Origin of the sequence: Oleiagrimonas sp. MCCC 1A03011, from assembly GCF_003267965.1 — a bacterium.
Lineage (GTDB): Bacteria > Pseudomonadota > Gammaproteobacteria > Xanthomonadales > Rhodanobacteraceae > Oleiagrimonas > Oleiagrimonas citrea.
The window spans coordinates 344,157-398,171 of the sequence record NZ_MSPY01000002.1 but is presented as its reverse complement, the minus strand read 5'-3'; the positions used below and the strand labels follow the sequence as shown (position 1 = coordinate 398,171).

The 54,015-nt window shown below is 65.2% G+C and carries 61 protein-coding genes and 1 tRNA gene (2 of these 62 running past the window's edge); 28 read left to right on the top strand and 34 right to left on the bottom strand.

Going from position 1 to position 54,015, the window contains the following annotated elements; translation table 11 throughout:
- The 3 genes in view from BTJ49_RS05450 to BTJ49_RS05440 are tightly spaced (at most 54 nt apart) and all read right to left on the bottom strand, a layout consistent with a single transcriptional unit that may run on beyond the window.
- Nucleotides 1-733: the 5' portion of an efflux RND transporter periplasmic adaptor subunit gene (locus BTJ49_RS05450; protein WP_240601739.1), read on the bottom strand. The gene continues 350 nt to the left of window position 1, outside the view; 733 of the gene's 1,083 nt are visible here — the first part of the coding sequence; the start codon lies at nt 731-733; its stop codon lies off the left edge, out of view.
- A 54-nt stretch (nt 734-787) separates the two neighbouring features.
- Complete coding sequence (locus tag BTJ49_RS05445) at nt 788-994, bottom strand: DUF2892 domain-containing protein (RefSeq protein ID WP_113064345.1); 207 nt, start codon at nt 992-994, stop codon at nt 788-790.
- Between the two features lie 23 nt (nt 995-1,017).
- Nucleotides 1,018-2,298, bottom strand: coding sequence for an FAD/NAD(P)-binding oxidoreductase (locus tag BTJ49_RS05440; protein WP_113064344.1), 1,281 nt, complete (start codon nt 2,296-2,298; stop codon nt 1,018-1,020).
- A 213-nt stretch (nt 2,299-2,511) separates the two neighbouring features.
- Here BTJ49_RS05440 and BTJ49_RS05435 point away from each other — a divergent pair, with 213 nt between their 5' ends.
- The 6 genes from BTJ49_RS05435 (at nt 2,512) to BTJ49_RS05410 (ending at nt 7,119) form a co-directional block, all read left to right on the top strand.
- Nucleotides 2,512-2,832 (top strand): metalloregulator ArsR/SmtB family transcription factor, encoded by a 321-nt coding sequence (locus tag BTJ49_RS05435; protein ID WP_113064343.1) that lies wholly within the window; start codon nt 2,512-2,514, stop codon nt 2,830-2,832.
- A gap of 25 nt (nt 2,833-2,857) precedes the next feature.
- Complete coding sequence (locus tag BTJ49_RS05430; protein WP_113064342.1) at nt 2,858-3,304, top strand: sulfur transferase domain-containing protein; 447 nt, start codon at nt 2,858-2,860, stop codon at nt 3,302-3,304.
- A gap of 121 nt (nt 3,305-3,425) precedes the next feature.
- Entirely contained in the window at nt 3,426-4,439 is a 1,014-nt protein-coding gene (gene gap / locus BTJ49_RS05425) for a type I glyceraldehyde-3-phosphate dehydrogenase (RefSeq protein WP_113064341.1), read from the top strand.
- A 111-nt stretch (nt 4,440-4,550) separates the two neighbouring features.
- Entirely contained in the window at nt 4,551-5,429 is an 879-nt protein-coding gene (locus tag BTJ49_RS05420; protein ID WP_113064340.1) for a sel1 repeat family protein, read from the top strand.
- A 24-nt stretch (nt 5,430-5,453) separates the two neighbouring features.
- Nucleotides 5,454-6,632 carry a hypothetical protein gene (locus tag BTJ49_RS05415; RefSeq protein ID WP_113064339.1) on the top strand — a complete coding sequence of 393 codons (1,179 nt, stop codon included), beginning with the start codon at nt 5,454-5,456 and terminating at the stop codon, nt 6,630-6,632.
- 64 nt (nt 6,633-6,696) lie between these two features.
- Nucleotides 6,697-7,119 carry a group III truncated hemoglobin gene (locus tag BTJ49_RS05410; RefSeq protein WP_113064338.1) on the top strand — a complete coding sequence of 141 codons (423 nt, stop codon included), beginning with the start codon at nt 6,697-6,699 and terminating at the stop codon, nt 7,117-7,119.
- Nucleotides 7,120-7,138: 19 nt separating this feature from the next.
- Here BTJ49_RS05410 and tpx read toward each other — a convergent pair whose 3' ends face one another.
- From tpx to hmgA, 5 genes are all read right to left on the bottom strand, one after another.
- Nucleotides 7,139-7,639, bottom strand: a complete 501-nt coding sequence (gene tpx, locus BTJ49_RS05405; protein ID WP_113064337.1) for a thiol peroxidase — start codon at nt 7,637-7,639, stop codon at nt 7,139-7,141.
- Nucleotides 7,640-7,757: 118 nt separating this feature from the next.
- On the bottom strand, nt 7,758-7,967 hold the full coding sequence (locus tag BTJ49_RS05400; protein WP_113064336.1) for a hypothetical protein: 210 nt from the start codon (nt 7,965-7,967) through the stop codon (nt 7,758-7,760).
- A gap of 147 nt (nt 7,968-8,114) precedes the next feature.
- Nucleotides 8,115-9,515 (bottom strand): oxygen-independent coproporphyrinogen III oxidase, encoded by a 1,401-nt coding sequence (gene hemN / locus BTJ49_RS05395; protein ID WP_113064335.1) that lies wholly within the window; start codon nt 9,513-9,515, stop codon nt 8,115-8,117.
- A gap of 103 nt (nt 9,516-9,618) precedes the next feature.
- Nucleotides 9,619-10,602 (bottom strand): fumarylacetoacetate hydrolase family protein, encoded by a 984-nt coding sequence (locus BTJ49_RS05390; RefSeq protein WP_113064334.1) that lies wholly within the window; start codon nt 10,600-10,602, stop codon nt 9,619-9,621.
- A gap of 34 nt (nt 10,603-10,636) precedes the next feature.
- A complete protein-coding gene (gene hmgA / locus BTJ49_RS05385; RefSeq protein ID WP_113064333.1) occupies nt 10,637-11,950 on the bottom strand; it encodes a homogentisate 1,2-dioxygenase in 1,314 nt (437 codons plus the stop codon).
- A 150-nt stretch (nt 11,951-12,100) separates the two neighbouring features.
- Here hmgA and BTJ49_RS05380 point away from each other — a divergent pair, with 150 nt between their 5' ends.
- Nucleotides 12,101-12,469: a DUF5362 domain-containing protein gene (locus tag BTJ49_RS05380; RefSeq protein ID WP_113064332.1), complete on the top strand. Its 369-nt coding sequence runs from the start codon at nt 12,101-12,103 to the stop codon at nt 12,467-12,469.
- 51 nt (nt 12,470-12,520) lie between these two features.
- Here BTJ49_RS05380 and hppD read toward each other — a convergent pair whose 3' ends face one another.
- Nucleotides 12,521-13,615, bottom strand: coding sequence for a 4-hydroxyphenylpyruvate dioxygenase (hppD, locus tag BTJ49_RS05375; protein WP_113064331.1), 1,095 nt, complete (start codon nt 13,613-13,615; stop codon nt 12,521-12,523).
- Between the two features lie 119 nt (nt 13,616-13,734).
- Here hppD and BTJ49_RS05370 point away from each other — a divergent pair, with 119 nt between their 5' ends.
- Nucleotides 13,735-14,169: a MarR family transcriptional regulator gene (locus BTJ49_RS05370; RefSeq protein ID WP_113064330.1), complete on the top strand. Its 435-nt coding sequence runs from the start codon at nt 13,735-13,737 to the stop codon at nt 14,167-14,169.
- A gap of 22 nt (nt 14,170-14,191) precedes the next feature.
- Here BTJ49_RS05370 and BTJ49_RS05365 read toward each other — a convergent pair whose 3' ends face one another.
- Complete coding sequence (locus BTJ49_RS05365; protein WP_113064329.1) at nt 14,192-15,664, bottom strand: peptide MFS transporter; 1,473 nt, start codon at nt 15,662-15,664, stop codon at nt 14,192-14,194.
- A 66-nt stretch (nt 15,665-15,730) separates the two neighbouring features.
- Nucleotides 15,731-16,579 carry a tryptophan 2,3-dioxygenase family protein gene (locus BTJ49_RS05360; protein ID WP_113064328.1) on the bottom strand — a complete coding sequence of 283 codons (849 nt, stop codon included), beginning with the start codon at nt 16,577-16,579 and terminating at the stop codon, nt 15,731-15,733.
- A 407-nt stretch (nt 16,580-16,986) separates the two neighbouring features.
- Here BTJ49_RS05360 and pdhA point away from each other — a divergent pair, with 407 nt between their 5' ends.
- The 4 genes from pdhA to BTJ49_RS05340 all read left to right on the top strand — a co-directional run bounded on the left by pdhA (nt 16,987) and on the right by BTJ49_RS05340 (nt 24,055).
- Complete coding sequence (pdhA, locus tag BTJ49_RS05355; protein WP_113064327.1) at nt 16,987-18,078, top strand: pyruvate dehydrogenase (acetyl-transferring) E1 component subunit alpha; 1,092 nt, start codon at nt 16,987-16,989, stop codon at nt 18,076-18,078.
- Nucleotides 18,079-18,081: 3 nt separating this feature from the next.
- Nucleotides 18,082-19,062, top strand: a complete 981-nt coding sequence (locus BTJ49_RS05350; RefSeq protein ID WP_113064326.1) for an alpha-ketoacid dehydrogenase subunit beta — start codon at nt 18,082-18,084, stop codon at nt 19,060-19,062.
- Between the two features lie 61 nt (nt 19,063-19,123).
- On the top strand, nt 19,124-20,467 hold the full coding sequence (locus BTJ49_RS05345) for a dihydrolipoamide acetyltransferase family protein (protein ID WP_113064325.1): 1,344 nt from the start codon (nt 19,124-19,126) through the stop codon (nt 20,465-20,467).
- 231 nt (nt 20,468-20,698) lie between these two features.
- Nucleotides 20,699-24,055, top strand: a complete 3,357-nt coding sequence (locus tag BTJ49_RS05340) for a S41 family peptidase (RefSeq protein ID WP_168184673.1) — start codon at nt 20,699-20,701, stop codon at nt 24,053-24,055.
- 108 nt (nt 24,056-24,163) lie between these two features.
- Here the strand turns inward: BTJ49_RS05340 and BTJ49_RS05335 are convergent, their stop codons facing one another.
- Together BTJ49_RS05335 and BTJ49_RS05330 are read right to left on the bottom strand one after the other, a co-directional pair.
- A complete protein-coding gene (locus BTJ49_RS05335) occupies nt 24,164-24,478 on the bottom strand; it encodes a hypothetical protein (protein ID WP_113064323.1) in 315 nt (104 codons plus the stop codon).
- A complete protein-coding gene (locus tag BTJ49_RS05330) occupies nt 24,478-25,839 on the bottom strand; it encodes a tryptophan--tRNA ligase (RefSeq protein WP_113064322.1) in 1,362 nt (453 codons plus the stop codon). Before BTJ49_RS05330 ends, BTJ49_RS05335 begins: the two co-directional genes overlap by 1 nt.
- A 119-nt stretch (nt 25,840-25,958) precedes the next feature.
- On the opposite strand from BTJ49_RS05330, the gene BTJ49_RS05325 reads away from it, so the two are divergent.
- Nucleotides 25,959-26,288 carry a YegP family protein gene (locus tag BTJ49_RS05325; protein WP_113064321.1) on the top strand — a complete coding sequence of 110 codons (330 nt, stop codon included), beginning with the start codon at nt 25,959-25,961 and terminating at the stop codon, nt 26,286-26,288.
- Nucleotides 26,289-26,354: 66 nt separating this feature from the next.
- Here the strand turns inward: BTJ49_RS05325 and rocF are convergent, their stop codons facing one another.
- Nucleotides 26,355-27,275, bottom strand: a complete 921-nt coding sequence (gene rocF / locus BTJ49_RS05320) for an arginase (RefSeq protein WP_113064320.1) — start codon at nt 27,273-27,275, stop codon at nt 26,355-26,357.
- A gap of 163 nt (nt 27,276-27,438) precedes the next feature.
- On the opposite strand from rocF, the gene BTJ49_RS05315 reads away from it, so the two are divergent.
- Nucleotides 27,439-27,636, top strand: a complete 198-nt coding sequence (locus tag BTJ49_RS05315; protein WP_113064319.1) for a hypothetical protein — start codon at nt 27,439-27,441, stop codon at nt 27,634-27,636.
- A 199-nt stretch (nt 27,637-27,835) separates the two neighbouring features.
- On the opposite strand, the gene BTJ49_RS05310 is transcribed toward BTJ49_RS05315, so the two are convergent.
- From BTJ49_RS05310 to BTJ49_RS05290, 5 genes are all read right to left on the bottom strand, one after another.
- On the bottom strand, nt 27,836-28,471 hold the full coding sequence (locus BTJ49_RS05310) for an NYN domain-containing protein (RefSeq protein WP_113064318.1): 636 nt from the start codon (nt 28,469-28,471) through the stop codon (nt 27,836-27,838).
- A gap of 229 nt (nt 28,472-28,700) precedes the next feature.
- A tRNA-Thr gene (locus BTJ49_RS05305) sits at nt 28,701-28,776 on the bottom strand.
- A 51-nt stretch (nt 28,777-28,827) separates the two neighbouring features.
- Nucleotides 28,828-29,496: an SPOR domain-containing protein gene (locus tag BTJ49_RS05300; RefSeq protein WP_113064317.1), complete on the bottom strand. Its 669-nt coding sequence runs from the start codon at nt 29,494-29,496 to the stop codon at nt 28,828-28,830.
- A 40-nt stretch (nt 29,497-29,536) separates the two neighbouring features.
- Nucleotides 29,537-30,292, bottom strand: a complete 756-nt coding sequence (locus tag BTJ49_RS05295; protein WP_113064316.1) for a type III pantothenate kinase — start codon at nt 30,290-30,292, stop codon at nt 29,537-29,539.
- Complete coding sequence (locus tag BTJ49_RS05290; RefSeq protein WP_113064315.1) at nt 30,289-31,251, bottom strand: biotin--[acetyl-CoA-carboxylase] ligase; 963 nt, start codon at nt 31,249-31,251, stop codon at nt 30,289-30,291. Before BTJ49_RS05290 ends, BTJ49_RS05295 begins: the two co-directional genes overlap by 4 nt.
- Before the next feature lie 201 nt (nt 31,252-31,452).
- Between BTJ49_RS05290 and BTJ49_RS05285 the strand changes: the two genes are divergently transcribed.
- Nucleotides 31,453-31,824, top strand: coding sequence for a hypothetical protein (locus tag BTJ49_RS05285; protein ID WP_240151596.1), 372 nt, complete (start codon nt 31,453-31,455; stop codon nt 31,822-31,824).
- A 21-nt stretch (nt 31,825-31,845) separates the two neighbouring features.
- Here BTJ49_RS05285 and BTJ49_RS05280 read toward each other — a convergent pair whose 3' ends face one another.
- The 4 genes from BTJ49_RS05280 to dusA form a co-directional block, all read right to left on the bottom strand.
- Nucleotides 31,846-33,225 carry a sensor histidine kinase gene (locus tag BTJ49_RS05280; protein ID WP_113064314.1) on the bottom strand — a complete coding sequence of 460 codons (1,380 nt, stop codon included), beginning with the start codon at nt 33,223-33,225 and terminating at the stop codon, nt 31,846-31,848.
- 73 nt (nt 33,226-33,298) lie between these two features.
- Nucleotides 33,299-33,994, bottom strand: a complete 696-nt coding sequence (locus BTJ49_RS05275; protein ID WP_113064313.1) for a response regulator transcription factor — start codon at nt 33,992-33,994, stop codon at nt 33,299-33,301.
- A 13-nt stretch (nt 33,995-34,007) separates the two neighbouring features.
- Complete coding sequence (locus BTJ49_RS05270) at nt 34,008-34,304, bottom strand: PepSY domain-containing protein (protein WP_113064312.1); 297 nt, start codon at nt 34,302-34,304, stop codon at nt 34,008-34,010.
- 86 nt (nt 34,305-34,390) lie between these two features.
- The gene (dusA, locus tag BTJ49_RS05265) at nt 34,391-35,428 is read right to left on the bottom strand and encodes a tRNA dihydrouridine(20/20a) synthase DusA (RefSeq protein ID WP_113064567.1); all 1,038 of its coding nucleotides are present in this window, start codon (nt 35,426-35,428) and stop codon (nt 34,391-34,393) included.
- Between the two features lie 119 nt (nt 35,429-35,547).
- On the opposite strand from dusA, the gene BTJ49_RS05260 reads away from it, so the two are divergent.
- Together BTJ49_RS05260 and BTJ49_RS05255 are read left to right on the top strand one after the other, a co-directional pair.
- Nucleotides 35,548-36,324 carry a ferredoxin--NADP reductase gene (locus BTJ49_RS05260; protein ID WP_113064311.1) on the top strand — a complete coding sequence of 259 codons (777 nt, stop codon included), beginning with the start codon at nt 35,548-35,550 and terminating at the stop codon, nt 36,322-36,324.
- A gap of 77 nt (nt 36,325-36,401) precedes the next feature.
- Nucleotides 36,402-36,881, top strand: a complete 480-nt coding sequence (locus BTJ49_RS05255) for a DUF456 family protein (RefSeq protein WP_113064566.1) — start codon at nt 36,402-36,404, stop codon at nt 36,879-36,881.
- A gap of 5 nt (nt 36,882-36,886) precedes the next feature.
- Here BTJ49_RS05255 and BTJ49_RS05250 read toward each other — a convergent pair whose 3' ends face one another.
- Nucleotides 36,887-37,582, bottom strand: a complete 696-nt coding sequence (locus BTJ49_RS05250; RefSeq protein WP_113064310.1) for a hemolysin III family protein — start codon at nt 37,580-37,582, stop codon at nt 36,887-36,889.
- A gap of 118 nt (nt 37,583-37,700) precedes the next feature.
- Nucleotides 37,701-38,126, bottom strand: a complete 426-nt coding sequence (locus BTJ49_RS05245) for a hypothetical protein (protein ID WP_240601755.1) — start codon at nt 38,124-38,126, stop codon at nt 37,701-37,703.
- 158 nt (nt 38,127-38,284) lie between these two features.
- Here BTJ49_RS05245 and BTJ49_RS05240 point away from each other — a divergent pair, with 158 nt between their 5' ends.
- Together BTJ49_RS05240 and BTJ49_RS05235 are read left to right on the top strand one after the other, a co-directional pair.
- Nucleotides 38,285-39,109, top strand: a complete 825-nt coding sequence (locus tag BTJ49_RS05240; protein WP_146742280.1) for a universal stress protein — start codon at nt 38,285-38,287, stop codon at nt 39,107-39,109.
- A 174-nt stretch (nt 39,110-39,283) separates the two neighbouring features.
- The gene (locus tag BTJ49_RS05235) at nt 39,284-39,964 is read left to right on the top strand and encodes an energy transducer TonB (RefSeq protein WP_113064307.1); all 681 of its coding nucleotides are present in this window, start codon (nt 39,284-39,286) and stop codon (nt 39,962-39,964) included.
- A 99-nt stretch (nt 39,965-40,063) separates the two neighbouring features.
- On the opposite strand, the gene BTJ49_RS05230 is transcribed toward BTJ49_RS05235, so the two are convergent.
- Nucleotides 40,064-40,354 carry a hypothetical protein gene (locus BTJ49_RS05230; protein ID WP_113064306.1) on the bottom strand — a complete coding sequence of 97 codons (291 nt, stop codon included), beginning with the start codon at nt 40,352-40,354 and terminating at the stop codon, nt 40,064-40,066.
- Nucleotides 40,355-40,583: 229 nt separating this feature from the next.
- Here BTJ49_RS05230 and BTJ49_RS05225 point away from each other — a divergent pair, with 229 nt between their 5' ends.
- The gene (locus BTJ49_RS05225; RefSeq protein ID WP_168184672.1) at nt 40,584-41,123 is read left to right on the top strand and encodes a cytochrome b; all 540 of its coding nucleotides are present in this window, start codon (nt 40,584-40,586) and stop codon (nt 41,121-41,123) included.
- On the opposite strand, the gene BTJ49_RS05220 is transcribed toward BTJ49_RS05225, so the two are convergent.
- The 5 genes from BTJ49_RS05220 to BTJ49_RS05200 all read right to left on the bottom strand — a co-directional run bounded on the left by BTJ49_RS05220 (nt 41,108) and on the right by BTJ49_RS05200 (nt 43,581).
- Nucleotides 41,108-41,521 (bottom strand): hypothetical protein, encoded by a 414-nt coding sequence (locus BTJ49_RS05220; RefSeq protein WP_113064304.1) that lies wholly within the window; start codon nt 41,519-41,521, stop codon nt 41,108-41,110. The two genes, BTJ49_RS05225 and BTJ49_RS05220, sit on opposite strands and share 16 nt — an antisense overlap.
- Nucleotides 41,522-41,530: 9 nt before the next feature.
- A complete protein-coding gene (locus BTJ49_RS05215) occupies nt 41,531-42,190 on the bottom strand; it encodes a dienelactone hydrolase family protein (RefSeq protein WP_113064303.1) in 660 nt (219 codons plus the stop codon).
- 27 nt (nt 42,191-42,217) lie between these two features.
- Entirely contained in the window at nt 42,218-42,415 is a 198-nt protein-coding gene (locus BTJ49_RS05210; RefSeq protein ID WP_113064565.1) for a CPXCG motif-containing cysteine-rich protein, read from the bottom strand.
- Between the two features lie 61 nt (nt 42,416-42,476).
- Entirely contained in the window at nt 42,477-43,181 is a 705-nt protein-coding gene (locus BTJ49_RS05205; protein ID WP_113064302.1) for an SDR family NAD(P)-dependent oxidoreductase, read from the bottom strand.
- A 10-nt stretch (nt 43,182-43,191) separates the two neighbouring features.
- Nucleotides 43,192-43,581, bottom strand: coding sequence for an MAPEG family protein (locus tag BTJ49_RS05200; RefSeq protein ID WP_113064301.1), 390 nt, complete (start codon nt 43,579-43,581; stop codon nt 43,192-43,194).
- Between the two features lie 119 nt (nt 43,582-43,700).
- Between BTJ49_RS05200 and BTJ49_RS05195 the strand changes: the two genes are divergently transcribed.
- A complete protein-coding gene (locus tag BTJ49_RS05195) occupies nt 43,701-44,150 on the top strand; it encodes a MarR family transcriptional regulator (RefSeq protein ID WP_113064300.1) in 450 nt (149 codons plus the stop codon).
- 73 nt (nt 44,151-44,223) lie between these two features.
- Complete coding sequence (locus BTJ49_RS05190; RefSeq protein WP_113064299.1) at nt 44,224-44,649, top strand: organic hydroperoxide resistance protein; 426 nt, start codon at nt 44,224-44,226, stop codon at nt 44,647-44,649.
- A gap of 289 nt (nt 44,650-44,938) precedes the next feature.
- Here the strand turns inward: BTJ49_RS05190 and BTJ49_RS05185 are convergent, their stop codons facing one another.
- Complete coding sequence (locus tag BTJ49_RS05185) at nt 44,939-46,066, bottom strand: acyltransferase (RefSeq protein WP_113064298.1); 1,128 nt, start codon at nt 46,064-46,066, stop codon at nt 44,939-44,941.
- A gap of 122 nt (nt 46,067-46,188) precedes the next feature.
- The gene (locus BTJ49_RS05180) at nt 46,189-46,734 is read right to left on the bottom strand and encodes a hypothetical protein (protein WP_146742279.1); all 546 of its coding nucleotides are present in this window, start codon (nt 46,732-46,734) and stop codon (nt 46,189-46,191) included.
- A gap of 199 nt (nt 46,735-46,933) precedes the next feature.
- Here BTJ49_RS05180 and BTJ49_RS05175 point away from each other — a divergent pair, with 199 nt between their 5' ends.
- Nucleotides 46,934-47,224: a helix-turn-helix transcriptional regulator gene (locus BTJ49_RS05175; RefSeq protein WP_113064296.1), complete on the top strand. Its 291-nt coding sequence runs from the start codon at nt 46,934-46,936 to the stop codon at nt 47,222-47,224.
- Between the two features lie 224 nt (nt 47,225-47,448).
- On the top strand, nt 47,449-48,345 hold the full coding sequence (gene bla / locus BTJ49_RS05170) for a class A beta-lactamase (protein ID WP_113064295.1): 897 nt from the start codon (nt 47,449-47,451) through the stop codon (nt 48,343-48,345).
- A 34-nt stretch (nt 48,346-48,379) separates the two neighbouring features.
- Here bla and BTJ49_RS05165 read toward each other — a convergent pair whose 3' ends face one another.
- Entirely contained in the window at nt 48,380-49,201 is an 822-nt protein-coding gene (locus BTJ49_RS05165) for an arginine deiminase-related protein (RefSeq protein WP_113064294.1), read from the bottom strand.
- 378 nt (nt 49,202-49,579) lie between these two features.
- On the opposite strand from BTJ49_RS05165, the gene BTJ49_RS05160 reads away from it, so the two are divergent.
- The 4 genes from BTJ49_RS05160 to BTJ49_RS05145 all read left to right on the top strand — a co-directional run.
- On the top strand, nt 49,580-50,170 hold the full coding sequence (locus BTJ49_RS05160) for an NAD(P)H-dependent oxidoreductase (protein ID WP_113064564.1): 591 nt from the start codon (nt 49,580-49,582) through the stop codon (nt 50,168-50,170).
- A 276-nt stretch (nt 50,171-50,446) separates the two neighbouring features.
- On the top strand, nt 50,447-51,667 hold the full coding sequence (locus BTJ49_RS05155) for an MFS transporter (RefSeq protein WP_113064293.1): 1,221 nt from the start codon (nt 50,447-50,449) through the stop codon (nt 51,665-51,667).
- 395 nt (nt 51,668-52,062) lie between these two features.
- Nucleotides 52,063-53,100 (top strand): hypothetical protein, encoded by a 1,038-nt coding sequence (locus BTJ49_RS05150; protein WP_205300798.1) that lies wholly within the window; start codon nt 52,063-52,065, stop codon nt 53,098-53,100.
- Nucleotides 53,101-53,277: 177 nt separating this feature from the next.
- Nucleotides 53,278-54,015: the 5' end (the start) of a tryptophan halogenase family protein gene (locus BTJ49_RS05145; protein ID WP_113064292.1), read on the top strand. Its footprint extends 768 nt past the window's final position; only the first 738 of its 1,506 coding nucleotides appear in the window; the start codon lies at nt 53,278-53,280; its stop codon lies beyond the right edge, outside the window.

Sequence of the window (54,015 nt, the reverse complement as noted above, 5' to 3'; positions counted from 1 at the left end):
CCTTGCTCGCCGCCAGGCGCTTGCCGTCGCCCAGCATGATCTCGGCATGATGATGGTTGCGGATCGCGTCGACGGCGCTCTGCGGCACCTGCACCGTCACCCGCAGATCCTTCAGCGACTCCAGTCCGATCAGCGGCTGCGGCGAAGGAGGCCCCGCCTGCACGGCCTCGCCCACATGCACGTAGCGATGCGTGATGATGCCCGCGTACGGTGCGCGGATGACGGTGTAGTCGACCTGCTGACCCGCCTCGCTGTACTGCGCGCGGGCGGCGTGCAGCGCCGCCTGCGCGGCGTCGCGCTGCATCCGTGCCTGATCCAGATCCGAACGCGCGACCAGGCCCTTCGAAAAGACCTCGGCGATGCGCTTGTACTGCGCCTCGGCATTGCGGAAGTTCGCCTGCGCGGAGGCGATCTGCGCCTGCGCGGCGCGGCGCACCGACTTCTGCTCGATGTCGGTGAAGCGCACCAGCACGTCGCCCTTGGCCACGGTGTCGCCCACGTCGTGAGGCAATTCCAGCACGCGCGCGTTGGTCTGCGCCGTCAGCGTGACCTCGTTGACGGCCTCGACCACGCCGTCCCAGACCTGTTCGCGATGCGCGGTCTCCGGCTTGACCACCACGGTGGACAGCGAAGGCGCGCGCGACGAGGCCGTCTGCGGCGACGTCTTGTCGCCACAGCCGGCCAACGCGGTCAGCAACAGCGCGGCGAGCGCCAGTCGTGTGCTGCGGATCATCGGATTCATCCTTTCAATCATGTACGCGGACCGACAGCGGCCGCCAATAACAACTCAACGCGGAAACGCGCACCCGGCCCTTACGCCCAGCTTGCGCAGAATCATCGCCAGCGGGCAGAAGCCCGTGAACGACGACTGCAACAGATTGGCGCCGACGAACAGCGTCAGCAGCAACCACCAGGGCGACACGAAGTGCGCCAGCGCCACGCTCACCAGCACCACCGTGCCGGCGAACCCCAGAACCACGCGATCGATGTTCATCAGTGTTCTCCTCGCAGGAATCGTCAGCTGGGCGTCTTCAGACGCAGAATGCCCAGCGCTTTCAGCACGTATTTCTCGTACACCGGCTCGGTGTTGCCGTTGCGCACCTTGCGCAGGTAGTACTTCTCGAACGCCACCTTGGCCAGATGCACCCACTTGCCGACCTTGGCCCACGTCACGTTACGCGGCGGGATCTGCGGCAGTGCCACGAAGGCCACGCCGGTGTCGCCCATGTCGGCCAGGCAGATCGCATTCCAGGTCGCGCGCGTGTCGGCCGGCCCGCCGTTGATGTCGTCACGGATGTTGTGCGCAATCGCCGTCACCATCGACTCGATCATGAAGCCGGTCTTCGGCGCGCCGGTCGGCACCGGCGTGGCCTCGACCGGCGGAATCGCCACGCAGACGCCTGCCGAGAAGATGTTCTTGAAGCTCGGATTGCGCTGATGCGGGTCGATCAGCACGAAACCGCGCGGATTGACCAGTCCCTCGATGCCGCGCACGGCATCCACGCCAAGAAAGGCCGGCAACATCATCGAGTACGCGAACGGCAGCTCGTGCTGCTTCACCACCTCGCCCTCGGCGTCGACCTGATCGACCTTCATCTTGTCTTCGGCGATGTCGGTCACGCGCGCGTTGGTGATCCAGTTGATGTGGCGCTGACGCATCTCCGCCTCCATCAATCCCTTGGAATCGCCCACACCGCCCAGACCCATATGGCCGATGTACGGCTCGGAGGTGACGAAGGTCATCGGCACGCGATCGCGCAACTTGCGCTTGCGCAGGTCGGCATCGATGATCATCGCGAACTCGTAGGCCGGACCGAAGCAGCTCGCGCCCTGCACGGCGCCGATCACGATCGGGCCGGGATTCTCCAGGAACTTCTGGTAGTTCGCCCAGGCTTCCTCGGCGTGCGGCGTGGTGCAGATGGACTCGGTGAAACCGCCCTCCGGCCCCAGCCCCGGCACTTCCTCGAAGGCCAGCTTCGGGCCGGTAGCGATGACCAGATAGTCGTAGTCCACGCGACGCCCGTCGGTCAGCAGCAGGTGGTTCTCCTGCGGATGCACCGAAGCGGCCGGCACGTCGATGAAGCCGATGTCGCGACGCTCCAGCGGATCGGTCATATCGATCTGGATGTCTTTCGGCTGGCGCCAGCCCACCGCGACCCACGGGTTGGACGGCGTGAAACTGAATCGCGGACCATCGCCGATCACCGTGATCTCATGCGATTTGCCCAGCTCGGCGCGCAGCTCGTACGCAGCGGCCGTGCCGCCGATACCTGCCCCCAACACCACGATCTTGGACATGTCTTTTCTCCTCCGCGTCCACTCGAATGAATGGACTTCAGGTTGCGCGGAGGGCGCGTTCGACATCCCCCGCGTTTTGTGAGATCAATTCTAAATTAGCTTTTACTTATTTAGCAAGCGTGATAAATTCCCCTCTCGCCGGCACAGCCGGATGTCACACTGATGCGAGGAACGCCCCCGATGGGCCTGCCTGACGATTTTGACCCGACCCATATGCAGGAACGCGCCAATGAGGCGGCGCGGCTACTGAAAACGCTGGGCAATCCGCAACGACTGCGCTTGCTCTGCCTGCTGGTCAACGGCGAGATGTCGGTCGGTCAACTCAACGAGCAGCTGCCGGAATTGAGCCAGTCGGCCCTGTCTCAACATCTGGCGCGTCTGCGCGAAGACCATCTGGTGCGCACCCGGCGCGAATCGCAGTCGATCTGGTACGCCCTGGAAACCGGACCGGCACAGCAGATCATCGCCACCCTGTACGGCATCTACTGCGCGCCGGACGCAGAGGCCGGCCTCTGCGCACCGGTGCACAACTGATTCACACCCAGCTCGCGGAGAACGCATGAACAACGAATTTCACTTTGCTCCGAACCAGTGCCGCCCCGGCGCTGGCGCCTACTGCGGCGGCCAGCCCACCGATGAGCAGATCGCCGCCTTCGCCCGCGAGGGAGGTGAATGCGTGATCAACCTACGCCCGCTTGCCGAACAGGCCGGCTGGGACGAAGCCGCCGCCGTGAAGGCGCACGGCATGACCTATGTGCACATTCCCGTCGCCAACCCCGACGACCTGACGCGCGATGCCGCCGCGAAGCTGGCGCAGGCCACGCAGCAGCACGACGTCAGCCGCATGCTGATCCACTGCGCCAGCGGCCAGCGCGTCGGCGCACTGGTGGCGTTGAAGGCCGGATGGATCGACGGCCAGTCCGTCGACGAGGCGATCGCCACCGGTCGTGAAGCCGGACTCGACCGACTGGAGCCGGTGGTGCGCGCGAAACTACAGGCTGGCTGAACCGTCCGGAGACGATAGGACCGCGTGGGGTGAGTGCGCGGTCCGTTCCGGCTAAAATGGCCATCTGCGCGGTCCGTTCCGGGGCCGTATTCGCCTTCACCGCATCAGAGGAAGCTGCTCCATGGCCATCAAGGTTGCCATCAACGGCTACGGCCGCATCGGTCGCAATGTGCTCCGCGCGCTCTACGAGAGCGGACGCACGAACGAGATCCAGATCGTCGCCGTCAACGACCTCGGCGATGCCGAGACCAACGCACACCTGACGCAGTACGACACCGCGCACGGCAAGTTCCCGGGCGAGGTGAGCGTCGAGGGCGGCGACATCGTCGTCAACGGCGACCGCATCAAGGTCTGCGCCGAACGCGATCCGTCCAAGCTTCCGTGGGGCGAGATGGGTGTGGACGTGGTGCTGGAATGCACCGGTCTGTTCACCACCAAGGAAAAGGCCGGCGCGCACATCGCCGCGGGCGCCAAGAAGGTCATCATCTCCGCGCCGGGCGGCAAGGACATCGACGGCACCTTCGTCTACGGCGTCAACCACGACCAGCTGACCGCCGACCATCAGGTCATCTCCAACGCCAGCTGCACCACCAACTGCCTGGCGCCGCTGGCGAAGACGCTGCACGACGGCATCGGCATCGTGCACGGCCTGATGACCACCATCCACGCCTACACCAATGATCAGGTGCTGACCGACGTCTTCCACAAAGACCTGCGCCGCGCCCGCTCGGCCACCATGAGCCAGATTCCGGCCAAGACCGGCGCCGCCGCCGCGGTCGGCCTGGTGCTGCCGGAACTGAACGGCAAGCTGGACGGCTTCGCCATGCGCGTGCCGACCATCAACGTGTCGGTCGTCGACCTGTCCTTCGTCGCCGCGCGCGAAACCACCAAGGAAGAGATCGACAGCGTGATCCAGGCGGCCGCGGACGGTCCGCTGAAGGGCATCCTCGGCGTCAACACCAAGCCGCTGGTGTCGGTCGACTTCAACCACAACCCGGCTTCGTCCACCTACGACGCCACGCAGACCCGCGTCATGGACGGCACCCTGGTCAAGGTCCTGTCGTGGTACGACAACGAGTGGGGCTTCTCCAACCGCATGCTCGACATGACGGTGGCGCTGGTCAACGCCGGCTGAGGCACCCCGCCGACCGCCGTTTTTCTCGACGCCGGAAAGCGATAAAGTGAACCCGCATGCCGTTCGGCATGCGGGTTTTTTTATCGACATCAACAAAAGGAAGGATTCGCCGTGCGCGTGAAGACCCGCTTGCTCGCCTCTCTCGCCCTGATCCTGCTGGCCGCGACCGGCCCACTCATGGCACAACCCGCTCCGTCCTACACGGAAAACGGATTCAACCCGCGCATGTTGGATGCTTCCGCTCCCCGCGCCGCGCGCCTGAAGCTGTTCGCGCAGATGATTGCGCTGGCCAACAGCGGCCAGGTCCGCGCCCAGGATCTGGCGGGGACGTTCTACTGGCAGGGAGCCGGGATCAAGGGTTCTCCGGTCAAGCGCGATCTGAGCCAGGCGCGCATCCTCCTGAGCAACGCGGCCGTGCACGGCGACGTCATGGCCATGGCCAAGCTCGGCGAGCTGGAACTGCAGGCCGGTCGCCTGGCGCAGGCCATGGTCTGGGCGCAGATGTACGCCCGGTATCACGACCCCCTGGCACTGCAGCGCGATCAGCGCGGCCAGGACTCGGCCTATGCGTCGAACCTGATCAAGCGCATCACCGATGCCGGCGGCAAGATCGACAAGGCCGCTTCGAAGCACGTCGGCGCCATGGTCGCGCGCTTCGACACCTCGATACGACGCGGCATCGACGCCTACAACAAGGATCGCCGCACCGGCCGCACTCGACTCGTGCAGGATCCTGCCGGCGTCGACGCATCGGAAAACGTCAACGTCAACGGCATGGCCGAGTACATGGTTGCCTTCCAGCCCGACGGGAAGCCCGGAAAGATTTGGCTGCTCGACGCCGTGCCCAAGGCATCGATGGACGACATGCTTCGACACTATCTCGATCATGCCCTGGCCAATTCGGTCGCGGAAAGCGAGGGCACGCGCTACCTGCGCGTTTCGATCGTCCACAACGCCCAGAAATTCCGCGTGCTGCGCCCTGTCCACTGAGCACCCACTCCAGGATTCCACACCGTGGCCATCGTCTTTCTTCCGGGCATCAAGGGTTCCGAACTCGTCGATACCTATCCGATGGACTGGCCGCACCGCTGGTCACTGGAAGACATGGCCATCGGCGACGTGCTGGAAGACCCGCTGGATTTCAGCCTGGCCGAGGGTCGCTACGACGCCCAGGACGGTCACTGGATGCGTCCTTCGCGGCTGCTCCATTACGCCTACGGAGCGATCGTCAGCAAGCTGCGCGCGTGGAAGCAGCCCGAGCCGGTCTACACGTTCAGTTATGACTGGCGCAAACCGCTGGAGATGTCCGCTGCCGCACTGGTACGCGCAATGGACGAACTGACCGGCCGCGAACGGGCCGCGGGACGCTCCGGCGAACTGCAATTCGTGACCCACAGTCTGGGCGGCCTGCTGCTGCGCTCGGCGCTGGCGCTGCGCAACACACGCGATCCATTCGCCGGCGTCGGCCGCATCGTGTTCATCGCCCCACCGTTCCGCGGCGCGATCGGTGCGCCCTACGCCCTGGTGGTCGGCGAGAAGGACGGTTGGTTCGGCACCGACGAGGATTACCGGCGCATCGCCCGCACCTTCCCGTCCGTGTACCAGATGACGCCCTCCTGGACGCATGCCGCGGTGGACGAGGACGGCCGCGACGTCGATCTGTTCGACCCCGGGCGCTGGCAGGCCAGTGTCCGCGACAAAAGCGAATTCCAATCGCGCTTTCTCCGCGACGCGGAAGCCTTCATTCGCGGCCGGCGTGCTCGTCAGAAGGGTCACAGCAACGCGCCGATGCTGAGCGATGCGGCGCTGGCACGCGCCGCTGACAAGGTGCTGGTGCTGTGCGGCGCAGGGCAGCCGACCCATCACACGCTGCCGGTGCAGACGAACAACCCGCGCAACCCGAACTGGTTCGACTTCGCTCACGCCGCCGCCGACATGCACGGCGACGGCCGCGTGCACCTGCTCAGCGCCGCGCTCAAGGGCGTGACCCTGGCCGCATTCGACGATGCCGGGGAGCACGCGTTACTGTGCCGCGACGAACGCGTGACCAACCTGACTTCGCTGTGGCTCGAAGGCCGCAAGGCGCTGAAGATGACCCGGCGTGGCCCCCAGCACTCGGTGGACCGCCCGGGCCGCAGCCATTTCGAACCCTGGGACGGCAAGCCGTCCAGCTTCGCCGCGCACATCGTCTGACGCAGATCATGGCGTGTGCGATCGACGTACGCGAACGTGTCGACACGCTCCCTACCCTATCGCCATGAACGACATTCCCGGCCTCGACAGACCCGCCCTGACCATCCTCGTCGACCGCTTCTACGACCGCGTACGCGAAGACGCCGAACTCGGTCCTGTGTTCGAGTCACGCGTACGCGACTGGTCGGAGCACAAGCGCAGGCTCGTCGATTTCTGGTGCAGCACAGCGCTGCGCGCCGGCGACTACCGCGGCAACCCGATGGCGCTGCATCGCGACTTGCCAGCAACCTCGTCGCACTTCACGCGCTGGTTGACGTTGTGGCGCGACACCGTCGAATCACTACTCCCGGCCTCCGCCGCCGCACACATGATCGAATTGGCCGAGCGCATCGGCCATGGCCTGATGCTGGGCATGGGCCTGCGACCGCGCGGGCGCGACCTGGGCGTGCCGCTGGCCGGGTGCTGGGAACGCGGCCGGCCGCATTGATACGGCCGGCCGGAAGACATCAGGACAGCGCGGCGAGCGCGGCGTCGTAATCGGGTTCCTGGGCGATCTCCGGCACCATCTGCGCATGCAGCACGCGATTGTCGCCGTCCAGCACCACCACCGCACGCGCGGCCAGGCCCGCTAGCGGACCGTCGGCAAGGGCCACGCCGTAGTCGGTCAGGAATGCATCGCCGCGCAGCGTCGACAGTGTCTGCACCTGATCCAGCCCTTCGGCGCCGCAGAAGCGCGCCTGTGCAAACGGAAGATCGGCGGAGATGCAGAGCACCACTGTGTTATCGAGGCTCGCGGCCAACTCATTGAAACGCCGCACCGAAGCCGCACACACGCCGGTGTCGACGCTGGGGAAGATGTTCAATACCTTGCGCCGGCTGCCGAAACTGGCCAACGCGATGTCGTTCAGTTCCTTGTCGACCAATGTGAAATCCGGCGCCACGGCCCCGACGGACGGAAAATCGCCATCGACGCGAACCGGATTGCCTTGCAATGTGACCTGGGACATCGTGTACCTCTTGGGGTGGGTTGGATGGGTGCACTATCCCGGAGAATCGGGACAGCGATCATCCCTCAGCATATGGGGACCAACCGGTCCGATGTAAACCGTGTGCGCGTCGGACGCGTCATTGGATCAGCAAACGGAAGATACCCAGCGGCGCATGCGCGCGCGCCGCACTGACCATGAACAGGAAGACCGCAATCGCGGCGACGAAGCACAGCGCGCGCTGACGACGGGCACGTCCCCGGCGCAATGCATACGTGCCGGCCAGGAACGGGCCGACATGTTCAACCAGGCCATGCAGATCGGCCCGTTTCAGCTTGGTGTAGTCCACCGGAACGCATGCGCCCGAGACGGCGTCGGTACGGCAAAAGCACACACAGACAGACCGGAACTCATCGCGCGCCGTGTCGAATCCGCAACATCAGACATGGCAGCATCAACCAAGCGCCCGGGGGCAGCCAGGCCCCAGCGGCCTCGCTCAGATGGCACGCGAATACTTGGTCGACGTCGTATTGCTGCGCAGATAGGCATCGAAGCACATCGCCACGTGACGGATCAGCAACCGTCCGCGCGCGGTGACACGCACGGCATCGGTACCGTCGCAGACCAGACCGTCCGCAACCAGCGGCGCAAGACGCTTGAGATCCTCGGCGAAATAATCGTCGAAACGGAGTCCGTGCGCATCGCCGAAGGCGACCTTGTCGACCTCGCCGTGACACATCAGCTCGCCGATGAGTTCACGCCGCACCAGATCGTCCGTATTCAATTGCAGCCCGCGCACGACGGGCAGATGCCCCGCATCGAGCGCCGCGTAATAGGTCGGCAGATCGCGCGCGTTCTGACTATAGGTCGAGCCGACGCGACCAATGGCGCTGACACCCAGACCCGCAATATCGCAATCGCCGTGCGTCGAATACCCCTGGAAATTCCGCTGCAGCGTGCCCGCGCGCTGCGCCCGGGCCAGGTCGTCGTTGGCGCGAGCGAAGTGATCCATGCCGATATAGACGTAGCCGGCCGCGGTCAGCCGTTCCAGCGTGCGACCGAACAGCGCCAGCTTGGTCTGTGCGTCCGGCAGCGCCTCGCGCTCCAGCCGGCGCTGCGCCTTGAACAGTTCCGGCAGATGCGCATAGCTGTAGGTCGCGATGCGATCCGGCCCCAGCGCGATGACCTGGTCCAGCGTGCGCGTGAAGCGTTCCACGGTCTGATGCGGCAGACCGTAGATCAGATCCACGCTGATCGAACCGAAGCCGCATTCACGCCCCGCACGCATGATGGCAGCGACCTGCTCCACGCTCTGCACGCGGTTCACGGCGCGCTGCACCTCGGGGTCGAAATCCTGGATGCCGATCGACATGCGGTTCATGCCCGCTTCGCCGAGACCACGGATGTAGTCCGTGTCCACGTAGCGCGGATCGATCTCGATGCCGAACTCGCGATGCGCATCGCCGCTGAGATGAAAGTGGCTGCCCAGTACGTGCAGCACTTCGCGCATACGCGGCAGATCGAGAAAGTTCGGCGTACCGCCGCCGAAATGCAGCTGACGCACGACGCGGTCGCGGTCGAACAACTCGCCGGTCAATTCGATCTCGCGGTACAGCCGCTCCAGATAGGCGTCGGCACGTCCGATATCACGCGTGATGATGCGGTTGCAGCCGCAGTAGAAACACGGGCTGAAGCAGAACGGCACGTGCACATACAGCGACAGCGAACTGGGAATCGGCTCCTCATTGGAGATGCGGATCGCCGTGCGCAGGGCCGTTTCGTCGAAACTGTCGACGAAATGCGGCGCCGTCGGATAGCTGGTGTAACGCGGACCGCTGCTGTCGTAGCGTGCGATCAGTTCGGAATCGAAAACGGGGGCGTCGGTGGCGTTCATCATGGAGCGCAGTCTGCGCTCGACGCTCCTCGGCGACCTTGACTCTGGTCAAGTCGAGGCGCAAAGACCGCCCGCACTATGGTTCGGTGCGGGCGGCGTGATGCATTCAGCGCATCGGTGCGACGGTCTGCTCGATGGCGCCGAAGATGCTCTTGCCTTCCTTGTCGGTGATCTCGATACGCACGCGATCGCCGTACTTCAGGAACGGGGTCTTCGGTTCGCCGTCGCGCAGCTTTTCCACCGTGCGCTGTTCGGCCAGGCAGGAAGCACCCTTGGAGGTGTCCTCGTTGGCGATGGTCCCGGAGCCGACAATGGCGCCCGCCGACAGCGGACGCGTCTTGGCCGCATGCGCGACCAGCTGACCGAAGTCGAACTGCATGTCGACGCCGCACTCGGCCTCGCCGAACCACTCGCCATTGATCCAGGTGCGCATCGGCAGATGCAGCTTGTTGCCCTGCCAGGCGTCGCCCAACTCGTCCGGGGTGACGAACACCGGCGACAGCGCCGAACGCGGCTTGGACTGCAGGAAACCGAAGCCCTTGGCCAGTTCGGCCGGGATCAGGCCGCGCAGCGACACGTCGTTGACCAGGCCGATCAGCTGGATATGCTCGGCTGCCTCGGCTGGCGTGGATGCCATCGGCACGTCGTCGACCACCACCACGACCTCGGCTTCCAGATCGATGCCGTAGTCCTCGCTGGGCACGACCACGTCGTCGCGCGGCCCCAGGAAACCGGCACTGGTGGCCTGGTACATCAGCGGGTCGGTGTAGAAGGTCTCCGGCACCTCGGCGCCGCGCGCCTTGCGCACGCGCGCCACGTGCGGCAAGTAGGCGCTGCCGTCGAGGAATTCGTAGGCACGCGGCAACGGCGAGGCCAGCGCGGTCTCGTCGAGATCGAACGCACCGTCCGCCTTGCCTTCGTTCAGCGCGTCGTACAGCGCATTCAGGCGCGGTGCGGCGTTGGACCAGTCCTCCAGCGCGGCCTGCAGCGTCGCGGCGATGCCGTCCGCCTTCACGGCGCGGGTGAGGTCGCGGCTGACGACGATCAGGGTGCCGTCGCGGCCGCCGGCTTTCAGGGAACCGAGTTTCATCGCGAATCCTTTTTCTGGGTGTGGCTTGCGGCGCTCAGGGCGCCTTGAAATGCTTCTTGAGATCCTGCCAGCAGCGGTAGTAATTCGACTGCAGCCGTGGCGATTCCATGGCCTGACGCGTCGGATGGATCACCGCGCAGGTCTCGAACATGAAGGCCATGGTATCGGTGATGTGCTGCGGCGTGGAGGTGTCGATGGCCGACGCCTTCTCGAAACTGGCCGCGTCCGGACCGTGCCCGCTCATGCAATTGTGCAGCGACGAACCGCCCGGCACGAAACCGTCCTCGTCGTCGCCGGCTTCCTTGGCGTCGTACTCGCCGTGCACCAGCCCCATGTATTCGCTGGCGATGTTGCGGTGATACCACGGCGGACGGAAGGTGTCCTCGGCAACCAGCCAGCGCGGCGGGAAGATGGCGAAGTCCATGTTGGCCGTGCCCGGCACGGCGCTGGGCGAGGTCAGCACGGTGAAGATGGACGGGTCGGGATGGTCGTAGCTGATCGAGCCGATGGTGTTGAAGCGGCGCAGATCGTAGCGGTACGGCGCGAAGTTGCCGTGCCAGGCGACCACGTCCAGCGGATGGTGGCCGAGCGTCGTGCGCCACAGCTGGCCCTGGAACTTGGCGACCAGCTCGAACTCGCCTTCCTCGTCCACGTAGGCCGCGACTGGTGTCTGGAAATCACGCGCATTGGCCAGGCCGTTGGAACCGATCGGCCCCAGCTCGGGCAGCCGCAACATCGCGCCGAAGTTCTCGCAGACGTAGCCGCGCGCGCTGCCGTCAGGCAGCGTCACCGTGAAGCGCACGCCGCGCGGGATCACCGCGATCTCCTGCGGTTCGACCTCCAGCACGCCCATCTCGGTGGCAATGCGCAGACGACCGGCCTGCGGCACGATCATCAGCTCGCCGTCGGCGTTGTAGAAGAAGCGATCCTGCATGTCGCGGTTGGCGGCATACAGATGGATGCCGATGCCCGTCTGCGCCGCCGGGCCGCCGTTGCCGGCCATGGTGAACAGGCCGTCGACGAAATCCGCGTCGCCCTCCGGCATCGGATGTGGCCCCCAGCGAAGCTGGTTGGGCGTGGCCGGCGCCTCGTCGAAGCGGTTGTGCAGCGTGGCGTGCGCCAGCGGCTCGAACGGCGGATGCATCACCGCGGGACGGATGCGGTACAGCCAGCTGCGGCGATTGGTGTGCCGCGGCGCGGTGAACGCGGTGCCGGAAATCTGCTCGGCGTACAGGCCATGCGCCACGCGCTGTGGCGAGTTGCGCCCTTCCGGCAATGCGCCCGGCACCGCCTCGGTGGCGAACTCGTTGCCGAAACCGGTCTGGTACTGCAGGGATGTGCTGTTCATGCTGGGAGATTCCTTCCGCGCCCGAAGGCGTACTGGATTGAAGGGTGAATCACGAACCTGCGTTGCGACCCCATGCCCGCCCGCTTACTCTTGAGGACAGCTGACGGCCGGGGGGCCGCGCCACTTCGAACCGAGGGGAGAGCTCGATCCATGAACGACGACCGCAGCGCCATCGTGCGCGACCTCAGCACGCCGCTGGCCGGCGCCAAGGGCTGGATGAAGTTTCTGGGCATCATGTTCATCATCCAGGGTGTCTTCACCGCCTTGTCCATTGTCGGCATCCTGATCGCCTGGCTGCCGATCTGGATCGGCGTACTGCTGAATCAGTCCGCCGGTGCACTGGAGCAAGCCCATGCGTCCGGCGATGAAGCTGCCTTCCGCCTGTCGCTGGACAAACTGCGCAGCTACTTCGTGATCCAGGGAGTACTGATGCTGATCGGCATCATTCTCGGCGTCCTGATGATCCTGCTGTATGGGGCGATCTTCGCGGCCATGCTCAGCAGCGGCAAGTTCCACTGAGTCCGCTCGCGCTGCGCAGGCGCGAAAGCCTGCGCAGCGCACGCAGATCGCTCAGAGCACGCCGCGCTTCATCTGGTCGCGCTCGATGGACTCGAACAGGGCCTGGAAGTTGCCCTCACCGAAGCCCTCGTTGCCCTTGCGCTGAATGATCTCGAAGAAGATCGGACCGATGCAGTTCTGCGTGAAGATCTGCAGCAGCAGGCGCTTCTTGGTCTCCGGGTCGGCATCGATCAGGATCTTGTTCTTCGCCAGGCGCGGCACATCCTCGCCGTGGCCCGGGATGCGCTCGTCGATGACTTCGAAGTAGGTGTCCGGGGTATCCAGGAATTCCATCCCGGCCGCACGCATCTTCTCCACCGTCTCGTAGATGTCGTCGGTGAAGCAGGCGATGTGCTGGATGCCTTCGCCGTGATAGGCGTCCAGGTACTCGTTGATCTGCGACTTCGGGTTGTCCGACTCGTTCAGCGGGATGCGCACGATGCCGTCCGGCGCAGTCATGGCCTTGGACACCAGGCCGGTCTTCGCGCCCTTGATGTCGAAGTAGCGGATCTCACGGAAGTTGAACAGCTTCTCGTAGTAGTCCGACCACTTCGCCATGTTGCCGAAGTACAGGTTGTGCGTGAGATGGTCGATGAAGGTCAGCCCGAAGCCCTTCGGGTTCTGATCGGCGCCCTCGATCGGCGAGAAGTCGCCGTCGTAGATGCTGCCCTTGTCGCCGTAGCGATCGACCAGGTACAGCATGCAGTCGCCAATGCCCTTGACCACCGGCGCGCTCACCGCCTTGCTGGCTTCCTTGTGCTCGACGGCTTCGCCGCCATTGCCGAGCACCGTGTCGTAGACCTCGCCGGCCGGCTTCTGGAAGCGGATCGCGAAACCGCAGGCGCACGGGCCGTGCTGGGCCGCGAAATCGGCGGCGAAGGAATCCGGGTCCTCGTTCACCAGCAGGTTCACGCCGCCCTGGCGATACACCGTGATCGGACGGCTGTTGTGACGCAGCACGGCGGTGAAGCCCATGCGCTCGAACAGCGTGTGCAGCTCGGCCGCCTGCTCGCCCGGCGCGGCAAACTCGACGAATTCGAAACCGTCGATGCCCATCGGATTCTCGAACGTGGTGACCTGCATGCCGAGATTGGGTTGTGCGCTCATGAGGCGGCTCCTGTGTCTTGAGTGGGTGATGAGCGCACACCGGCGATCGTTCGCGGGCTTGCGCATCGCAGACCGCCGTTATAGTTTCATCTGTAACCATTTGCAAGGCGCAGCGCCGCATGACCGACCACGCTCCGTTGAAACTGGAACGGTTCCTGCCCTACCGGCTGTCGATCCTGTCCAACACCGTCAGCCAGGCGATTGCCCGCGAATACCAGCAGGAATTCGGCCTGTCGATGACCGAATGGCGCGTGATGGCGGTGCTGGCGCGGTTCGAGCCGCTGTCGGCGCGCGAGGTAGCCGAACACACCGCAATGGACAAGGTCGCGGTCAGTCGCGCGCTGTCGCGACTGGTCGAGGCCGGGCGCGTGGATCGCGAACGCCACGGCAACGACCGTCGCCGCTCGGTGCTGCGCCTGAGCGAGGAAGGCTGGCGCGTGCACGACGCCGTCGCGCCGCGCGCGCGCAATCACGAACGCGAGATGCTGGCACAGTTGTCCCGCGAGGAAATCGATACCCTCGCACGCATCCTGGACAAGTTGGCGCCGGTCTGATTCCGCAGGAGGGCGATGCGCCTCAGCGCACGCCGTGCATGAGCCGCCGGATGCCCGGCGCGGCCAGCAGGAACACCACGGCCACGACCAGACCGCCCCAGAACAGGCGCGCGTAGACGTGACCGTAATCGGCGAACCCCTGCAGGGCGTTGCCGCTGGAGGCCGTCTGCGTCGCGATCCAGCCGGCCAGCTGATAGGCCAGCGCCGTGCCGAAGAACCAGCCGCCCATCGCCAGCGAGGCTTCCTCGGGCGCGGCCAGCTGCCCGACCAGGGCGTAGCCGATCGGTGACAGGGCCAGTTCGCCCAGCGTCTGCAGCAGATAGCACAGGGCCAGCGGCATCCAGCCCACGCGGTCGCCCGCCGCATGCGAAATCGCCCAGGCCAGCAAGCCGTAGCTCAACGCCACGAACAGCACGCCGATGCCGAACTTGCGCGGCGTCGACGGATCGCGTCCGCGCCGCTGCAGCCACGGCCACAGCATGGCCATGAACGGTGCGAACAGCAGGATGTACAGCGGATTGGCCGACTGGAACAGCGTGTAGTGGAACGGCGCGACAACGTGATCGCGAGCGAAGAAATTCAGCGACGTCACGCCCTGCAGGCTCAACGCCCAGAACACCACCATCGCCACGAACAGCAGCAGCAGCGCCAGATAGCGCTGGGTCTGCACGCGGTCGCCGCGCTGGATGCAGCGCACCACGAAATAGATCACCAGCAACGCCATCAGCACGTACATGGCCGTGCGCAGCACCGTCGGGTAGGCCAGCAGCAACGCGACCGGATAGGTCAGCGCCAGCGTCGCGAGCAGCACCCATACCGTCGCCATGCGGCCATGCAGATGCGAACCGTCGGGCAGGATCGGGGCGAGCTTGTGTTTGCGCCACTGGAACACCGCGGCGGCCAACAGCATGCCCGCCGCCGCGGCCACGAACCCCCAGCGGAAGCCGTAGCGCTGGCCGATCAGGTCCGCGCAGATGAACGGGGTGACGAACGAGCCCAGATTGATCGCCAGGTAATACAGCGTATAACCGCCCTCGCGACGTGAATCGTCCTTGGCGTAGTTGCGCCCGATCAGCACCGTCAGCGGAATCCCGAGTCCCGCGGCCAGTGCGAACAGCGACAACCCGATCTCGAAACCGAACAGGCTCGGCGAGGCCATCAGCAACAGACTGATCGTGCCCAGCCATAGGGACATCGCCAGCGCGCGTGTCTCACCGAGAACCTTGTCCGCCACGTATCCGCCGATGATGGGCGTGGCATACATCAACGCGAGAAAGCCGCTGGCCAGCAAGTCGGCCTGCTTCTGCGCCGCCGACGCGCCAAGATGCGCGAAGAACGTATCGGCGATGTACGGCGTCAGGAACGCGCGAAACCCGTAGAAAGCGAAATTCAGCCCGACCGTGACCCCGAGCAGCATCCACAACTGACGTGGGTGGCCCCAGAAACGTTCCTGGGGAAGGCGTTCCGGAACACCGGCGTCATCGGTGGCATGCATGCATAGGTCCTGTCGTGGTGAGAGTGCGGCCCACGATCAGACTGCACACGTTGGCACAAAGTTCGCTTAGCCCAGCTGCGCGCGCACATCCAGCAGTTCGGGGAAGAACGTCAGGTCCAGTGCCTTCTTCAGGAAGCCGACGCCGGACGAACCGCCAGTGCCGCGTCGGTGGCCGATGATGCGCTCGACCGTCTTCATGTGGCGGAAACGCCACAGCTGGAAGTTCTCCTCCATGTCCACCAGCGTTTCGCACAGGTGGTATTCCGGCCAGTGCTGTTCAGGATCGCGGTAGATGCGCTCGAACACCGGCAGCAAGGCCTCATCGCGCTCGTGCGGCTGGGTCCAGTCGCGCTCCAGACTGGCCTGGGACACATCGTGGCCCTTGCGCGCCAGCCAGCGCAGCGTCTCGTCGTACAGGCTCGGCGCTTCCAGCACGGCGCGCAAACGGGCCTGGCCATCGGGATCGTGCGCGAACACGTCCAGCATGTCGGCGTGCTTGTTACCGAGCAGGAATTCCAGCAAGCGATACTGCAGCGACTGGAACCCCGAGGCGGGACCGAGCTGGTCGCGGAACTTCAGATATTCGTAGGGCGTCATCGTCTCCAGCACACCCCACTGTTCGTAGAGCTGATGCTGGATCTGTTTCACACGCGCCAGCACCTTCAGCAGCTGACCGACCTTGTCCTCGCGAAGCAGGCGCAACGCCGCCTGCAGTTCATGGATTGCCAGTTTCATCCACAGCTCGGACACCTGATGCTGGATGATGAACAGCATCTCGTCGTGATACGCCTCCTGCGAGACCGGAGCCTGCGCCGACAGCAAGGTGTCCAGTCGCAGATAGCCGGCATAGGTCAGGCGGCGCTCCAGATCACGCTCGATACCGTCTTCCAGATCGCGACGATTGTGCTCGGCCATGGCGCTCGATTTCCGTACGGAAGGAAAGTCCGGAAGCGTATCAGCAAGTTTCGGCCTCCGGTACGCCGCAACCAGACCAATTTCCGAAAGCCGGCTTCAAGCTCATGTTATACAATGACTTTCCATCAGAATTCTTGCAGACCAGCGCGCGCAAATGTTGCGCCGTACCTTGCGATGCAGCATGCCGATTTGTTATCAAGGGCGGCCAACCGGGCAAGCCCCGCGCCGGCTCCGCTGGATGGGCCGCCGACTTGCCTCCCGACCTCTCGCGCCTCCGGGCGTGGGATAATCGTCTGTCTTCACAACAACCCAGCAGGCCGCGCAGCGCCGGTTTCCGCGCACTGCGTACGCGCTCGCCCGCCGTGTCGACGCAGGCCCGCTCCGTATCACCGTTCCGGGAGGATCTCGTGTCCATCGCCGCCAAATTTGAAATCGAATACCTGCAGTACCTCGATCCCGAGGGCAAGCTGGTCGTCAAGGAGAAGGACCTGCCGGCCTTCGCCAAGGACCTCGACCACATGGTCGAGCTGTACAAGCTGATGGTCTCCACACGGGTGTTCGACACCAAGTCCATCGCCCTGCAGCGCACCGGCAAGCTCGGCACCTACGCCAGCTGCCTGGGCCACGAAGCCGCGCACGTCGGCATCGGCAGCGCGATGAAGGACGAGGACGTATACGCGCCCAGCTATCGCGAATACGGCGCCCAGCTGTATCGCGGCGTGCAGCCACGCGAGGTCTACACCTACTGGGGCGGCGACGAACGCGGCAACGACTACCAGAAGGAACCGGCCCGCCACGATTTCGCCTGGTCGGTGCCCATCGCCACGCAGTGCCTGCACGCCGCTGGCAGTGCGCTGGCCTTCAAGATCCGCGACGAGAAGCGCGTGGCCGTGTGCACCGTCGGTGACGGCGGCTCGTCCAAGGCCGACTTCTACGGCGCCATCAACATCGCCGGCGCGCAGAAGCTGCCGCTGGTCGCCGTGATCGTCAACAACCAGTGGGCCATCTCCGTCCCGCGCAGCATCCAGACCGGTGCCGAAACGCTGGCGCAGAAGGCCATCGCGGCCGGCCTGCCGACCATCCAGGTCGACGGCAACGACATCATCGCCGTGCGCAAGGCGATGGAGGACGCGCTCGAGCGCGCCCGCAACGGCGAGGGTGCCAGCGTCATCGAAGCGGTCACCTACCGCCTCGGCGATCACACCACCGCCGACGATGCGCGCCGCTACCGCGAGAACGACGAAGTCGAAGAAGCGCGTGCAAAAGAACCGGTCAAGCGCCTGCGCGCCTACCTGGAGTCGAAGAAGGTCTGGGACCAGGCCAAGGAAGACGTCTGGCAGGCCGAGTGCGACGAGTGGATGGACAACGAGGTCAACGCCTACCTGGAAAACAAGGCCCAGCCGGTCACGGCGATGTTCGACTACACCTTCGCCGAATTGCCCGAAGACCTCGCGCGTCAGCGCGCCGAGGCCATCTCGCTGGAATCCAAGGAGCACTGACCGATGGCACAGATCACTCTCATCGAAGCGGTCACCCAGGCGCTGGCCTACGAAATGGCGCACGACGATTCGGTCGTCGTGCTGGGCGAGGACGTCGGCGTCAACGGCGGCGTGTTCCGCGCCACCCAGGGGCTGCAGGAAAAGTTCGGTCCGCTGCGCGTGCTCGACACGCCGCTGGACGAGACCACCATCGCCGGCACCACGGTCGGCCTGGCCGTGCAGGGCATGAAGCCGGTCGCCGAAGCGCAGTTCGAGGGCTTCATCTACCCGATGATGGAGCACATCAACTGCCACGCCGCACGCATGCGCAACCGTACCCGCGGTCGCCTGTCCGTGCCGGCCGTGTTCCGTGCCCCGTGGGGCGGCGGCATCCGTGCGCCCGAGCATCACTCGGAAGCCAACGAACACCTGTTCACCAACGTACCGGGCCTGCGCGTGGTCCTTCCGTCCTCGCCGGCGCGCGCCTACGGCCTGCTGCTGGCGGCGATCCGCGACCCCGACCCGGTCATCTTCCTCGAGCCCAAGCGCATCTACCGCCAGTACAAGGAAGAAGTACCGGACGACGGCGAGGCGCTGCCGCTGGACGTGTGCTTCGTGCTGCGCGACGGCACCGACGTGACCCTGGTGACCTGGGGCGCGCAGGTGAAGGAAACGCTGGAAGCCGCCGACGAGCTGGCCGAACAGGGCATCAGCGCCGAGGTCATCGACGTCGCCACACTGACGCCGCTGGACTTCGACACCATCGCCGAGTCGGTCAGCAAGACCGGCCGCTGCGTGATTGTGCATGAAGCCCCCAAGACCGCGGGCTTCGGCGCCGAGATCGCCGCACGCCTGGCCGAGGAGTGCCTGTACGACCTGCTCGCCCCGGTGCAGCGCGTGACCGGCTACGACACGCACATTCCGCTGTTCCGCCTGGAAATGAAGTACCTGCCCAGCGTGGAACGCATCGTCGCCGCGGCACAGAAGACGCTGGCCGTCAGCTGATCGTGACGCCCGCCGTCCACGCGGCGGCGGGCCCAATCCATTTTCATCCGGACCCAAGACCATGGCCGATATCAAGACTTTCAAACTGCCCGACCTCGGCGAAGGCCTGCCCGACGCCACCATCGTCGAATGGCACGTCAAGGAAGGCGACGACATCAAGCTCGATGCGCCGCTGGCCTCGATGGAAACCGCCAAGGCCGTCGTCGACGTGCCGTCTCCCTACACCGGCAAGGTGGTCAAGCTGTACGGCGCCGAGGGCGACGTGATCGAGACCGGCGCCGCCCTGTGCGACTTCGAACCGGACCCGAACGCCAAGCAGCGCGCCGAATCGCAGGACACCGGCCACAGCCACGGCCCGAAGAAGAAGGCCGCCGCGCCGGCACCCGAATCCGCCCCGGCTCCCGCGCCCGCCAGCAGCGATCGCGAGGATGAGGGCACCGTGGTCGGCGCCATGACCAGCGGCAACACCGTGCATGTCGAGCAGGTCAGCAGCGCCGGTGGCGTGAAGGCCGTGCCGGCCGTGCGCGCCATGGCCAAGAAGCTCAAGGTCGACCTGACCCGCGTGCGCGCCACCGGCGACGGCGGCGTCATCACGCTGAAGGACGTCAAGCAGGCCGCCGCCGACGGCAGCGCGCCGCTGGGCGCCGCCCCGGCCCGTGCCGCCGCACCGGCGCCGGCCGCGCCCGCGCCGATGGGCAACGGTCAGCGTACCGCCGTGTCGCAGTCCGGCAAGCCGATGCGCACCGCGCCGCCGACCGTGCAGGCCACCGGCCAGCCCGAGCAGCTCAAGGGCGTGCGCCGCAACATGGCCCGCGTCATGGCCGACGCGCACGCCAACGTGGTCCCGACCACGCTGGCCGACGACGCCGATCTGCACGCCTGGATCGGCAAGCAGGACATCACCGCGCGCCTGATCCGCGCCATCGTCGCCGCCTGCAAGGCGGTGCCGGCGCTGAACGCCTGGTTCGACGGTGACAACCTGACCCGCACGCTGCACCCGCACGTGGACATCGGCATTGCCGTGGACACCGACGACGGCCTGTTCGTGCCGGCGCTGCGCAATGCCGACATGCTCGACGCCAACGGCGTGCGCCAGGGCATCAACCGCCTGCGCAACCAGGTGATGGATCGTTCGATCCCGTCCTCGGAACTGTCGGGCTACACGATCAGCCTGTCCAACTTCGGCATGTTCGCCGGCCGCTACGCGACCCCGGTCGTGGTGCCGCCGTGCGTGGCCATCATCGGCGCCGGCAAGCTCAGCCACGACGTGGTGGCGGTGATGGGCGGCATCGAGGTGCATCGCCGCATGCCGATCAGCATCACCTTCGATCACCGCGCCGCCACCGGCGGCGAAGCCGCGCGCTTCCTCAAGGCGCTGCTGGACGATCTGGCGCTGCCGCAGTAACGGTCGATCGCACCACTGCACCATGCAAAGAGGGGCTTCGGCCCCTCTTTTTTTTGCTTTCGCCAACGCCCATCACGTTGCGCCACACCGCCTGCACATGACTTCCTCCACTTGAGGATATTTGCCCGCCACTCAATGCTGGAAAGGATGTGCGCCTGCGACAGGCCACGGGTCTATAGCGAGGATTGCGTGATGACGATACGGCTGAAAGGATGGATCGGGTGCCTATGCATGACGGCGGGCCTAGTATTGACGGCAAGTGCAACGGCGGCATCCCCACCGACCGCCAATGGCCCGATCAAGGCCTTGATCCGCTACCCCACGATGCACGGCAACAGCGTGGTCTTCGAAGCCGGCGGCAACCTCTGGCGCACCACGATGCAGGGCGGGACCGCCACGCAGCTCACCTCCGACAGCGGCTTCGACATGGCGCCGCACTTCTCGCCGGACGGCCAATGGGTGGCCTTCACCGGCTGGTACCAGGGCAACACCGACGTGTACGTGGTTCCGGCTGCGGGCGGCGCGGTGCGGCGGCTGACGTACCACTCGATCAACCGCAAGGTCGGCGAGGGCAAGCTCCGCACGAGCCTGGACAACATCGTGCTGGGCTGGACGCCAGACGGCAAGAACGTCGTCTTCCTGTCGCGCCGCACCAGCTTCAATCCGCAGGTGATGCACGCCTTCACCGTGCCGCTGGACGGCGGCCTGCCCAAGCAGTTGCCCCTGCCCTGGACCGGCCCGCTGTCGTTCAATGCCAGCGGCACCGAGGTGGCCTACAACAAGCTCTCCCGCGTATTCCGCCCGTTCCACCGCAAACACTATTTCGGCGGTCAGGCGCAGGACATCTGGACCTACGACTTCAAGACCGGAAAAAGCCGCCAGATCACCCACTGGAAAGGCGCCGACGTGTGGCCGATGTGGCACGGCGACACGATTTATTTCACCTCCGACCGTGGCGCCAAGGGCGTGCAGAACCTGTGGTCGTATTCGTTCAGCAAGAACCAGTTCACTCAGCTGACCCACTTCGACGCCTACGACATCGACTCGCCGACACTGGGCCACGACGGCATCGCCCTGTCCGACGGCGGTGACCTGTACGTCTATACCTTCAACGACGGCCAGCTCCACCGAATCGACGTGCGCGTGCCCATGAACGGCAAACACGCGCAACCGCACTGGGCCGATGCCAGCAAGACGCTCGCTGGCGCCACCATCGCACCCAGCGGCAAGCTCGCCGCATTCTCGGGACGCGGTGCGCTGTTCACCGTGCCGGCCAAACATGGCAGCACACAGACCCTGACCCATGACCCAGCCGCCGACGAGCGCGATCCCGCCTGGTCACCCGATGGCAAGCAGATCGCCTACATCCTGGCCAAAGGCCGCAGTGACGAAATTGCCCTGCGCAATGCCACCGGCGGTGCGCCGACCCTGCTGACGCACGACTCCAAGCTCAGCTACCAGGGACCGTTGACATGGAGTCCCGACGGCCACTGGATCACCTACATTGATGCCGACGAGCATCTGTGGCTGCAGAACGTGCAAAGCGGCAAGCGCTACAAGGTGGCCACTGACCGTAGCGGCCGCGGGGCCTTCGGCGATGTCACCTGGTCGCCCGGCAGCGACTGGATCGCCTTCTCGCGCATGCTCGCTGACCGCAAACGCGGCCTGTTCCTTTACCACGTGACCGACCACAGCCTGCACGGCATCAGCAGCGGTCAGTTCGACGACGACGCACCGGCCTTCTCGACGGACGGCAAGTACCTGTTCTTCGCCTCCGACCGCCTGGTCAATCTGGCCGGCGGCACGAGCGACTGGAGCAGCACGACCAATCTCGACAGCAGCGGCCTGTATGCCGCGACCCTGGACAAAGACACGGCTTCACCGCTGGCGCCACGTCAGCCCAAGGCCGCCGGCCAGCCCACCGACAAACCCAAGAAGAACGACAAGAAAAAGGCATCGACGCATACCGGGCCGCTGCACATCGACCTCGCAGGACTGATGTCGCGCGCCGTGCAGTTGCCGGTACCGGCAACCAATATCGACCGAGTACGTGCGGCCAAGAGCGTGGTCTATTACAGCACCCAGCCCAACTACGTCCTCGGCGGTCATCTCACTGGCGAGAAGCCGCAACTGCGCGCCTACGATCTGGACAAGCGCAAGGACCTGACCCTGGACGACGGCGGCCAGGACCTGACCCTGTCCGCGGATGACTCGACCCTGATGTACCAGTCCAAGGGACATTGGGTGCTGCGTCCCACCAGCTTCGACAAGAAAGCCAAGACGCAAAAACTGGACCTTTCGCACATGCGCCGTTGGGTCCAACCGCGAGCCGAATGGGCGACGATTTTCGGCGAATCCTGGCGCGACGTGCGCGATTATTTCCTCAATCCGCAACTGGTCAAGGCCCACTGGGACGCCATGGGACAGCGTTACGGAAAGCTGCTGCCCCGGGCCACCAGCCGCAATGACGTCAACTGGCTGATCGGCAACATGATCGCCACCTTCGGCGAGAGCCACATGTATGTCGGCGGCGGTGACCAGGGCTGGAAGAGCCCGGCCTCGGAGACCGCCGACCTGGGCGCCGATTTCGCCCTCGACACGGCCTCCGGTCGCTACAAGCTGGCGCGCATCTATCATGGCGACAACACCCTCCCCGGCTACCGGGCGCCGCTGGCGCAGCCGGGCCTGAAGGTGTCCACCGGCGACTACGTGCTGGCCATCAACGGCCAATCGCTGAAAGCGCCGATGAACCCCTACGCGCTGCTCAATGGCACGTACGGCACCACCGTCAGCTTGCGGCTGTCGCGCCACGCTTCGGGCCGTCAGGCCTGGACCATCCACGTCAAGCCGATCGCCAATGCCGAAAAACTGCACCTGTTGGCGTGGATTCGGCATAACCGCGAGATGGTCAGCAAGCTCTCCGACGGCAAGGTCGGCTATGTGTACCTGAACGACTTCGAAGCCACCGGCGCACACGAATTCATTCGCCAGTACGCCAGCCAGATGCACAAGCAGGGCATCGTCTTCGACGACCGCTGGAACCTGGGCGGCTCGGACGCGCTGGAAATGAGCGTGTTCTCGCGCATCGCGCGCAAGCTGACCAACATGTTCGCCACCCGCCTTGGCTGGACCTTCACCGGACCCACGGCGTCCTACGGCTACAAGGCGCTGATCTACAACCGCGGCTCGGCCTCAAACGGCGACATGTTCCCCTACATGTTCAAGCAGGCGCATCTGGGTCCGATCATCGGCGATCGCAGCTGGGCCGGCGTGCGCGGCTACGACGGTCCGTTCAGCCTGCTCGATGGCGGCCACTTGACGGTGTCGGACAACGCCATGTATTCGCTGCACTCCCAATGGGTGGTGGAGAACATCGGCGTGGAACCTGACGTCACCGTGCACGACAAGCCGGGCCAGCTCAACCGCGACCACGACGCCCAGTTGCAGACAGCGGTCGACATGCTGATGAAGAAGATCAAGGCCGCACCGCGCACGCTGCCGGCGCCGCCGCCGTGGACACCGGCCTTCCCGAAGCAGCCGGTCTATCCCCAGTGCACCGTCCACATGAACCACACCACCTGCGGCTGACAAGCCGCACCCGCGATGCCGGTAGCAGGAACAGGCGTCGGCATGCAGCCACGAAAAAGGGGCGCCGATGCGCCCCTTTTTTCTTGTCCGGAACGGGAATCGCCGGAGTCAAGCCGAGGGCCGTCCCCAGCGCATCCGGCGCAGCCACAGCCCGAGGAACAGCACCAGGGAGAATCCGCCGTAGGCATACAGCACCGGCGCCACCATTTGCCAGACACCGACCCGGCCGGGTCGTGCAGGATCGGCCGCCGCCATGAAACCGTAGCGAGTCAGTGCATAGGCGACCACGATAGCCGCGATCAGCACGCCGGCATCGAACAGGCGACGACCCACGGTGCGCGGCAGGGATTTCGGAAAACGCCAGTAGGCCCAGGCCAGGATGAGCAACCACGGCCCCAACAGGATCAGGCCGAGATACTCCATCAGTCCTTGCCCTCGGCCGCCAGCGCGGCCAGTTCGGCACGCAGGCGATCCATGCCGGCATCGCGCGCCGAGGCGTCGGCGAAAACCGGACTTTCGGCCACCGGCTCGCCGTTGAGCGTGACCACGAACGAGCCTTCGGCCGGCGCGATGGCGAGCTTCTCGCCCATGGCCATGATTTCCTGGATGCAGGCACCGGCGGCCTTCGGGTCGGCGAAGCCGCGCGAAAGCGCCAGCTCTTCGCCATCCGCGGCCAGGATGCGGAAACGGAAGCTGCCGTCCTTCTCGCGGAAACTGACCATGCGCAGCTGCTTGCCCTTCTTCTTGCGCTTTTCCTTCTTCGCGGGCGCCTGAACGGCACCGCGGCCGAGACCGACCGCTTCACGCAGGGTTTCCAGCAGCGGCTCGGACGTCTTACGCGCGCGCGTGGCGCCGGCCATGAGGATCTCCTCGACCTCGTTCGGATGCGCCATCAGATGCGCATAGCGATCACGCATGGGCGCCAGTTCGGCGTCGATGCGATCGAACAGGCGCTGCTTGGCATCGCCCCAACCCAGACCGCCCTCAAGATCGGCGCGGAACGCCGCGGTCTCGTCCGGCTCGGCAAAGGCGCGGAAGATGGTGAACAGCGCCGAGCCGTCGGCATCCTTGGGTTCGCCCGGCTCGCGCGAGTCGGTAACGATGCGCATGATGGCCGCGCGCGTAGCCTTGGCGCCGCCCTCGAACAGCGGAATGGTGTTGTCGTAGCTCTTGGACATCTTGCGGCCGTCCAGGCCCGGCAGCGTCGCCACGTGCTCCTCGATGGCCGCCTCGGGCAGGACGAAGAACTCCTTCCCGTACAGATGATTGAAGCGCTGCGCGATGTCGCGCGCCATCTCGATGTGCTGCACCTGATCGCGACCGACCGGTACCCGGTTGGCGTTGAACGCGAGAATATCGGCCGCCATCAGCACCGGGTACATGTACAGACCCGCGGTCACACCGGCGTCCGGGTCCTCGCCGGAGGCCGTGTTGGCGTCCACTGCCGCCTTGTAGGCGTGCGCGCGGTTGAGCAGGCCCTTGGCGGTGACGCAGGTCAGCAGCCAGGTCAGCTCGGGAATTTCGGGAATGTCGGACTGGCGATAGATCGTCGCCTTGTCCGGGTCCAGGCCACAGGCCAGCCACGTCGCGGCGATGGCCAGACGCGAGTGCTGCACGCGCGCCGGGTCGTCGCACTTGATCAGCGCGTGGTAGTCGGCCATGAAGTAGAAGGCGTCCACATCCTCGCGCTGACTGGCGGCCACGGCGGGGCGGATCGCGCCCACGTAGTTGCCAAGATGTGGAATGCCACTGGTGGTGATGCCGGTCAGAACTCGCATAATCATGCTGCGTCGCGCAAACAGCCGTTGAGTTTACGGCATACCATGGTCCATGCAATCGCCGCGCGGTTGCGATCCGAAGCAGTCCTTGTATCCACGTCGTTTCCACCACCGGGAGATTCACGATGGCAGGCAAGTTCGAACTGTTCACCGCCAAGAACGGCAAGACCCACTTCCACCTCAAGGCCGGCAACGGCGAGGTCATTCTGGCCAGCCAGGGCTACGCCTCGCGCAGCGGCGCGCGCAACGGCATCGAGTCGGTGCGCAAGAACGCCGGCGACGCCAAGCGTTTCGAGAAGAAGACGGCCAAGAACGGCAAGCACTACTTCGTGCTGAAGGCGCGCAACAGCCAGGTCATCGGCAACAGCGAGATGTACGAGACCGAGCGCGCGCGCGACAACGGCATTGCTTCGGTTTCCAAGAACGCGCCGGGCGCCAAGCTGGCCGACGGCTGATCGCACCGCACGACAGGGGCTTGGCGCGGCGCTCTGGACAGAGCGCCGCGCATGCGGCTGCGCAGATCAGCCGCGGATCAGCGTGGACTTGCCGAACAGGCTCTCGACCAGATCCACGGCCACTTCCGCCGTGCGGTTGTGGTCGTCGTAGGCCGGATTCAGCTCGACCACGTCGAGCGATCCCATGCGGCCGGTGTCGGCGATCATCTCCATGCACAGCTGCGCTTCACGGTAGTTCGGCCCGCCCTGCACCGTGGTGCCCACGCCCGGCGCAATCGACGGATCGAGGAAGTCGACGTCGAAGCTGACATGCAGGTGCGTGTTCTTGTCCAGACCGGTCAGCGCCTCTTCCATCGCGCGCTTCATGCCGAACTCGTCGATGTAGCGCATGTCGTACACCTCTAGCCCGGCCTCGTGGACGAACTTCTTCTCGCCCTCGTCGACCGAACGGATGCCGATCTGCCGCACCATCGACGGATCGATCGCCGGCTTGCTGCCGCCCAGCTCGGTCAGGCCCTTCGGGCCGTGCCCGCACAGGCACGCCACCGGCATGCCGTGGATGTTGCCCGACGGCGTCAGCTCGCTGGTGTTGAAGTCGGTGTGCGCGTCCAGCCAGAGAATGCGCAGCTTGCGCCCCTGCTCGCGGCAGTAGCGCGCCACGGCGGTGATCGAACCGGTCGCCAGGCAGTGATCGCCGCCCATCATGATCGGCAGGCGCCCCTTGCTCAGCTCGGCGTAGACCGCCTCCATGGTCAGCCGATTCCATTCGATGACGCCGTCCAGATGACGGTAGCCATCCTCCGGCGGCAGCCACGGATTGACCGGGCCGCTGAGATTGCCGCGATCGGCCACTTCCAGGCCGCGCGCGCGCAGCACCTTGTCAATGTCGGCCACGCGCAGGGCATCCGGCCCCATCAGCGCGCCGCGATGGCCGGCGCCGATGTCGGTGGGTACGCCAATCAGCGAAATGGGCGGAAATCGGTTCATGAAACCTCCATGGATCTGGGTTTGCGCGGCGCGTCGGCAACCGCGTCATAGCCGTTCATTATAAAGCACCCGTCTCCACGACCTCTCGACACAGCACGCGCGCGGCGCGCGGCGGCGAGGACTGACGTATCATCACCCCTGCCCGGGGAGTCGAGGAGCCATCATGAAACGCCTGCTGTCGTTCCTGTACACGGTCGGCACGATCGCGACCTTCGTCTACCTGATGTTCTTCGACAAACACGGCCTCTACCAAGGCTGGAACTGGTTCATCAAGATTCCACTGAACGTGTTCCTGGCCAGCATCTGGCCCCTGTACTGGATCGCGGCGTACTTCCTGCACTGGATTCCGTGGTTCCACTGAAGAGTGTCTAGACAGTTGAACACTGATGCGCGCACGTTAAGGCGCTCAAATTCATCAAAGGCGAGCTTAACTACTTGCGCCGACTGAGTATCACTCTTGGACATGTCCCAGCTACGGCCCGATGCATCTAGCTCAGGGAGCTGCAACCCAAGCAGCTGCGAGAGCTTTGCGCCGGACCGTCAAGCGTGCGACAAGACGCTCACCAAGCAACAGGTTTGTGTATAACGCCTCCCGTTGCATCACGGACCGGATCAGGCATTTGGCTACGCCGTAGGTGCTTAGCCTCGATTCGACGCTTGAACGAGGCAATGCGATGGAGCTCATAGCACATCTTGTCCGAGGCTGATGGGTTAACCACACCTACCGGCTTTCCTTGGCTACGTGCCAGGTTGACGGCCTCAGCCAAATCGCTGTCATTTGAGATGACAAGCGCCACATCAAAAAGATTCGACCAGGCATCGTTGACCAAATGAACGGCCAGGTTCACATCGGAACCCTTTTCTTCGGACTTGATTACCTCAACTGTTCTCGGACCCGAAGCCGGAGGATGCGCGAGGGGCATGCGTACTTTGTGCTGGTAGAACTGCCCTTCATACACTTGAAGGCAAGGAATGTGGGCTTTGATGGCACGCAAGTACGCGTCCTGCCGCACATGCTGATCGGGCTTGTATGCGTTGGACTTGACTCGAGCAGTGAAGTACTTGATCAAAACGACTTTGTTGACCGGTCTGACCATCTGCTGGGAGAGCGCTAAGAGATCTACCCAACGATAAGAAGTCCTTTTCAATGCCCGGTAGTACAGGTTGAACCCGTCGACATAGACCGCCGTGCGCATTTTTCGTCCCCTGAAAAAGCCAAGGCTCCCGAAGGAGCCTTGTACCCGACCACCAGAAGTGGGCGGGGGAGTTTTCGTTAACTATTCTTGAGGTTATTGACTGACTCGTCAATAACTATCCACAAATTTAAACACAGAAAAATTCTTATCCCTATGGATAAGTTTGTCGCCTACTCGGTGCCTCGCCGAGGTTCAGGCACGCCAAATTTCTCGTATGTCATTGATTTTATGGTGCCGGCACTCCGACTCGAACGGAGGACCTACCGCTTACAAGGCGGTTGCTCTACCAACTGAGCTATGCCGGCATGGCGCGGCATTCTAGCAGGCACAGACGCGCGTTGCGGACTCCCCGGCGCTCAGAAGCACGAGACCGGCTTGGCGCTGACGTCGGCGCGCGGCACGTAGACGCGCCAGTCGAACTTCGGGTCGGCGGGCAGCGCGATGTCGACCCAGTATTCGGGCAATGTCTCGGTGCGTTCCTTGAGCTCCGGCTTGAAGCCCAGATCGATCAGCTTCTGCTGCCGGCGACGAGCATTATCCGGATCGTGGAAAAGGCCCAGCGAAATGGTGTTCTGGCGATCCCCGGCCGTGACCACGTAGTAGTCGCTGACGCCCTTGGCGGACAGTTTGCGGGCCATCGCCAGCGCCTGGTCGCGCGACGACAGCGGCGGCAGATAAACCCACCACCCACTCGACTGCGTGGTCTGCTCCTGGCGGTACTGGATGTCGGCCACGTGCGCAGTCAGCGCACGCACGGCGTCACGCGTGTCGGACTGCGTGTCGAAGGGACCGATGCTGAGGCAACGACTGCCCGCCTGCACGGCATGTTTCCTGGCCTCGCTCGGGTGGGACACCACCTGCGGGACACCGGCGTGGCCGCGACCCTCGGAAAGCAGATGCAGTTCGGGCACGCCGGGATCGGCGGCTACCGGCATCGGCCGCTTGCCGCCATCGCCGAAGGCCAGCCACGCACCGACACCGACATTGAGCGCGATCAACAACAGAAACAGCAGTCGGACGAACATCGAACACCCTCGGTCGAGGCAGCCATTGTAGCGACCGCGCTCATGATGCGGATGACTGTGCAGCGTCCCATGCCGCCAAACCGTGAAGAACCAGATCCGGTTGTATCTGCGCCGGCATGTCCAGATGCGCGGCCAGCGCCCGCGCGTCGCCGCCGGAAAGCAGCAAGCCTGCGTGATCGCCCAGCAGCCCCACATTGCGCGCATGGAATCGCTCGATCAGCGCCAAGGCCGCCTGCCAGCAACCCGAGGCGATGGCCGACTCGGTTCCGTCCGCCCGCTCTTGGATCGGCGCGTCCTGAGGCGGAGGCAGCTGGGCCGCCGCCTCATGCAACGCGCGTTGCATCAAGCGCGGACCGGGAGCGATCAGCCCACCGAGATGATGCCCCTCGGCATCCAGCGCGTCCAGCGTCAGCGCTGTCCCGGCGCTGACCACCACGCACGGCGCGGCACCGGCGTGCAGCGCCGCCACCATCGCCAGAAAACGATCCACGCCGAGTCGCGATGGATCGCGGTAGCCGTTGCGCACGCCGCACGCCTTGGCCGGTGTACGCACCCAGCGCGGCGCGGGCAGACCCTGCGCGGCCAACGCCTCGACGATTCGCGTCTCGCGCGCCTCGCCCGCCACGGAAGCCGCCAGAATGCGACCGCCTTCGGAGCGGACCGCGTCGATCAGCGGCTGCAGCGCACCGGCATCGTCCAGTGCGGTCCACGGTATCGCCTGCGATGCAGACAGCGTCGCGTGGTCGCGCACGGCCCACTTCAAGCGCGTGTTGCCCAGATCCAGCAGCACCGTCATGACGCGCGCACCGTGACATCGGCGCTGTCGACCAGCACGGACTGCCCCTCGCGAAGCACGCGCAACGCACCACGCGCGTCGACGCCATCGCCGAACGCCTCGTACTGGCCGCGCGCATCGCTCAAGCGCAGATGGCGCTCGCGCAGCAGATCGCGCGCGGCGTACTCCTCCACGAATGCCTCGAAACCGTGCGTGTCGAACGTCTGCAGGGCACGCAGCAACTGCCCGATCACTTCGGCCACCACGCGATTGCGATCCGGAAGCTCCACATCGAGTTCGGCCAGATCCGCAACCGCCTGCCCGGCCTGCAAACGCAACGCCTCGGGCAAGCGCAGATTCAATCCGACACCGATGACCGCCGTACTCGGCCCTTGGTATTCCCCGCTGAGTTCGACCAGGATGCCGGCCAGCTTGGCGCCCCGACTGCGCACTAGCACATCATTGGGCCATTTCAGGCCGACATCGTCGTACCCCAGCGCGGTCAGGGCGCGCACTAGCGCCACACCGACCGCCAGCGACAAGCCGGACAACGCCGCGAATCCGCGCTCGAAGCGCTTCAGGCAGGACAGATACATGTTCAAGCCCGGGGGCGACAGCCAACTGCGTCCGCGTCGCCCTCGGCCAGCGTGCTGGGTCTCGGCCAGCATGATGCTTGCATCGGGCAGCGTCGAGGCCCGACGCTGGCACTCGCTGGATGTCGAATCCAGCGACCAATGCACTTCCAGCGCAGCCGGACTCGGCGTACAGCCTTCGGCAATGCGCTCGGCATCCAGCAACTGAACCGGCCAAGGTAAGCGGTACCCCGCACCACGCTGCGCTTCGATCGGCAGCCCCTGCTGACGCAACTGCTCGACCTGCTTCCACACGGCCGCACGGGTCAACCCCAGTTGCCGCGCCAGTTCCGCACCGGACAACGGCGCGCCGTCGGCCAACGCAGCCAGCAGCTCACGCGGCTGCATGCGTACGCCCCTGCATCGGCATCGAACGGTTCGGACTACAACGCGACATAAAGCTAAAGGGATGTTTTCCGGCGGAAGACACCGATTGCACCACGCCCGACTCGCAGACGGAAGAGACGCACGCCATTTTTGCCGGCCACTGGCATCTTGCAGGGCATTCTGCGAGTATTCGGGGTCTGATCCGGGTTCCGAGGTTGGCCCATGCGACCCACCCAAGCATTGCTGGTTCTGCTGTTCAGCGGCGCGTTTCTCGCGGCGCCGGGCGCCTACGCCAAGAATGATGGGCTGCTGGGTCACGGCACCACGCACGGTAGTGCGCACAGCAGCCGCAATGCCACGCATGACGACAGCGCCAACGGCGCCACGGGCGACCTGAGCGTCCCTTCCGGATCGACGAGCGCGTCCAGCCATGCGTCGAGCGACAGTGGCATCGGCTGCGAAGACAGCTCGTCCGCCACCGCATCTTCCAGCATCGGGCGCTGCGGCAGCAGCCGCAACGGTGGGTCGGACAGTTCCGGTGACGCGCATCCGAGCCTCGGCTGGCAATCGCTGCTGCCCGGCTCGATCCAGTAAACCCGTAGCCCCGCCTCCCGCTCAGGCCGCACTGAAACGGATGCGGAAGTGGGCCCCGCCCAATTCCTCCGAGCGTGTCACTTCCAGCGTCGCGTTGTGCGAATGGACGATGTCCTGCACGATGGAAAGACCGATGCCGTGCCCCTGCACGCGCTCGTCGCCGCGCACGCCGCGCTGCAGAATGCGCTCGACCTGATCGGCGTCGATGCCCGGACCGTCGTCCTCCACCGAAATCTCCAGCCCCGGGCGACGCTTGCCTCGTTCGGGCAACGGCTGGGCGCTCAGCAACACACGGTGATCGGCCCACTTGAAGGCGTTCTCCAGCAGGTTGCCGAGAATCTCGAGCAGATCGCCGGATTCGCCGTAGAAACGCGCCTCGACCTCGATCTCGAATTCGCACAGCACGTTGCGCGCGGCGTGGACCTTTTCCAGCCCCTGCACCAGATCCTCCGCATGCTGCGCCACCTCGACCGGGGCGACGAAGGTCTGCACGCCCGAGGATGCCGCGCGTGACAACTGATAGGCGACGATATCGTCCATGCGCTGGACCTGATCGGTGATGTCCTTACGCGCTTCGTCATGCACGTCGCCCAGCTCCAGACGCGAACGCACCACCGCCAGCGGCGTCTTCAGACTATGCGCCAGGTCGGCCAGGATATTGCGGTTGCGGGTCAGACTGCGACGCTCGTTCTCGATGAAATTGTTCAGGCTGTGGGTGAGGCCGGACAGCTCGATCGGATACTCGCCCTCCAGCCGGTCGCTGTCGCCGCGATCCACCCGCGCCAGATCGGACGACACCCGGCGCAACGGGAACAGACTCCAGCGCAGCAACAGCAACTGCAGCAGCAACAGCACCAGTCCCAGCGCCGCAAGCCAGGTGAACAGCGTTCTGCGGTAGACGCTCAGCTGACTGACAAACTGCGTCTGCGTCTGCGCCACGGTGAACGTGAGATCGACCGGCTTGCCGCGCGGACCGTCGTAGGCCACACCCTGACTGTAGATGTACATGCCGCCGACACTGCTCTGCACCGGACCGCGGAACGAACTCTGTCCCGGCTGCAGGTGCTCCTGCAGTCCCAGTCGCCGGCCTACCGCGGACGGCGACTCCCAGTGGTAGCCGTCGCCGCCGTCGATGACCGCGTACAGGCCCGAACCCGGCTGCAGGAAATCCGAATGCGGCGGCGGCGAATCGGGCGACAGTACGCGGCCGCCACGGCCGACGTCGGTCGAGGCGAGATAGGCGTACACGTATCCCTGAAGACGATCGCGCAGCGCGGCGCGCGCGCTCTCGAAATAGGCACGATCCAGCGACAGGCCGGCCAGCCCCAGAAAGGCGATCAGGGCCAGCCCCGTGGCCAGCGTCGAGCGCGTGATCAGCGAGAGCGGACGGCGGGAACTCATGTCGGAATGATGCCCGAAGCGACGCGCCCGCGCAGCAAGGCGCGGACACGTTCAGGACGCCTGGACAAGGGCGTCATTCGTCTTCGACGACCTCGTCGCGCGGAATCGCGAAACGGTAGCCGCGACCGCGCACGGTCTCGATCGGCTTGATCTCGCCGTCCGGGTCCAGCTTGCGGCGCAGACGGCCGATGAAGACCTCGAGCACATTGGAATCGCGGTCGAAATCCTGTTGGTAGATGTGCTCGGTCAGGTCGGCCTTCGAGACCAGCTCGCCGGCATGCATCATCAGGTATTCGAGCACCTTGTATTCGTAGCTGGTCAGATCGACCGGCTTGCCGTTGACCGTCACCGTCTGCGCGGTGGTATCCAGGTGCACCGGACCGCAGGCCAGCACCGGGCGCGACCAGCCGCTGGCACGACGAACCAGCGCATTGATGCGCGCCAGCAGCTCCTCGACGTGGAACGGCTTGATCATGTAGTCGTCGGCGCCGTGCTTGAGGCCCTCGACCTTGTCCTGCCAGCTCGAGCGCGCAGTGAGGATCAGGATCGGATAGCGTTGCCCGTCCTCGCGCAGCGACTTGACCAGCTCCATGCCCGACATCTTCGGCAGGCCGAGGTCGATGATGGCCAGATCGAACGGCACCTCGCGGCCCAGATACTGGCCCTCTTCGCCGTCCGACGCCGCATCGACGGCGAAACCGTCACGCTTCAGCCTGGCCGCCAGCGTCTCGCGCAGCGGCGCCTCATCCTCTACCAAAAGGATTCGCATGGATGTCTCTCCTTCAATTCGATTCCGTGACGCGCTGGTCGCTGCGTAGCGTCACCACGCGCACATGCCCCTTGGGCGTGAGTACCTTGATCCGATATTCGACGATCCGGCCGAAATTGCGCGAATCGGCCTTCAGCACCTTGCCGCCAGTCTGATTCTGCACGCGCGCCACGGCCTGTTCCAGCGTCAACGGCGCCTTCGACTGCGGCTTGGTTACGTGCGTGCGCGCAGGCGCGTGCTGCGCGGCCATGGCGGCGACGCCGATGGAACAGAGCAGTGCGATAGCCAGAATGCGTGCGCTGGCAGTCATCAAAACCCCCTGCGGGATGCGTACGAATGGATCAATGCCGCGTCCATGATGACGGGCGGCATTGAATTCGTGCTGAACCGCGTATTTCAGGCCGCATCCTGACGCATCGGACCGAGCGCGGAAATCGCTTTCTCGACCAAAGTCCAGTCGGCCTCCGGGCGATGCACACCCTCGCTCAGCACGCGACGGAAGCGGCGTGCACCGGGCGCGCCGTGGAACAGACCGAGCATGTGCCGCACGATGTGCTTGAGCTGGCCGCCACGGGCCATCTCGGCCTCGGCATAGGGCCGCATGCGGCGCAGCAGTTCGACGCGGTCCGGCAACGGGGTGCCCCAGAGCCGCGCGTCCAGCTCGGCCAGGATCCACGGATGCTGGTAGGCCGCGCGGCCGAGCATCACGCCATCGACGTGCTGCAAGTGCGTCACCGTGGCGTCGACGTCGACGATGCCGCCATTGATGATGATGCTGAGCTGCGGGAACGCTTCGCGCAGCCGGTACACGCGGCCGTAGTCCAGCGGCGGCACTTCCCGGTTCTCCTTCGGGCTCAGTCCCTGCAGCCAGGCCTTGCGGGCATGCACGATGAGGATCTCCACGCCGGCGTCGACCATGCATTCGGTGAACCGCTGCAGATCGGCTTCGCTGTCCTGGTCGTCGACGCCGATGCGGCACTTCACCGTCACCGGCACCGGAACCGTCTCGCGCATGGCACGCACGCAATCGGCCACCCGCTTCGGTTCCAACATGAGGCAGGCGCCGAAGCGCCCGGACTGCACGCGGTCCGACGGGCAGCCGACATTGAGGTTGATCTCGTCGTAGCCGGCCTCCGCGCCATGCCGTGCGGCCTGCGCCAGCTCGTCCGGCTCACTGCCGCCCAGCTGCAGCGCCACCGGGTGTTCTTCCTGATTGTGCTCGAGCAGATGCAGGCGATTGCCGTGGACCAGCGCGGCAGCGGTGACCATCTCGGTATACAATCGCGCATGCGGCGACAGCAGCCGATGGAAATAGCGGCAGTGCCGATCGGTCCAGTCCATCATCGGCGCGACGCTCAGACGCCAGGGGTGGTCCTCGCCCCGCGACGAGGCGACGGAACCGGCATTCGGGGCCGTCAAATTGACTTCGGTCATGTCGGACATCGGCGGAATACGGGATGCTGCGTGCTGCATAGGATACATGCGCTCCCGCTCGCTGCGCCGCGAACGGGCGGCGGCGCGCCCCGGCTTCAAACATCATAAGAGATCAAGGCATGGTAGCTCTGGCCACGGAGCGCGTTCTCGACGTGCACCACTGGAACGATTCGCTGTTCAGCTTCAAGACCACGCGCGACCCGGGTTTCCGCTTCATCAGCGGACAATTCGTCATGATCGGCCTGCCGGTCGACGGACGCCCGTTGATGCGCGCCTACTCGATCGCCAGCGCGCACTACGACGAATACCTGGAGTTCTTCTCCATCAAGGTGCCGGACGGCCCGCTCACCTCGCGGCTGCAACACCTGAAGGTCGACGACGAGATCATCGTCAGCCGCAAGCCCACCGGCACCCTGGTACTGGGCGACCTCAAGCCCGGCAAGCGTCTGTATCTGCTCGGCACCGGCACCGGCCTGGCTCCCTTCCTGAGCCTGATCCGCGACCCGGAGACCTACGAGCGCTTCGAGAAGGTGATCCTGTGCCACGGCGTGCGGCAAGTCGAGGATCTGGCCTATGCGCACTACATCGAGCAGGAGCTTCCGAACGACGAATTTCTCGGCGAGTTGGTGCGCGAACAGCTGCTGTACTACCCCTCCGTCACGCGCGAGACCTTCCGCCACACCGGGCGCCTGACCACGGCCATCGAGACCGGTGCGCTGACCGACGCGCTCGGCCTGCCGCCGCTGAATCCCGACGAAGACCGCGCCATGCTGTGCGGCAGCCCGTCGATGCTGGACGACACCAGCGCCATGCTGGATGCGCGCGGTTTCCAGGTCTCGCCGCGCACCCGCGAACCCGGCGACTACGTCATCGAACGCGCCTTCGTCGAGAAGTGACCCTCGGCCTCGGCGATCGTGCCGAATGGCGGTAGCGCTCGCCGCGACGAAACGGGCATGATGACGTCATGCCCTGGATCGACATCCTTCTGTATGTGCTGGCCGCCGTGCTGGTCGTCATCGGCCTGGCCGGCGCCATCCTGCCGGCGCTGCCCGGCGTTCCGATTCTCTACGCCGGCCTGTGGCTGGCGGCTGCCGTCGACGGCTACCACCACGTCGGCTTCTGGTGGCTCATCATCATCGGCCTGATCGGTGCGCTGGCGATGCTGCTGGACCTGGTCGCCAGCGTCTTCGGCGCCAAACGCGTCGGTGCTACGCCAGCTGCGCTGTGGGGATCGGCCATCGGCACCGTGATCGGCCTGTTCTTCGGTCTCCCGGGCCTGTTGCTGGGGCCGTTCGCCGGCGCGCTCGCCGGCGAATTGACGTCGGGAAGCAGCGTATTGCGCTCGACCCATGTCGGCGTCGGCACCTGGATCGGACTGCTGCTCGGGACACTGGCGAAGCTGGTGCTGTCGTTCGTGATGCTGGCGCTGTTCGCCTTCGCGATGCTGTGGTGAATCCGTCAGCCTGCCGGCGCGTTCGGCAGCACATACAGCAGCACGGCCAGGTAGTGCAGCACGCTTCCGGCCAGCACGAACAGATGCCAGATGGTGTGATTGAATGGCAGCCGCCGGCTCAAGTAGAACGGCACGCCCAACGTGTACGCCACACCGCCGGCGAACAGCAGCACCAAGCCACCCGTGGCGACATGCTCGATCAGCGGACCGATCGCGACCAGCCCGATCCAGCCCATGGCGATATACAGCAGCGAGGCCAGCCAGCGCACCTCGTGCAGGAAGCCCAGCTCCACCACGCTGCCGATGATCGCCAGCATCCACACCGTACCGAACAAGCTCCAGCCCCAGGCACCGGGAAGAGCCAGCAGCGTGAACGGCGTATAGGTTCCGGCAATCAGCAGATAGATCGCGATGTGATCCAGCCGGCGCAGCCAAGGCTCCACCCGCGGCGAAGGCTCCGGATGCTGCACGCTCGACGTGGTGTGGTAGACCGTCGAGGCCGTGTATAGCAGCACCAGCGTGCTGCCGAACACGGCGCAGGAAGCGATGGCTCTCGCTTCTCCGTACTGCATGGCGAAGGCCACCAACACCACCAGACCGGCGATGCTGAGCAGGATGCCGATGCCATGTGTGACGCTGCTGGCGATTTCGTCGAGAAGGTCGAACCGGTCCAGCGCGGCGGCAGGCGCCGAGGATGTCATGGCGAAACTCCGAAACGCCGCGCCAGGCGCGGCACGACTTCAACATACCCGAGCGTACGGAATCTTGCGAGCACCCGCGATGCGATGTTTCGTCACATCGCGGACGCGAAGCGACGCCTCAGCGTTCGATGATGAATGCGCCTGCGTCCACGCCGAGGTTCCAGCCCTTGCCCTTTCCGGCCAGCGCCAGCGACACGTTGCCCTTGGTGACCACACCCGACGAGGCACTCTTGTCGTCGACACCGGCATGCGCGCCGGCCGTGGCGTAGTGGCCGTACACCTGATCGATCGAGGACAGACCGGTGAACTTGCCGACGCCGTTGTGGACCTCGGTCTTGCCGAACGTCAGGCCACCGCCCTTCACGCGAATGCGCACGTGCACACTCTGTCCGTTGGAACAGGTCACTGTGCCCGAGCCCTTGGCGGTCTTGTAGAAGATCGACCAGCCCGAAAGGCTGTAGCGCAGCTTGCACGAAAGATCCGCCGCACGGGCCGTGTGCGGCGCGGCGAAGGCAAGGGTTGCCAGAAGCAAGGTCGGAATCATCCAGTTGCGCATGTCGCCACTCTCCCTACGGATGGTTGAAAGCTCCATTCTGGCACTCGAAGATGAACGTGCAGGCAACGCGCGCAGGATGCACGACGCGGCTTCAATGCCTGCGCGGATCGGTCTAGAGTGACAGCCAGACCATCGGGAACAGCACCATGCCAAGTATGCAATTTCTGGTCAGGGTCGGTCCGGACGATGCACCGACCACGGCGCTCCGCATCGCCGGACACGTCGCACACCGCCTTCACGCGGGCCTCGACGGCGTGCAGATCGTGCCCCTGCCGCCCGCCGCCTTCAGCGTGCCCGAGGCCGTACCCATGCAGATGGACACCGTGCAGCGGCAGTTCACGCATGCGCGCGAACGCGATGCGTGGTTCGCGCAGCAACTGGAGTCCATGAATCTGAACGGCCGCTGGCATGCCGCGCAGGGCGATGCCTCGACCGTGCTCTGCCACATGGCGGCGGCGTACGAAATGCTCATCCTGGCCCGCAGCGACGAGCATCGCGACACGCCGCTCGGCTACGGCACGATCTCGCGCAGCGTGTTCGGCTGCCGCTGCCCGGTGCTGATCCTGCCCGAGGACATGACGAACGAAACCTGCGGCGAACGCATCGTGGTGGCCTGGAACGGCAGTCGCGAATCGACCCTCGCGTTGCGCGGCGCGCGACCGCTGCTGACTCGCGCGACCCACGTCCGCATTCTCGACGGCAGCAGCGATGCTGAGCGCGTTGATCCGATGCGTCCGCCGACGCTGCACCTGCAGGAATGGCTGGATCGCCACGACATCAAGGCGACTATCGAACCATTCCAGCCGGACGGCGCATCGGGTCCGGCCATCGAAGCACGCGCCAGGGACGACAACGCGGACCTGATCGTGATGGGCGCCTGGGGACGCTCACGCCTGGCCGAACTGGTGCTGGGCGGCGCGACCCGCCACCTTTTTGGACAGCGCGCTTTTCCGCTTCTCGTCGCGCACTGATCCACCCCGAAAACGGACACCTGGCCATCCATACGCCCATGCGTTAACCCCGTTCGACGTTCATGTGCGTTCCATGAAGAACGAAGCGCAGGTGAAAACCGGGCGCCGCTCGCGCGTTGCATCGCGTCGGCTCCGGGCACCACGCGCCTCGTTCCTCATGCAAAGGAGGTGGCCATGTCCCCAACCGTTCTCGAACGCACTCCGACCGTTCACCCGGATCTGGCGCGCATCGTCGCGATCAGTGCAGCCATCAGCCTGAATGCTGCCCTGCTGCTAATGGCCATGCGTCCGCTGTCGCCGGTTCTGAAACTGACGCCCACCCGGCCGGTGCTGCAGGTGCGAATCATCGAACCCAAACCGGTGGCGACGCCCAAACCGCTTCCGCCAGTGGTGATGCCGAAACGCCCCAAATCCAAGCCGGTCGTGCACAAGACACGGCCTGCCCCGACACCGGCTCCTGTGACGCAGGTTGCGCCGACGCCGATGTCCACACCACAGCCGGATGTCGTGCCGCCCGCGATGCCCAGCGACATCGCCCCGACCACGACACCGACCACCGTGCCCCCGGGGCCTGTCCACGCGAACCTGGCCTACGCGCTCGCGCCCACGCCAATCTACCCGACCGCGGCTCGCCGCGCCGGCATGCAGGGTACGGTGATGCTGCGCGTGCTGGTCGACGCACAGGGGCGGCCTCAGGATGTGCAGGTCGCACAAAGCAGCGGCTATCCGTTGCTGGATCGCACGGCACGCCTGCAGGTTCTGCGCAAATGGCGATTCCAGCCGGCCACGGTCGACGGCCACGCCTCCGCAGCCTGGGCGATGGTGCCGGTGGTCTTCAGTTTGCAGCGTCCATGACGATCCATGCCGTCACGCGCTCGCCGCCGAGGTGACGCGGCTTCACGGCTCAAGGACGCCGACGGGTCGCGTTCTTCGCGGCCCGTCGACCCATGCGGATCAGGCCGCGCGATGACTTTCGTGCGGCGGATGCGCCGGCGTGGAGTGACTCGCGGCGCGCGCGATCAGCCAGACGACGCCGACCACGAGCAGCACCGGCAGGACCGCGGGCAACAGCGCCAGCAGTGCGAACGGCAGAACGGCCAGCCCGACAACCAGCGCAAGCAGCCCGCCGAGCAGACTGAACAGCCCACCCACCAGGCCGAAGACCAGCTTGAACATCAGGCCGATCAACGAACCGACCAGCCACAGCGCACCAATCACGGCCACGACCACAAAAAGCTCGATCATCGTTGTCTCCTCGCGCGATTCGCGCGGATAGCATCGGGCGGCGAGTTAAGCATTGCCAAAGCCCTTTTTGTCACGCTTCATCTTACGCCTCCGTCGAACGCCCCGCATCGGCCGGAAGTCATCGCTGCGCATGCCTCATGCGTTTGAGTAGACTCGTGGGTCGTTCCGGCAGCGGCGCACGCCGCCCGACTCCGGTCCGAGTCGCCCCGCATGAATGGAAGACCCAACCATGAACAACCCGACACGCTACGGCTTCTGGCTGCGCAATCTCCACTGGCTCATCGCTGCCCTGGTGATCGCCGCGTTGGCGCTGGTGGAACTGCATGAATTCGCCCCGCGCGGTTCGTCGTTACGCTCGAACATGATGTATTTCCACATGCAGTTCGGCCTTGCCGTGCTGATCCTGTTCCTTCCGCGCCTGATCGTGCGCCTGGCCGGCAAGCGACCGGCCATCGAGCCCCCCGCACCGCTCTGGCAGCGTATCCCTGCACATGCCATGCACGCCGTGCTCTACGCGCTGATCGTCCTGCAGCCGGTCCTGGGCCTGTTGATGATGCAGGCCGGCGACCATGCGATCGCCTTCTTCGGCATCCCGTTGCCGACGATGGTGTCGCCCAACGAGGCGCTGTCGCACCAGTTGGGCGGCTATCACAAACTGGCCGGAAACGTATTCCTGTGGCTGGTCGTCGCCCACGCCGTCATGGCCTTCTGGCATCACTGGGGACGCAAGGACAACACGCTGCGACGGATGTTCTACGGCAAATCCTGACGCGCTGACCTTCGCTCGCTGCGCCGGCGCCCTCGCCGGCGCAGAGGACCGCTGACCAGCAGCCAGCCCAGCATCACGCCGAGGCCGGCTGCCACGACCTCGCCCACCACGCGCATGCCCAGATAATCGGGATCGTGGATGCCCGACAGCACGCGCTGGATGGTCACCGGCGACTGCATGGGCACGATACCCATGTACACCAGATTCCAGATGTCCGCGCTGCATGCCGTCAACAACGTGAACAGATAGGCCCAGCCGATCTGCTTGCCGTGGCTCCAGCGCAGCCGCCGACCGACCACGACGTGTACCAGAAGCAGGGCCACGATGCCGGCCGCCAGAGCAATCAATGACGCTTCCAGCACGCCGGCCATGCCCATGTCGAGAAAGCGCAGATTCATGCGGCGCGATCAGGCCAGATGCTGCGCGAAGAATGCCAGCGTGCGCTTGCGCGCCAGCGCCGCGGAAATCTCGTCGTAGCTCCCGCGGTCATTGCAGTTGAAACCGTGATCGGCCGGGTACACATGGAACTCCGCATCGGGGTTGGCCTTGCGCACGCGGTCGCGATCGGCCGCACTGATGTGCGCATCGCGCTCGCCGTAGTGGAACATTAGCGGTGCCTGCGCCTCCTCTTCCACGAACTGCGTGTTGCGTCCGCCGTAGTAGCTCACGGCCGGAAGCCCCAGGCGCAATGCCGACAGATAGGCCACCGTGCCGCCCCAGCAATACCCAACCACGCCGACCTTGCCGACCTGCGCGACCCGGTCCGCCGCGGCCTTGACCAGATCCAGCGCCGCCTCGAAGGAAATCTGGCCGACGAATTCCAGCCCCCGCTTCACGCCGTCCTCGTCGTACGCCAACTCGACGTCCGGCTCGACCAAATCGAAGATGGCCGGCGCGATGGCCGTGTAGCCGGCCTGCGCGTAGTCGTCGACCACACGGCGGATATGCGCGGTCACGCCGAAGATTTCCTGGATGACCACCACACCCCCCTTGGGCGCGCCCTCCGATTGCGCCATCCATGCGTTCACGGCCGGCGGGCCGTCCTGCAGTCGAATCTTTTCAGCCATCGTGGTTCCTTGTGGGGTGGGGATCTTTCAGACGTCGTCCTGCCGACGCAACGTCAGCTCGGGCAGGCCGCTGGCGCGATGCACGCGCACTTCGACATCGATGGGACGGCAGCATACTTCGCAATCCTCGACGTAACGCTGCGTTTCCACCGTGCAATCGACGGTCAGCTCGATCGGCTCGCCGCAATACGGGCAAGTCGCGGCGACCGGTTCCAGTTCGTTCATGGCGGCCTCCGCCGTTCCTGCGGACATTCGCCTTCCAGCTTACTCCGTGCGTCCGCAGCGATCACGCCTCGACGACCGTTCCCCGTCGCAGCAACGCACCATTCGGACTTCCTGGCGGCGAGAACAGCGCCGCCACGATTTCGCTCGCCGGCGCATCCGCCGAACGCGACGCCGCCTGGCCGCCCATGTCGGTCCGTACCCAGCCCGGATCGAGCGTGTTCACGCATACATCGACGTTCGGCGGCACGCAGGCCGCGAACTGGCGCGTCACGGCGTGCAGCGCCAGCTTCGAAAGCCCGTAGGCCGGCGGCGTGCCCGGCGCCGCTACCGCGGAGGCCTCGCCCCACCCGGACCCGATGTTGACGATGCGCCCATGACCGGCACGCACCATCGCCGGCAAAACGAGCTTGCACAACCGCCATGCACCGAGCAGATTGGTTTCCAGCACCTCACGCAGCGTCACCTCGTCCAGCGACAGCGCATCGAGCCCCTCGTCCGGCAGCACACCGGCGTTGTTGACCAGCCCGTCGAGGCGGCCGAAGCGTTCGAGCGCATCGGCTACGAACGCTTCACACTGCATCGCGTCGGTCACATCCAGCCTGCGCACGCATCCGTCCTGCATACCCGGTAGCGCGGGCATGCGCACCGGATCGCGCACGCCCGCCCACACGATCCCCCCCGCCGCCAGCAACGCCTGCGCCGTGGCCAGGCCGATGCCCCGATTGGCGCCGGTCACGGCGATCACGCGATCGTGAAGTCGCGGCACGAGTCGATCCTCAGAACAGCGTCAGCAGCACGAGCACCAGCCCGACCATCGCCACCACCCACGCCAGCGTGCGCAGCACGGGAATCCCCAGCGCGTAGAGCGGCAGATAGGCGAGCCGTCCCCAGAAGTACAACTGCGCACCCAGCGCAAGCTCGGCATCGGTACGCCCCATCGCCAGCGCCGCCAGCAGCACCGCGGCGAACAGCGCGAAGGTCTCCAGGAAATTCAGCGATGCGCGTTGCAGCCGACCGCCCACGCCATCCAGCGGCGGCTTGGGCACATCACGCGCACTCAGCGCCCAGCCCAGACCGTTGCGGGCGACCGAGAACGTCGCCGCCAGCGCGATATGCAGCAAGCCCAGTACCACGCTCCAGGCCAGCATCGTGATCGTCATACTCATGTCTTTACCCTCCCCGGCAGGCCGGAATGGCCCGGCGCCACTATGCATCGCCGCACCCGGTACGTGCCACATATAAAATCGCTTGCAATTAAATTGCGCGCTATATATTATCCAAAGCCATGAACACGAAATCCCGCCACGACACGCCTCGCCTCGACGCCCAGCTGTGCTTCGCGCTGTACGCGGCCAATCTCGCCATGAGCAAGGTCTACCGGACCCTGCTCAAGCCGCTGAACCTGACCTACTCGCAGTACCTCGTGCTGATGGTGCTGTGGCAGGAGAATCATCGCAGTGTCTCGGAGATCGGCGAACGCCTGCAGCTGGATTCGGCAACGTTGACGCCACTACTCAAGCGCATGGATGCCGCTGGCCTGGTGACCCGCGCCCGTTCGCGCGAGGACGAGCGCCACGTGGTCGTCTCGCTGACCGAGAAGGGACGCGAACTCGAATCCAGGGCAGGCGCCGTGCAGGATGCCGTGTTCTGTGCCAGCCAGTGCTCCGTCGACGAACTCGGCGATCTTCGCGACCAACTTCAACGCCTGCGGAACCACCTCGCGGAGAGCGCATGATCGCGTTCTTTTCGCCAACTGAATAGTGCGCTATTTAATAGCCAGCTATTTCAATTCCCCCCGGAGAACCTCCATGAACATCGAAAATGTCCTTTACCGCGCCCAAGCCACCGCCACCGGCGGTCGCGACGGACGTGCCGTGTCCTCGGACGAAGTCCTCGACATCCGCCTGACCACACCCAAGTCGCTGGGCGGCGATGGCGCCGAAGGCACCAACCCCGAACAGCTGTTCGCGGCCGGCTACTCGGCCTGCTTCCTCGGCGCAATGAAGTTTGTCGCCGCCCAGGACAAGATGCGCCTGCCGGCCGATACCGCCATCACCGGCCACGTCGGCATCGGCCCGATCCCGACCGGCTTCGGGATCGAGGTCGAACTGCAGATCCAGCTACCCGGCATGGAGCGCGAAACCGCCGAGGCCCTGGTACAAAAGGCGCACACCGTGTGCCCGTACTCCAACGCCACCCGCGGCAACATCGACGTCACCCTGACCGTGATCTGAGCACTGCGGCGGGCGGAATGGTCTGCCCGCCGCATTACGATGGCTCGCTCCTCGATATCCCGCACCGCTCACAGCCCGAGCTTTTCCGTTCTTCAATAGCGCGCTATTCAAGGGCTATCGATGCGCAAGGAGCCTCCCCATATGCAACCTCAAGCCCTCCCTCGTCATCGGCAACCGGGCTACGGGACGCATGCGTTCGGGCCACGCCGCTCACGCCGGCGACACCCCGACACGCACCACCATCAGGCAGCTGACGCGCGATGCATGACAGACCGGTTCCGTACTTCGCTCAACCGGTTTCGCCCAACAACCCACGCGTCCGGGCATGCCGCACTCGACTGCGCAGGCGCAGGAAAGGTCGCTCCACGCCGTAATGGAACACCGCTCCGACCAGCAGCACCGCCACCGCGTAGACCAGCACGGTCCACCACCCATGCCCCTCGACGCGCGCGCCCAGCCAGCGATGCACGTTGGCGTAGACCGCTTTGTGGGTCAGGTACAGGCTGTAGGAAGCCAGTGCCAGCCAGGTCGCACCGGGCACGCGGCGGCGCCCGACGATGCTGTGCGGACTGGCCGCGCCGCACACCAGCGCCATCATGCCCAGCGCCAGCAGCGGATATCCGAACACATTCTGCGCGAACGCCAGCCGCTGACCGGCGAACCACACCATGCACAGCCCCACCAGACCCAGTCCCACGATCAGCAGCGCCCACGCACGCGCCTGCAGCCAGGACCAGAGCTGTGGTCGATAACAGCGGATACCGGCCAGCACCACACCGCCCAGCAAATCGTCCAGACGCGCCCAGGTCGGCATGTACAGATAGCGCATGTACGCCTGCCCCGCCGCGCGACCGGCGGCCTGCAGCGGCGCGACCTCCGTGGTCCACAGCATCCCGCGCAGCAGCATGCCGCCGAGCATCAGCACCATGCATGTCGCCACCACACGGCGCGGCGACGGTCGCCAGGCCAGCGCCACGGCGAACATCGGAAACAGCAGATAGAAGTGCTCCTCCACGCACAGGGACCACGCGTGCGAAAGCGCCACCTGGGACGACGGCGCCGGCCACAGATTCATGCTGAAGGTCAGGAATTCCCAGGTTGGCCGCATCTCCGGCGCTTCGCGCAGAAAGGGCCAGCCCACATAGATCGCGAGCACCAGCAGATACACCGGCAGAATCCGGAACGCACGCCGCAGATAGAAGTCGGCGAACGAGAACGGCTCGCCGCGCGCCAGCGGTTTCAACACCTGCGATCCGATCAGGAACCCACTGAGCGCGAAGAACAGGTCCACACCCATCCAACCGCTCCAGCGCCATATCCCGCCGCCGCTGTAGCCCCCCGCGTAATAGCTGTGGAACACCATTACCCAGACAATTGCGATCGCTCGCAGCAGATCCAGTCCCGGCTGCCGTTGCATGCTTGTCCCTTGCCGCGTGCCCCGATGCACGCGGCGAGCCTAGTCGGCAATTCGGGCAAATGGCGGGCAGGTTCGAGCCGACGCCATGACAGGCGCCGGAAGCCATGCCGAACCGGCTCGCGCTAGAACGACGTGCGCCGCACCTCGAGATCGCGTAAATCACGCCGCTTCCAGTACGCGATACGCGCCTGCCACTGCGAGGCCGCCACATGATCGCGCCCGAAATCGACGCCAATACGGGCGCCTTGAGGTTGTTCCAGCTCCAGCACGATGCGGTTGCCGGACTTGCGTTGCAGGCCCAGCCGGTTGGCAGCATGTGTCCACTCGTGCTTCCAATGCCGGACCTGTTCGCTACGAAGCATGTATTCGTGTGCATCCGGCGTGCGCACCCAGAGCCGGTCCGAAGCATGATCCAGTGCGATGTTCCGGTGATGCACCGACGCCTGGAATCCGCTCGGAAACCTGGGTTCGTAGCGCAACAGAAAACGGTACGCCAGCAAACTCGCCAGGAGCAGCAGCAAGGCCGCGCCGAGCATCAGGTCACCATGCCGTTGAATGACATGATCCAGCTTGGGCCAGATCAGTATCGCCGCCAGACATGTCGCCAACGCCGCCCCGATCAGCGTCAACCGAATCGCAAACCTTTGCCTCGTCGATAGGTAGTGCATCTCCAACACTCCCGATTCCCTTCCATTCGCGTTTGATGTGACATCGATCCGTGATCGCGGTTCGCAAGTGATGCATCGCGCCCCTCCGCACGACCACCGATCCAGCTCCGATTATACACGTTATACAGGTAACATCTCTTGTTTCGTCTAACGCATGCTCGGGTAATAACGTCCATGGCCGGACCTTCGAGCGACGGTCATGAAAAGAGCTTCGATCCACACCCCTGAGCATGCCGAATTGGTCACGCTACTGCGTGATCTGCGTCTCGAAGCCGGACTTTCGCAAGCCGAGGTCGCCGCTTCGCTGGGGCGTCCGCAGACCTATGTCTCGGCCATCGAGGTCGGCCAACGGGGCGTGGATCTGGTCCAGGTCCGTGAACTGGGCGCCATCTACGGCGTCACCTTCACCGACTTTGCCGAGCGGCTCGAACAACGCCTCAAGGACAAAATCAGCGAGACGCGACCGCCGAGGCGACGACGCAAGTCCTGACCCTGACTAGCGCAAAACCTACCACGCCCGTTATCGACAGGCATCTACGCCATCCGCGCTACATCCGGATGACCGTCTCCCCGAAACCCAGCGAGACACACTCCACATCGGCATCGGGTCTGCTCTGCGCGCCCGCAAATCGCCCGCGTCCCGGCTCCGATCCGTCGTGAATCCCTCGCAGACTACGTGCATCCGGCCTCGCGCCGCTATCAGGGAATGCATGCATGCTTCGTCGTGAACTTCTGAAAAGCCTAGCGGTAGGTGCCGGCATGGCGGCCATGCCGCAGGTGCGCGCGCACACGCCCGAAGGACGCCAACTCGACGCACGTCGCTACATCCATACGCGCCTTGCCGCGCTGGAAAAGCGTCATGGTGGTCGTCTTGGTGTGGCGATGCTGGACACGGCCAGCGGTCGGCAGATCGGCTATCGCGCGGATCACCGTTTCCTGATGTGCAGCACGCACAAGGTGCTGGTGGTCGCCGCCCTGCTGGCGCGCGTGGACCGCGGCATCGAGGACCTGCAACGCCGTGTGATCTTCGGTCATCAAGCCCTCCTCGATTACGCGCCCGTCACCCGGCGCCACGTCGGCACTCCCGGCATGACGCTGGAAGCTTTGTGCGAGGCCGCCATCACCCTCAGCGACAACACCGCGGACAATCTCCTGCTGAACGCACTGGGCGGGCCCGATGCCGTGACCGCCTATGCCCGCAGCCTGGGCGACCGGGTCACGCTGCTCACGCGCACTGAACCGGCGCTCAATCTCGCCCTGCCCGACGACCCCAGCGACACCACCACCCCGCAGGCCATGCTGAGCGACCTGCGCGACCTGTTGATCGGCGAAGCGCTGCGTCCGGCTTCGCGCCAACGCCTGCTTGGCTGGATGCGCGCGTGCCAAACCGGCTCGCGACTGCTGCGCGCAGGACTGCCTCGTGCCTGGCGCTGCGCCGACAAGACCGGTCGCGGCGCCGCCAACGAGATCCACGACATTGGCCTGATCGAGCCGCCGCACGGCAAACCCGTGCTGGTCTGCGCCTATTACGCCGGCTCCATCGCACCGGAACCGGCCCGCGAGAGCGTGCTCGCCGATGTCGGTCGGCTCGCGGTCACGCTGCGCGGCTGATCGTGCTTCCGGACATCCGACGGATGCCGCGCACTCAGCGCGGCTCGTCCAGGCGCAAGGTCAGGCATTTGGCCGAACCGCCGGATTTCATGAACTCGCCCAGCGGCGTTTCGATCACGTCGTAGCCGAGTCCGCGCAAGCCGTCGCGCAGCGCATCGCTGGCCCGATTCAGGATCACCGCATCGTTCACGTCCACCGCATTGCAGGCGAAGGCAGCGGCATCGTCCGCGCCGACGGCGAGACGCCTGTGCGCCGGCACCCGCTCCTCTATCAAGGCACGCGAAGCGTCATCGAAGGCCGCCGGGTGATACAGCAGTGCACCGTTCTGCAGGGGACAAAAACAGGTATCCAGATGGTAGAAACGCGCATCGCTCAGTCTCAAGGGAATCACCTCGATATCCAGCATGGTTCCCAGGATGTCGGCACACGCCGCGTCGCTGCGATGCCCGTATCCCATCCAGAGCAGCGACTGTCCGCGATCGAGCAGCGCGTCGCCCGCACCCTCGAAATCAAGTCCCTCGGGCAAGGCCTGGATCGTGTAGCCCTGCTGCGCGAACCAGTGCTCGAACAGCGGCTCCTCTCCCTTGCGCTGCGCATGACGGAACCGGCTGGGGACGAACGTGTCGCCGAGCACGACGCCCGCATTGGCGGTGAAGGGCATGTCCGGAAGGCCCGGCGCAGGCTCGATGAGCCGCACCTCGGCGCGGGCGCTCAGCAGGGCATGCAAAGCGTCCCATTGCGCCTGCGCCCGCGACCGATGCACACCGTCGACATGACGCGCCATCCACGGGTTGATCACGTACGAAACCTCGAAGTACGTGGGCGGGCACATCAACATGCGGGGTCGTTGCGTCATGCAAACCTCCTCGTGCGGGAATCGTCGAACTCAAGGACCTGCGGACAAGTCCAATGCGTGTCGCCAGATCGACCGTAACGGATCAAGGCATACGGACAAAGGGGGCCGGCAGCCGATCGAGCAGCCCGTACAGCGCAGACATGCAGACAGACAGATCCGGTTCAACGCCGCAATTCAAGTGGCAGGGCGCTGTCCTGCAGATTTCAGCGTGAAGCCTTGAATAATTTGTTGCACGAATGCAGCGGATGCCGTTATCACCGTTGGTTGTTAGGTGCTCTCACGCTCCACGAGGCCTCCATGCACTGTGCGTGTCATCATGGCATGGAACTGCACGACGACCTCGCCCCTGCCTCGGCTCCGCTCGCACAAGGCCCGCCCATGTCCGATCGCATTCTCGTCCTGTATGGCTCCTACCGCTCCGATCGCGCCGGCATACGACTGGCGAACTACATCGTGCACGGCCTGCGCGCGCGTGGCGCCGAAGCCGAACTGATCGATGCCTTGCAGATCGACCTGCCCATGCTCGATCGCATGTACAAGGAGCATGCCGAGGGCGAGGCCCCCGAGGCGATGAACGCCCTGGCGAAAAAGATCCGTGCGGCCGATGGTTTCGTGTTCGTGACCGGGGAATACAACTGGGGCATGCAGCCCGGACTGAAGAACCTCACCGATCACTTCCTCGAGGAATGGTTCTGGCGTCCCGCCGGAATCGTCAGCTATTCGGCCGGGCGACTGGGCGGCGCGCGCGCCAACCTGCTCTGGCACGGCACCCTGTCTGAAATGGGCATGGTCGTGATCTCCAGCACCGTGCTGGTCGGCTCGGTCGGCCAGACGCTCGACACCGAAGGCCGGCCGCAGGGCGAGGCCGGCGCGTTCCTGGAACAATCGTTCGCGCGCTTTGCAGACGACCTGGCCTGGTGGACCGAAGCCGCGCGCCTGCAGCGTCAGCGCCGCAAGCCGCCGTACTGACCGGCTCACGCCGAGGCACGCGCCGGTTATGCACTTTGCTTCCCGGCCGACGCGACCGGCTGCGGTACCATGAGCGTTCATGCGATCCGTCGACACATGGCCTCGCGTCCTGCGCAGACGTGAAGCCCGACGCGTTGCGAATCTTTCTTGCACCGAGCGACCGCTCCGCGGGACCACCCAGTCCGCGACGTGCGATGCCACGGCCAGCGCCACCATCCACCGTGCACGTCGCTCGCGCACTCGATTCATGCACACGCCACCACGTCCCCGTTCCCCATGACGCGTCACACCGCATCGCCCTCCACTTCAGCCGGGTCCAGCCTGGCCGTGATCATCTTCTGGCTCGCCTCCGGCGCCTTCGCCATCGGCGCGGGTGAATTCGCGGCCATGAGTCTGCTGCCGTACTTCGCCGCGGAGTTCCACGCGTCCGAAGCCGTGGCCGGACACGCCATCAGCGCCTACGCGCTGGGCGTGGTCATCGGCGCACCGCTGATCGCGATGTTCGCCTCGAGACTGCCTCGCAAGCACGTACTGCTGGCCCTGATGGGTGTGTTCGCCATCGGCAACCTGCTGACTGCGCTGGCGCCCTCGATGTGGACGATGGATCTGGCGCGTTTCCTCAGCGGCCTGCCGCACGGCGCGTTCTTCGGCATCGCGATGCTGTTCGCCGCCGACATCGCCGGGAAGCACCGACGCGCACAGGCCGTCAGTCAGGTCATTCTGGGCCTGGCCATTGCCAATATCGTGGGTGTCCCGGTGGTCAACTACCTCGGCCAGCTGCTTGGCTGGCGTACCGGCTTCGCGATGGTCGCGGCGCTGGCCTGTCTCACCGTGATCATGGTCTGGCGCACCGCACAGTACAAGGGACCGCATCCCGACGCACATCCGCTGGCCGAGATCGGCGCCTTCCGCAATCGCGACGTGCTGCTGACGCTGGCCATGGGCGCCATCGGCTTCGGTGGCATGTTCGCGGTGTACACCTATTTCAGCGCAGCCTTCCTGGCGACCACGCATGCGCCGGCATGGGGCGTGTCCGTCATTCTGATGATCTACGGCGTCGGCACCACGCTGGGCAACATCGTGGCCGGCGCATTCTCCGGCGGCCGCCTTCTGAAGGCCGCCCTGGCGCTGCAGATCGTGCTGGGTCTGGCCTGCGGTTTCTATGCATTCTCGATCGGCAACGTCGTCCTCATGGGCACTTCGCTGTTCATCATCGGCCTGGGCGGCGGTCTGGTCGTGCCCTTGCAGACGCGGCTGATGGACGTGGCCGGCAACGCCCAGACGCTCGCCGCCGCGATGAACCATGCGGCCTTCAACATGGCCAACGCACTCGGACCGTGGCTGGCCGGCATGGCGCTCACAGCCGGATGGGGCTGGCGCGCGACCGGGGGCGTCGGCGTCGCCCTGGCCCTCGGCGGTGTGGCGATCTGGCTCGCCATGCGCTGGTCGGAATCGCGCCGCACACTCGATGCGGACCTCGAACGCGCCCCCGCCTGACGCTCCGAACGCGCACGCTTTTCGGATAGTTCCCGCTGCATCAATGGCCGCGCTCGCCCCGGTTTCGCTCGACGTCCGTCGCTGCGAACTGCATCCCCTTCTCGGCAGCTCGCCAAACCGAACTAAGCGGATACTAAGCAATATCCCGCTATATCCCCCTGCGCGCAGCGTATGTCTCCGCCTAGAGAGACCGCTCGTTGCGCGCGTCCGCGCTCTTATGTTTCACGCCGCGGAAAGGCTGGGGGCAGTTTGCATATGAAAAAGCCTTAAGTAGGAAGGCGTGAATGCGGGAACCGACTTGAGCCGAACGGCTCGTCGAGCGTTTGCATCGGCGTGTCTTCGTTCGGCCTGTGATCGGACATCAACTTATTCGACGCATTCAAAGGAGAAGCCTTATGAAATCCACAGGAAAAATCCTGACCGCCCTTTCGCTGACCCTGCTGGCCAGCGCCAGCTTCGCGGCCAAGCCGCCCACTCCCATGAACTACGAAGGCACGCCTGGCGGCGTCCGCCTGCTCGAACAGGGTCAGCCGGTGGCCATCGTGCATCCGACCGTGGATGCGATGGATGCCTGGCGCGCGCAGCATCCGAACCGCGGCCAGGCCAAGGGCGGCAATCACGGTGGCGGCTCCACCACCACCAACAACCTGATCTACCAGGGCGGCACCGGCGGCATCGGTGTGGAAACTTCGCCGAAGGTCTATCTGGTGGTCTGGGGTTCGCAGTGGAACAACAATGATCCCAGCGGCGAAGTCTCGATCCTCGAGTCCTTCCTCGGCAGCGTCGGCGGCAGCTCCTGGCTGAACAGCGTCACGCAGTACTGCCAGGGCGTGAGCAGCGGCACCGAGTTCTGCAACGGTGCAGGCACCGCAGCCGGCAATCCGCTGAACATCTATCAGAACGTGTGGTTCGACAACAGCTCGGCCGCGCCGAGCCATCCGACGCAGTCGCAGCTGGCTGCCGAAGCGGTCAAGGCCGCCGCGCACTTCGGCAACACGTCGTCCGGTAGCAACGCCAGCACCCAGTACGTGATTGCCACCGCGACCGGCAACAGCGCGTCCGGCTTCGGCACGCAGTACTGCGCGTACCACAGCTACAGCAGCTCCTCGTACGGCAACGTGGCCTACACCAACCTGCCGTACATGACCGACGCCGGCGCGAGCTGCGGCGCCAACTTCAATGGCCTGGGTTCGAAGGCCGGCATCACCATCGTCGAAGGTCATGAGCTGGCCGAAACGATTTCGGACCAGTTCCCGAGCAGCGGCTGGATCGACGGCAGCGGCGCAGAGAACGGCGACAAGTGCGCCTGGATTTCCTCCGGTCAAGGCGCATCCGCAAACGTCACGCTCTCCGGCGGCACCACCTACCCGGTGCAATCGCTGTGGAGCAACGCCTTTAATAGCGGCGCAGGCGGTTGCGTGTTGTCGTACTGATCGCGAATTCCCCTCGTGATCGGCGCCGGCGATGCCTCGTGCATCGCCGGCATTTTTATGTCCGCACCGAACGCATCCACGGCTTCGCGACAAGCGGTTCTCCGCGTCGTTTGTAAACGCGGTGACGCTTCCTACAATGACCGCGTCACCTCATCGCAACGGGCGGAACACGGCCACATGAACGACAGACGTATCCGGCGCATTGTCATCGTCGGCGGCGGCACGGCCGGCTGGATGACCGCCGCCGCCCTGGGCCAGGCGCTGCAGGGCAACTGCCGCATCGATCTCGTGGAGTCCGATCGCATCGGCACCATCGGCGTGGGCGAGGCGACGATTCCGCCGATCAAGCTGTTCAACCAGCGCCTGGGCATCGACGAGAACGCCTTCATCACCGCCACCCAGGGCACCTTCAAACTCGGCATCGAATTCGTCGACTGGTCACGCAAGGGCCACCGCTACTTCCATCCGTTCGGCCAGTTCGGCGCCGAGTTCGACAAGGTGCCCCTGCACCACTACTGGCTGCGCGAACGGACGCGCGGCGACGCGACGCCGCTGGAGGACTACGCCCTGGCCTGGATGGCCGCACGCGCCGGCAAGTTCATGACGCCGTCGAAAGATCCACGCCAGGTACTGTCCACCTTCGACTACGCCTATCAGTTCGATGCGGGCCTGTATGCGACATTCCTGCGTCGTTATGCCGAGCAGCACAACGTGCGCCGTACCGAAGGCCGGGTCACCTGCGTGCAGCTGCGCGAGGATGGGTTCATCGACCGCGTGACGCTGGAGAGCGGCGAACATCTCGAAGGCGATCTGTTCATCGATTGCAGCGGTTTTCGCGGACTGCTCATCGAGGGCGCGTTGCACGCCGGCTACGAGGACTGGCGGCACTGGTTGCCCTGCGACCGCGCGGTGGCC

What these genes read in the sequence shown, in the direction of transcription:
- BTJ49_RS05435 (WP_113064343.1), top strand. Translation starts at nt 2,512, where the DNA reads ATGCAGGAACGCGCCAATGAGGCGGCGCGGCTACTGAAAACGCTGGGC.
- BTJ49_RS05350 (WP_113064326.1), top strand. Translation starts at nt 18,082, where the DNA reads ATGGCACAGATCACTCTCATCGAAGCGGTCACCCAGGCGCTGGCCTAC.
- hmgA (WP_113064333.1), bottom strand. Translation starts at nt 11,950, where the DNA reads ATGAACAGCACATCCCTGCAGTACCAGACCGGTTTCGGCAACGAGTTC.
- dusA (WP_113064567.1), bottom strand. Translation starts at nt 35,428, where the DNA reads ATGACCGAAGTCAATTTGACGGCCCCGAATGCCGGTTCCGTCGCCTCG.
- BTJ49_RS05165 (WP_113064294.1), bottom strand. Translation starts at nt 49,201, where the DNA reads ATGACGCAACGACCCCGCATGTTGATGTGCCCGCCCACGTACTTCGAG.
- gap (WP_113064341.1), top strand. Translation starts at nt 3,426, where the DNA reads ATGGCCATCAAGGTTGCCATCAACGGCTACGGCCGCATCGGTCGCAAT.
- BTJ49_RS05280 (WP_113064314.1), bottom strand. Translation starts at nt 33,225, where the DNA reads ATGAGTTCCCGCCGTCCGCTCTCGCTGATCACGCGCTCGACGCTGGCC.
- BTJ49_RS05360 (WP_113064328.1), bottom strand. Translation starts at nt 16,579, where the DNA reads ATGGCCGAGCACAATCGTCGCGATCTGGAAGACGGTATCGAGCGTGAT.
- BTJ49_RS05340 (WP_168184673.1), top strand. Translation starts at nt 20,699, where the DNA reads ATGACGGCGGGCCTAGTATTGACGGCAAGTGCAACGGCGGCATCCCCA.
- BTJ49_RS05190 (WP_113064299.1), top strand. Translation starts at nt 44,224, where the DNA reads ATGAACATCGAAAATGTCCTTTACCGCGCCCAAGCCACCGCCACCGGC.
- BTJ49_RS05175 (WP_113064296.1), top strand. Translation starts at nt 46,934, where the DNA reads ATGAAAAGAGCTTCGATCCACACCCCTGAGCATGCCGAATTGGTCACG.
- BTJ49_RS05260 (WP_113064311.1), top strand. Translation starts at nt 35,548, where the DNA reads ATGGTAGCTCTGGCCACGGAGCGCGTTCTCGACGTGCACCACTGGAAC.
- BTJ49_RS05270 (WP_113064312.1), bottom strand. Translation starts at nt 34,304, where the DNA reads ATGACTGCCAGCGCACGCATTCTGGCTATCGCACTGCTCTGTTCCATC.
- BTJ49_RS05210 (WP_113064565.1), bottom strand. Translation starts at nt 42,415, where the DNA reads ATGAACGAACTGGAACCGGTCGCCGCGACTTGCCCGTATTGCGGCGAG.
- BTJ49_RS05325 (WP_113064321.1), top strand. Translation starts at nt 25,959, where the DNA reads ATGGCAGGCAAGTTCGAACTGTTCACCGCCAAGAACGGCAAGACCCAC.
- hppD (WP_113064331.1), bottom strand. Translation starts at nt 13,615, where the DNA reads ATGAGCGCACAACCCAATCTCGGCATGCAGGTCACCACGTTCGAGAAT.
- BTJ49_RS05185 (WP_113064298.1), bottom strand. Translation starts at nt 46,066, where the DNA reads ATGCAACGGCAGCCGGGACTGGATCTGCTGCGAGCGATCGCAATTGTC.
- BTJ49_RS05430 (WP_113064342.1), top strand. Translation starts at nt 2,858, where the DNA reads ATGAACAACGAATTTCACTTTGCTCCGAACCAGTGCCGCCCCGGCGCT.
- BTJ49_RS05220 (WP_113064304.1), bottom strand. Translation starts at nt 41,521, where the DNA reads ATGAATCTGCGCTTTCTCGACATGGGCATGGCCGGCGTGCTGGAAGCG.
- BTJ49_RS05215 (WP_113064303.1), bottom strand. Translation starts at nt 42,190, where the DNA reads ATGGCTGAAAAGATTCGACTGCAGGACGGCCCGCCGGCCGTGAACGCA.
- BTJ49_RS05160 (WP_113064564.1), top strand. Translation starts at nt 49,580, where the DNA reads ATGTCCGATCGCATTCTCGTCCTGTATGGCTCCTACCGCTCCGATCGC.
- BTJ49_RS05410 (WP_113064338.1), top strand. Translation starts at nt 6,697, where the DNA reads ATGAACGACATTCCCGGCCTCGACAGACCCGCCCTGACCATCCTCGTC.
- BTJ49_RS05295 (WP_113064316.1), bottom strand. Translation starts at nt 30,292, where the DNA reads ATGACGGTGCTGCTGGATCTGGGCAACACGCGCTTGAAGTGGGCCGTG.
- BTJ49_RS05180 (WP_146742279.1), bottom strand. Translation starts at nt 46,734, where the DNA reads ATGCACTACCTATCGACGAGGCAAAGGTTTGCGATTCGGTTGACGCTG.
- BTJ49_RS05445 (WP_113064345.1), bottom strand. Translation starts at nt 994, where the DNA reads ATGAACATCGATCGCGTGGTTCTGGGGTTCGCCGGCACGGTGGTGCTG.
- BTJ49_RS05380 (WP_113064332.1), top strand. Translation starts at nt 12,101, where the DNA reads ATGAACGACGACCGCAGCGCCATCGTGCGCGACCTCAGCACGCCGCTG.
- BTJ49_RS05390 (WP_113064334.1), bottom strand. Translation starts at nt 10,602, where the DNA reads ATGAAACTCGGTTCCCTGAAAGCCGGCGGCCGCGACGGCACCCTGATC.
- BTJ49_RS05195 (WP_113064300.1), top strand. Translation starts at nt 43,701, where the DNA reads ATGAACACGAAATCCCGCCACGACACGCCTCGCCTCGACGCCCAGCTG.
- BTJ49_RS05370 (WP_113064330.1), top strand. Translation starts at nt 13,735, where the DNA reads ATGACCGACCACGCTCCGTTGAAACTGGAACGGTTCCTGCCCTACCGG.
- BTJ49_RS05315 (WP_113064319.1), top strand. Translation starts at nt 27,439, where the DNA reads ATGAAACGCCTGCTGTCGTTCCTGTACACGGTCGGCACGATCGCGACC.
- bla (WP_113064295.1), top strand. Translation starts at nt 47,449, where the DNA reads ATGCTTCGTCGTGAACTTCTGAAAAGCCTAGCGGTAGGTGCCGGCATG.
- BTJ49_RS05345 (WP_113064325.1), top strand. Translation starts at nt 19,124, where the DNA reads ATGGCCGATATCAAGACTTTCAAACTGCCCGACCTCGGCGAAGGCCTG.
- BTJ49_RS05155 (WP_113064293.1), top strand. Translation starts at nt 50,447, where the DNA reads ATGACGCGTCACACCGCATCGCCCTCCACTTCAGCCGGGTCCAGCCTG.
- rocF (WP_113064320.1), bottom strand. Translation starts at nt 27,275, where the DNA reads ATGAACCGATTTCCGCCCATTTCGCTGATTGGCGTACCCACCGACATC.
- BTJ49_RS05150 (WP_205300798.1), top strand. Translation starts at nt 52,063, where the DNA reads ATGAAATCCACAGGAAAAATCCTGACCGCCCTTTCGCTGACCCTGCTG.
- BTJ49_RS05290 (WP_113064315.1), bottom strand. Translation starts at nt 31,251, where the DNA reads ATGCAGCCGCGTGAGCTGCTGGCTGCGTTGGCCGACGGCGCGCCGTTG.
- BTJ49_RS05200 (WP_113064301.1), bottom strand. Translation starts at nt 43,581, where the DNA reads ATGAGTATGACGATCACGATGCTGGCCTGGAGCGTGGTACTGGGCTTG.
- BTJ49_RS05335 (WP_113064323.1), bottom strand. Translation starts at nt 24,478, where the DNA reads ATGGAGTATCTCGGCCTGATCCTGTTGGGGCCGTGGTTGCTCATCCTG.
- BTJ49_RS05300 (WP_113064317.1), bottom strand. Translation starts at nt 29,496, where the DNA reads ATGTTCGTCCGACTGCTGTTTCTGTTGTTGATCGCGCTCAATGTCGGT.
- BTJ49_RS05365 (WP_113064329.1), bottom strand. Translation starts at nt 15,664, where the DNA reads ATGCATGCCACCGATGACGCCGGTGTTCCGGAACGCCTTCCCCAGGAA.
- BTJ49_RS05240 (WP_146742280.1), top strand. Translation starts at nt 38,285, where the DNA reads ATGCCAAGTATGCAATTTCTGGTCAGGGTCGGTCCGGACGATGCACCG.
- hemN (WP_113064335.1), bottom strand. Translation starts at nt 9,515, where the DNA reads ATGATGAACGCCACCGACGCCCCCGTTTTCGATTCCGAACTGATCGCA.
- BTJ49_RS05230 (WP_113064306.1), bottom strand. Translation starts at nt 40,354, where the DNA reads ATGATCGAGCTTTTTGTGGTCGTGGCCGTGATTGGTGCGCTGTGGCTG.
- BTJ49_RS05250 (WP_113064310.1), bottom strand. Translation starts at nt 37,582, where the DNA reads ATGACATCCTCGGCGCCTGCCGCCGCGCTGGACCGGTTCGACCTTCTC.
- BTJ49_RS05275 (WP_113064313.1), bottom strand. Translation starts at nt 33,994, where the DNA reads ATGCGAATCCTTTTGGTAGAGGATGAGGCGCCGCTGCGCGAGACGCTG.
- BTJ49_RS05245 (WP_240601755.1), bottom strand. Translation starts at nt 38,126, where the DNA reads ATGATTCCGACCTTGCTTCTGGCAACCCTTGCCTTCGCCGCGCCGCAC.
- BTJ49_RS05225 (WP_168184672.1), top strand. Translation starts at nt 40,584, where the DNA reads ATGAACAACCCGACACGCTACGGCTTCTGGCTGCGCAATCTCCACTGG.
- BTJ49_RS05440 (WP_113064344.1), bottom strand. Translation starts at nt 2,298, where the DNA reads ATGTCCAAGATCGTGGTGTTGGGGGCAGGTATCGGCGGCACGGCCGCT.
- tpx (WP_113064337.1), bottom strand. Translation starts at nt 7,639, where the DNA reads ATGTCCCAGGTCACATTGCAAGGCAATCCGGTTCGCGTCGATGGCGAT.
- BTJ49_RS05310 (WP_113064318.1), bottom strand. Translation starts at nt 28,471, where the DNA reads ATGCGCACGGCGGTCTATGTCGACGGGTTCAACCTGTACTACCGGGCA.
- BTJ49_RS05235 (WP_113064307.1), top strand. Translation starts at nt 39,284, where the DNA reads ATGTCCCCAACCGTTCTCGAACGCACTCCGACCGTTCACCCGGATCTG.
- BTJ49_RS05330 (WP_113064322.1), bottom strand. Translation starts at nt 25,839, where the DNA reads ATGATTATGCGAGTTCTGACCGGCATCACCACCAGTGGCATTCCACAT.
- BTJ49_RS05285 (WP_240151596.1), top strand. Translation starts at nt 31,453, where the DNA reads ATGCGACCCACCCAAGCATTGCTGGTTCTGCTGTTCAGCGGCGCGTTT.